The sequence below is a fragment of the Botryobacter ruber genome, assembly GCF_003347595.2.
GTDB lineage: Bacteria > Bacteroidota > Bacteroidia > Cytophagales > Hymenobacteraceae > Pontibacter > Pontibacter ruber_A.
The window spans coordinates 57,672-115,342 of the sequence record NZ_QCZK02000038.1; the positions used below are offsets into that span (position 1 = coordinate 57,672).

46 protein-coding genes and 1 tRNA gene (2 of these 47 cut by a window edge) are annotated in these 57,671 nt (G+C 49.9%); 31 read left to right on the top strand and 16 right to left on the bottom strand.

Annotated elements, in window-relative coordinates; all coding sequences use genetic code 11:
• The 3 genes from DCW36_RS11970 to DCW36_RS11980 form a co-directional block, all read right to left on the bottom strand.
• Positions 1-517, bottom strand: partial view of a sensor histidine kinase gene (locus tag DCW36_RS11970; RefSeq protein ID WP_240676153.1) — the 5' portion only. The gene continues 743 nt to the left of window position 1, outside the view; only the first 517 of its 1,260 coding nucleotides appear in the window; the start codon lies at positions 515-517; its stop codon lies off the left edge, out of view.
• A 630-nt stretch (positions 518-1,147) separates the two neighbouring features.
• On the bottom strand, positions 1,148-1,861 hold the full coding sequence (locus DCW36_RS11975; protein WP_114781536.1) for a DNA alkylation repair protein: 714 nt from the start codon (positions 1,859-1,861) through the stop codon (positions 1,148-1,150).
• Positions 1,861-3,294, bottom strand: coding sequence for an SDR family oxidoreductase (locus DCW36_RS11980; protein ID WP_114781619.1), 1,434 nt, complete (start codon positions 3,292-3,294; stop codon positions 1,861-1,863). The genes DCW36_RS11975 and DCW36_RS11980 overlap by 1 nt, the downstream gene beginning before the upstream one ends.
• A gap of 814 nt (positions 3,295-4,108) precedes the next feature.
• On the opposite strand from DCW36_RS11980, the gene DCW36_RS11985 reads away from it, so the two are divergent.
• The 3 genes from DCW36_RS11985 to DCW36_RS11995 all read left to right on the top strand — a co-directional run bounded on the left by DCW36_RS11985 (position 4,109) and on the right by DCW36_RS11995 (position 6,901).
• Positions 4,109-4,561 (top strand): LexA family protein, encoded by a 453-nt coding sequence (locus DCW36_RS11985; protein WP_114781537.1) that lies wholly within the window; start codon positions 4,109-4,111, stop codon positions 4,559-4,561.
• Positions 4,562-4,567: 6 nt separating this feature from the next.
• A complete protein-coding gene (locus tag DCW36_RS11990) occupies positions 4,568-5,839 on the top strand; it encodes a Y-family DNA polymerase (protein WP_114781538.1) in 1,272 nt (423 codons plus the stop codon).
• A 72-nt stretch (positions 5,840-5,911) separates the two neighbouring features.
• Positions 5,912-6,901 (top strand): 2-hydroxyacid dehydrogenase, encoded by a 990-nt coding sequence (locus DCW36_RS11995; protein ID WP_114781539.1) that lies wholly within the window; start codon positions 5,912-5,914, stop codon positions 6,899-6,901.
• Between the two features lie 271 nt (positions 6,902-7,172).
• Here the strand turns inward: DCW36_RS11995 and DCW36_RS12000 are convergent.
• A tRNA-Met gene (locus DCW36_RS12000) sits at positions 7,173-7,249 on the bottom strand.
• Positions 7,250-7,385: 136 nt separating this feature from the next.
• On the opposite strand from DCW36_RS12000, the gene DCW36_RS12005 reads away from it, so the two are divergent.
• From DCW36_RS12005 to DCW36_RS12045, 9 genes are all read left to right on the top strand, one after another.
• Entirely contained in the window at positions 7,386-7,790 is a 405-nt protein-coding gene (locus DCW36_RS12005; RefSeq protein WP_114781540.1) for an START-like domain-containing protein, read from the top strand.
• Between the two features lie 100 nt (positions 7,791-7,890).
• Positions 7,891-9,312: an LptF/LptG family permease gene (locus DCW36_RS12010; protein ID WP_114781541.1), complete on the top strand. Its 1,422-nt coding sequence runs from the start codon at positions 7,891-7,893 to the stop codon at positions 9,310-9,312.
• Positions 9,313-9,742: 430 nt separating this feature from the next.
• The gene (gene rpsO / locus DCW36_RS12015) at positions 9,743-10,018 is read left to right on the top strand and encodes a 30S ribosomal protein S15 (RefSeq protein WP_114781620.1); all 276 of its coding nucleotides are present in this window, start codon (positions 9,743-9,745) and stop codon (positions 10,016-10,018) included.
• A gap of 136 nt (positions 10,019-10,154) precedes the next feature.
• A complete protein-coding gene (pnp, locus tag DCW36_RS12020) occupies positions 10,155-12,293 on the top strand; it encodes a polyribonucleotide nucleotidyltransferase (RefSeq protein ID WP_114781621.1) in 2,139 nt (712 codons plus the stop codon).
• A gap of 192 nt (positions 12,294-12,485) precedes the next feature.
• A complete protein-coding gene (locus tag DCW36_RS12025) occupies positions 12,486-13,349 on the top strand; it encodes a sigma-70 family RNA polymerase sigma factor (protein ID WP_007656436.1) in 864 nt (287 codons plus the stop codon).
• Between the two features lie 151 nt (positions 13,350-13,500).
• Positions 13,501-14,439 carry a thioredoxin-disulfide reductase gene (gene trxB / locus DCW36_RS12030; protein WP_114781542.1) on the top strand — a complete coding sequence of 313 codons (939 nt, stop codon included), beginning with the start codon at positions 13,501-13,503 and terminating at the stop codon, positions 14,437-14,439.
• A gap of 424 nt (positions 14,440-14,863) precedes the next feature.
• A complete protein-coding gene (locus DCW36_RS12035) occupies positions 14,864-15,907 on the top strand; it encodes a M23 family metallopeptidase (RefSeq protein ID WP_240676154.1) in 1,044 nt (347 codons plus the stop codon).
• 8 nt (positions 15,908-15,915) lie between these two features.
• Positions 15,916-16,635: a bacillithiol biosynthesis deacetylase BshB1 gene (bshB1, locus tag DCW36_RS12040; protein ID WP_114781543.1), complete on the top strand. Its 720-nt coding sequence runs from the start codon at positions 15,916-15,918 to the stop codon at positions 16,633-16,635.
• A 629-nt stretch (positions 16,636-17,264) separates the two neighbouring features.
• Positions 17,265-18,506 carry a S8 family peptidase gene (locus tag DCW36_RS12045; protein ID WP_240676155.1) on the top strand — a complete coding sequence of 414 codons (1,242 nt, stop codon included), beginning with the start codon at positions 17,265-17,267 and terminating at the stop codon, positions 18,504-18,506.
• 76 nt (positions 18,507-18,582) lie between these two features.
• On the opposite strand, the gene accC is transcribed toward DCW36_RS12045, so the two are convergent.
• A complete protein-coding gene (gene accC, locus DCW36_RS12050) occupies positions 18,583-20,082 on the bottom strand; it encodes an acetyl-CoA carboxylase biotin carboxylase subunit (protein ID WP_114781624.1) in 1,500 nt (499 codons plus the stop codon).
• Between the two features lie 215 nt (positions 20,083-20,297).
• On the opposite strand from accC, the gene DCW36_RS12055 reads away from it, so the two are divergent.
• Both DCW36_RS12055 and DCW36_RS12060 read left to right on the top strand, forming a co-directional pair.
• On the top strand, positions 20,298-21,536 hold the full coding sequence (locus DCW36_RS12055) for an aminotransferase class I/II-fold pyridoxal phosphate-dependent enzyme (protein WP_114781544.1): 1,239 nt from the start codon (positions 20,298-20,300) through the stop codon (positions 21,534-21,536).
• 105 nt (positions 21,537-21,641) lie between these two features.
• Positions 21,642-21,827: a histone H1 gene (locus DCW36_RS12060; RefSeq protein WP_114781545.1), complete on the top strand. Its 186-nt coding sequence runs from the start codon at positions 21,642-21,644 to the stop codon at positions 21,825-21,827.
• 84 nt (positions 21,828-21,911) lie between these two features.
• Here DCW36_RS12060 and tyrS read toward each other — a convergent pair whose 3' ends face one another.
• On the bottom strand, positions 21,912-23,216 hold the full coding sequence (tyrS, locus tag DCW36_RS12065) for a tyrosine--tRNA ligase (RefSeq protein ID WP_114781546.1): 1,305 nt from the start codon (positions 23,214-23,216) through the stop codon (positions 21,912-21,914).
• Between the two features lie 565 nt (positions 23,217-23,781).
• On the opposite strand from tyrS, the gene holA reads away from it, so the two are divergent.
• From holA to trmB, 9 genes are all read left to right on the top strand, one after another.
• Positions 23,782-24,828, top strand: coding sequence for a DNA polymerase III subunit delta (holA, locus tag DCW36_RS12070; RefSeq protein WP_114781547.1), 1,047 nt, complete (start codon positions 23,782-23,784; stop codon positions 24,826-24,828).
• A gap of 385 nt (positions 24,829-25,213) precedes the next feature.
• On the top strand, positions 25,214-28,291 hold the full coding sequence (locus tag DCW36_RS12075) for a tetratricopeptide repeat protein (RefSeq protein ID WP_114781548.1): 3,078 nt from the start codon (positions 25,214-25,216) through the stop codon (positions 28,289-28,291).
• A gap of 40 nt (positions 28,292-28,331) precedes the next feature.
• Positions 28,332-30,023: a TonB-dependent receptor gene (locus tag DCW36_RS12080; protein WP_114781549.1), complete on the top strand. Its 1,692-nt coding sequence runs from the start codon at positions 28,332-28,334 to the stop codon at positions 30,021-30,023.
• A gap of 5 nt (positions 30,024-30,028) precedes the next feature.
• Positions 30,029-31,258: an HU domain-containing protein gene (locus tag DCW36_RS12085; protein WP_114781550.1), complete on the top strand. Its 1,230-nt coding sequence runs from the start codon at positions 30,029-30,031 to the stop codon at positions 31,256-31,258.
• A gap of 1 nt (position 31,259) precedes the next feature.
• Positions 31,260-31,967 (top strand): MotA/TolQ/ExbB proton channel family protein, encoded by a 708-nt coding sequence (locus tag DCW36_RS12090; protein WP_114781551.1) that lies wholly within the window; start codon positions 31,260-31,262, stop codon positions 31,965-31,967.
• A 2-nt stretch (positions 31,968-31,969) separates the two neighbouring features.
• Positions 31,970-32,365: an ExbD/TolR family protein gene (locus tag DCW36_RS12095; protein WP_114781552.1), complete on the top strand. Its 396-nt coding sequence runs from the start codon at positions 31,970-31,972 to the stop codon at positions 32,363-32,365.
• A 12-nt stretch (positions 32,366-32,377) separates the two neighbouring features.
• Positions 32,378-33,289 carry a hypothetical protein gene (locus DCW36_RS12100; RefSeq protein WP_114781553.1) on the top strand — a complete coding sequence of 304 codons (912 nt, stop codon included), beginning with the start codon at positions 32,378-32,380 and terminating at the stop codon, positions 33,287-33,289.
• A gap of 17 nt (positions 33,290-33,306) precedes the next feature.
• Positions 33,307-34,599 (top strand): bifunctional folylpolyglutamate synthase/dihydrofolate synthase, encoded by a 1,293-nt coding sequence (locus DCW36_RS12105; RefSeq protein WP_114781554.1) that lies wholly within the window; start codon positions 33,307-33,309, stop codon positions 34,597-34,599.
• Between the two features lie 2 nt (positions 34,600-34,601).
• Positions 34,602-35,261: a tRNA (guanosine(46)-N7)-methyltransferase TrmB gene (gene trmB, locus DCW36_RS12110; RefSeq protein WP_114781555.1), complete on the top strand. Its 660-nt coding sequence runs from the start codon at positions 34,602-34,604 to the stop codon at positions 35,259-35,261.
• A gap of 162 nt (positions 35,262-35,423) precedes the next feature.
• Here trmB and DCW36_RS12115 read toward each other — a convergent pair whose 3' ends face one another.
• Positions 35,424-35,948 (bottom strand): hypothetical protein, encoded by a 525-nt coding sequence (locus tag DCW36_RS12115; RefSeq protein ID WP_114781556.1) that lies wholly within the window; start codon positions 35,946-35,948, stop codon positions 35,424-35,426.
• Between the two features lie 755 nt (positions 35,949-36,703).
• On the opposite strand from DCW36_RS12115, the gene DCW36_RS12120 reads away from it, so the two are divergent.
• Complete coding sequence (locus DCW36_RS12120) at positions 36,704-38,527, top strand: DEAD/DEAH box helicase (protein ID WP_114781557.1); 1,824 nt, start codon at positions 36,704-36,706, stop codon at positions 38,525-38,527.
• A gap of 453 nt (positions 38,528-38,980) precedes the next feature.
• Here the strand turns inward: DCW36_RS12120 and DCW36_RS12125 are convergent, their stop codons facing one another.
• The 4 genes from DCW36_RS12125 to DCW36_RS12140 all read right to left on the bottom strand — a co-directional run bounded on the left by DCW36_RS12125 (position 38,981) and on the right by DCW36_RS12140 (position 42,487).
• A complete protein-coding gene (locus DCW36_RS12125) occupies positions 38,981-39,427 on the bottom strand; it encodes a ferritin-like domain-containing protein (protein ID WP_114781558.1) in 447 nt (148 codons plus the stop codon).
• A gap of 75 nt (positions 39,428-39,502) precedes the next feature.
• Positions 39,503-40,753 carry a BaiN/RdsA family NAD(P)/FAD-dependent oxidoreductase gene (locus DCW36_RS12130; RefSeq protein WP_114781559.1) on the bottom strand — a complete coding sequence of 417 codons (1,251 nt, stop codon included), beginning with the start codon at positions 40,751-40,753 and terminating at the stop codon, positions 39,503-39,505.
• A 227-nt stretch (positions 40,754-40,980) separates the two neighbouring features.
• Positions 40,981-41,799 carry an SDR family oxidoreductase gene (locus DCW36_RS12135; protein WP_114781560.1) on the bottom strand — a complete coding sequence of 273 codons (819 nt, stop codon included), beginning with the start codon at positions 41,797-41,799 and terminating at the stop codon, positions 40,981-40,983.
• 232 nt (positions 41,800-42,031) lie between these two features.
• A complete protein-coding gene (locus tag DCW36_RS12140) occupies positions 42,032-42,487 on the bottom strand; it encodes a hypothetical protein (protein WP_114781561.1) in 456 nt (151 codons plus the stop codon).
• A gap of 659 nt (positions 42,488-43,146) precedes the next feature.
• On the opposite strand from DCW36_RS12140, the gene DCW36_RS12145 reads away from it, so the two are divergent.
• The gene (locus DCW36_RS12145; RefSeq protein ID WP_114781562.1) at positions 43,147-44,043 is read left to right on the top strand and encodes an aldo/keto reductase; all 897 of its coding nucleotides are present in this window, start codon (positions 43,147-43,149) and stop codon (positions 44,041-44,043) included.
• A 62-nt stretch (positions 44,044-44,105) separates the two neighbouring features.
• Here the strand turns inward: DCW36_RS12145 and DCW36_RS12150 are convergent, their stop codons facing one another.
• The 3 genes from DCW36_RS12150 to DCW36_RS12160 form a co-directional block, all read right to left on the bottom strand.
• Positions 44,106-45,587, bottom strand: coding sequence for an ArnT family glycosyltransferase (locus DCW36_RS12150; RefSeq protein WP_114781563.1), 1,482 nt, complete (start codon positions 45,585-45,587; stop codon positions 44,106-44,108).
• Positions 45,588-45,712: 125 nt separating this feature from the next.
• Positions 45,713-46,336 (bottom strand): RNA-binding domain-containing protein, encoded by a 624-nt coding sequence (locus DCW36_RS12155; protein WP_114781564.1) that lies wholly within the window; start codon positions 46,334-46,336, stop codon positions 45,713-45,715.
• 128 nt (positions 46,337-46,464) lie between these two features.
• A complete protein-coding gene (locus DCW36_RS12160; RefSeq protein ID WP_114781565.1) occupies positions 46,465-46,836 on the bottom strand; it encodes a DUF3127 domain-containing protein in 372 nt (123 codons plus the stop codon).
• A gap of 169 nt (positions 46,837-47,005) precedes the next feature.
• Here DCW36_RS12160 and DCW36_RS12165 point away from each other — a divergent pair, with 169 nt between their 5' ends.
• Positions 47,006-47,932: an isoaspartyl peptidase/L-asparaginase family protein gene (locus DCW36_RS12165; RefSeq protein WP_114781566.1), complete on the top strand. Its 927-nt coding sequence runs from the start codon at positions 47,006-47,008 to the stop codon at positions 47,930-47,932.
• Between the two features lie 99 nt (positions 47,933-48,031).
• Here the strand turns inward: DCW36_RS12165 and DCW36_RS12170 are convergent, their stop codons facing one another.
• On the bottom strand, positions 48,032-48,892 hold the full coding sequence (locus tag DCW36_RS12170) for a cyanophycinase (RefSeq protein ID WP_114781567.1): 861 nt from the start codon (positions 48,890-48,892) through the stop codon (positions 48,032-48,034).
• A gap of 520 nt (positions 48,893-49,412) precedes the next feature.
• Between DCW36_RS12170 and DCW36_RS12175 the strand changes: the two genes are divergently transcribed.
• On the top strand, positions 49,413-49,901 hold the full coding sequence (locus DCW36_RS12175) for a YciE/YciF ferroxidase family protein (RefSeq protein ID WP_114781568.1): 489 nt from the start codon (positions 49,413-49,415) through the stop codon (positions 49,899-49,901).
• Positions 49,902-50,062: 161 nt separating this feature from the next.
• Here the strand turns inward: DCW36_RS12175 and DCW36_RS12180 are convergent, their stop codons facing one another.
• The gene (locus DCW36_RS12180; protein ID WP_114781569.1) at positions 50,063-51,865 is read right to left on the bottom strand and encodes a M1 family metallopeptidase; all 1,803 of its coding nucleotides are present in this window, start codon (positions 51,863-51,865) and stop codon (positions 50,063-50,065) included.
• 454 nt (positions 51,866-52,319) lie between these two features.
• Between DCW36_RS12180 and DCW36_RS12185 the strand changes: the two genes are divergently transcribed.
• The 4 genes from DCW36_RS12185 to DCW36_RS12200 form a co-directional block, all read left to right on the top strand.
• Positions 52,320-54,083, top strand: coding sequence for a L,D-transpeptidase family protein (locus DCW36_RS12185; protein ID WP_240676156.1), 1,764 nt, complete (start codon positions 52,320-52,322; stop codon positions 54,081-54,083).
• Positions 54,067-54,639: a plastocyanin/azurin family copper-binding protein gene (locus DCW36_RS12190; protein ID WP_240676157.1), complete on the top strand. Its 573-nt coding sequence runs from the start codon at positions 54,067-54,069 to the stop codon at positions 54,637-54,639. The genes DCW36_RS12185 and DCW36_RS12190 overlap by 17 nt, the downstream gene beginning before the upstream one ends.
• Before the next feature lie 644 nt (positions 54,640-55,283).
• Positions 55,284-55,715, top strand: a complete 432-nt coding sequence (locus tag DCW36_RS12195) for a helix-turn-helix domain-containing protein (protein WP_114781570.1) — start codon at positions 55,284-55,286, stop codon at positions 55,713-55,715.
• Positions 55,716-56,189: 474 nt separating this feature from the next.
• Positions 56,190-57,671 carry the 5' portion of a heavy metal translocating P-type ATPase gene (locus DCW36_RS12200; RefSeq protein WP_114781571.1) on the top strand. The gene runs 924 nt beyond the window's last position, so the window shows 1,482 of its 2,406 coding nt (coding positions 1-1,482); the start codon lies at positions 56,190-56,192; its stop codon lies beyond the right edge, outside the window.

Here is a 57,671-nt window from a genome sequence, read left to right on the forward strand (position 1 = left end):
ATGCAATCATAAACGGGATAAAAAACAACATCGAGAAAAACAACAGCTTAATCAGGTAGTTCAGGAGCTGCCTGTTTAGCCAGTAAGACTGGTGCTGCCTGTTGTTTTCTTCGTACTCCGGGAGGAGCCAGTGCCGGTTTAACGCATACAAAACATAGGCATAGGGCAGTTGTGTAGCCCATAGTTGAGTGGCTTCATATTTTAGTTCAGGGTCATGGGTGATCACAAGTAGCAGGAGGAACCCCAGCCAGATTGCCCCAACAACGGTCGACTCTCGCTTTATCTGTGCTGCAGCAGCGCTAAGATAAGCGTTTTCGCTCCTCCTGTACAGGCGCATGGCATTTTCTTTTAATACAACATATAGTACATAGCCCATGCCTATGAATATCACCAGCAACAGATTTTTACGGATGAAGCTGAATGTATCGGCCTTAGAAGCATTTTCCCAGAAAACAGCTATTGAAAAAGAAAACACTACAACTATAAAAGTAAGTACACTGAGCAATACAGTAGCCATGTATTTCTTTCGTAAAAACAGCTTTGGGTAGATGTGATAATGTACAAACAGGAAGGCAGTAAACAGTGTCAGATACTTCACTAGAGGAAACAGGTATCTCTTGTACAGGTGCAGATGCCAGTATCCCGGGGTGTGGCTGTTTGGGTGTTCCAACATATCGACATCACTAAAGTTACCTAATTCAGCGGACAGCTGGTACTCTTCTACGAATTGGTAAGTCTTTAGGAATGATTGCAGCATCAGGAAGGTGAAAACTGCGGTTACTGCCCAAAATTCAATCTTTCTCAGTTTCATATCGTTTTTTTTGATACAATCTTACCGGAAAGATAACAGGTCGGAAACTAAATGTGACGAATGCCGGGAAAGATGTGACGAAACAGGCTGAAGAAAGTCTTTTTAGTACAGGATAGGAGGAGTAATGTCCTCTGCATACGAAATAACAAAATTTTTCCTGCTTCAAGTTTTCAACTTGGAGCTTTTTATGGTGAAAGCTTTCAGCTTTCGTAGTGGGAGTTTGCAGTCTGCATAGCCACGCAAGTTGAAAACTTGCTCGATTATAGCTCCAAGTTGAAAACTTGAAGCAGTGTTTTCTGGGAGGTGCAGCAAATAAAAATGCCTGAAAGAAAAGCGTTACCGGCTGCGCCTGGCTTCTTTTTTATGCAGCCGTTCCTGCACCTGCGGACTAACAAGTTCGCGCAGGGCGCCGGAGGCTATCCAGCTGGCGCTTTTGCTGCCGCTTTGCTTCAGTTGGTCTGCCAGATCGATGGCTTGTCCGTTTAAAAACAGGTTTCGCTTGCCAATCTGCCGCAGCGCCCAGTTTACGGCTTTCTTCACGAAGTTCCGGTTGTCGGTGGCGCCCTGCACCAGGTAGGGGAAAAACTGCAGGAAGCTGGTATCAGGCGCTTTTTTATCGTGCACGGCCAGGGTGGCCATCATCACAAACCCGGCCCGTTTCCGGAATTCGTCGGTGCTGCCGGTCCATTCCAGGGCTTTGGCGTAGGCGAAGGGTGTTTTAATGAACAAGCCGCTACAGGCCTGGTCGCAGATGTCCCAGGAGCTGAAGTCGTTTACCCAGCACTCCAGCAGCTCCTCTGTTACCTGCTTCGGTTCGGCGATGAAGATGGCCAGCAGCCGGGCCTCGTGCACGTTGGTGTCCCAGAGCTGCAGGGCGAGCGGGTGGTTCTTTTTGATTTGCCTGGCAAGTGCCCGCAAGGCAGGCAGCCGGATTCCTAAAGCAGTGCTGCTGTCGATGCCAAACCGCTGCATACCGTCTTTAAAGTCGGGGTTGGCCAGCTGGAGCAGCTCTTCAATTACAGCGTCGGGTGTGATGGGAGTTGGAGCCATTATTTTTTGTAGTTAACATCGGCGATGCTTTCCGCCATGCGTTTAAAAATAAAAAAATGAAAAGGCAGCACCGCGTACCAGTACAGCCTTCCTTTCACACCTCTGGGACGGAAAGTGGCTTCCTGGTAGAGGATGTTGTTTTCGATGCGGAACTCGAGCCAGGCTTCGCCGGGAAGCTTCATTTCGGCATAGAGCAGCAGGCGGCGCTGTTCTTTATCGGCCAAAATAACGCGCCAGAAATCGAGGGCGTCACCGGTGTTTATTTTGTCCGGTGAGGTGCGGCCGCGGCGAAGGCCGGTGCCGCCCACCAGCTTGTCAATAAGGCCGCGCAGCTGCCAGAGCCAGTTGGCCGCATACCAGCCATTGTCGCCGCCAATGGACCAGATACGGGCCATTACGGCGTCCGGGTCACTTATTTTTACCTGCTGTTTGTCCTTGAAACACCCTTCTGCCGGTACCTGGATGTAAGCAGAAAGTTTTGTGCTGATGTTGCCGCTGATAAGCGAATCTTTCCAGCTCGAGATAATCAGGTTCTGGTCTATCCGCCGGAAAGCAGTTGCTATCGCCTCGCGAAAAGACAAGGGGTTCACCTGCAGCAGTTCGTTGATGCGGTTGTCTTTGCAGATAACTTCCACCATCATGCTGTTAACCAGGTTCACGGCCAGCGGGTACGATACCGACGTGACGAAGTAGAGCCAGTAGGAGGAGAGCCGCGGCGTAAGTACCGGCACCGTGATAATGTAACGCTTCAGCTGCCGGACCTCCGCAAACGTCAGCAGCATTTGCCTGTACGACAGAATATCAGGTCCGCCGATGTCGAAGCTTTGGTTAAAGGTTTTTTCGTTGAGCAGCGTTTTGTGCAGGAACGTGATGACGTCGCGGATGCCGATGGGCTGGCACCGGGTGTTTAGCCATTTCGGGGCCACCATCACCGGCAGTTTCTCGACCAGGTCGCGCATAATTTCGAACGAGGCGCTGCCGGAGCCCACAATAATACCGGCCCGGAGGGTGGTGAAGTTGTAGCTGCCCGCTGCCAGAATATCCTCCACATGTTTCCGGGAAGCCAGGTGCCTGGACAGGGTTTTGTCGTTTACAATGCCGCTCAGGTACACCACGTGCTTTACCTGCGTCCGGCTCATGTACTGGCTGAAGTTAGTGGCCGTCAGCGCTTCCTGCTCCTCGAAATTTCCGGAAGTGGCGCTCATGGAGTGCAGCAGGTAGTAAGCGCCGTCCAGGTCGGTGGGGATGGCGGCTAAGGTAGCCGCTTTCAGAAAATCGACCTCCACCACTTCAAGCTGTGCGGCATGCGGCGTGTTGGGCCTGAACCTGCTTTTATCGCCCACGCAGCACACCACCTGGTGCCCGTTTTCGAGCAGGACAGGCAGCAGCCGTTTGCCAATGTAGCCGGTGGCGCCGGTGAGGAGTATTTTCATGTGCATACAGGCAAAACAGCCGGTTTTCTGTTTAACAGGAAATCTGTGAGAAAGTTGAGGGTTTAATGAAAATTGTGGAGGAGAGGGTATGGTGGCTGAACCTTTGATTAACAGTGATTAATATGATTAGTGTGATTTCTTTGTCTGAACACGATTAAATGATTAATGGATTACCAGGAGCAGCGGAAATGGTGGCTGGAGCTGCAGAACTTATTTTGTCTTAACCACTGATTTTTGTGATTTTATTGATTTACTTGATTTTTTGTCTGAATCAGGATTTACGGAATTTTAGGATTTTCAGGATTCAATAGGCTGGAGTTTACAACATTCTGTCATTGGGGAAGAATCTTAGAAATGACTACTAACAGCATCTCTCAGCTATTCTATTAAGTGCCATAGATAATTGCCATAGAACAGCAGCAGCGGCTGTGGTGGCAGGTGGAAAGGAATTAAAGAACCTATTTCGGCAGCAGGAAATGTAGCAAGACAAAATCAAGCCAATCAATTTAATCACAAAAATCAAAGGTTAAGACAAAATAAGTTGTTCTGCTCCAGCCACCATTGCCGCTGCTCCTGGTAATCCATTGATCATTTACCTAGTAATCCATTAATCATTTAATCGTGTTCAGACAAAGAAATCACAGTAATCAATTAAATCAGCGAAAATCAACGGTTCAGACAACTTTTTATTTGCTAAAATATTTAGTTAAACAAGGCCTGTTTATCAACGGGATAGAAAATAAAACCATTTTAAAAGCTAAATATTTTAGTTTTATATATAGCTTTTGCTAATTTGCTTCGTAAAAGAGCAGTAATGGAAGCGAAGATAATACCTATAACACCCGAAGAGCTGGTGGTACACGGCATCAGTACCGAGGCGCATGCTGTCCTGTTGCTTTTTGCGGCAACGGTGCGGGCCGGTTTTCCGAGTCCGGCAGCAGACTATTCGGCCGAGCCGATTGACCTGAACAGCTACATCACCCAGAACCCTACCTCCACCTTCCTGGTGAAAGTGGAAGGCGACTCCATGATTGGCGCGCACATAGAGCCCGGCGACCTGGCCGTAGTAGACCGCTCCGTGAAACCGGAAAGCGGTAAAATCGTGCTGGCGTTTGTGGAAGGCGAGTTTACCATCAAGCGCCTGCTGTTTAAAAAGGACGGGACGTACCTGGTGCCCGAGAACCCCAACTACAGCGCCCTGAAAGTTGAGAACCCGGATGCTGGCCGCATCTGGGGAGTGATAGTGGGCGTGGTCAAAAAACTGTAGCTGCTTATGACGTCGCTGTTTGCCCTGGTGGATTGCAATAACTTTTATGCCTCCTGCGAGCGGGTGTTTGACCCGCGGCTGGAGGGGAAGCCGGTGGTGGTGCTGAGCAACAACGATGGCTGCATTATCGCCCGCTCCAACGAGGCCAAGGCTTTGGGCATCAAAATGGGGCAACCGGCGTTTGAGGTGCGGGAACTGGTAAAGCAACACGGGGTGCAGGTGTTCAGCTCGAACTACGAGCTGTATGGCGATATGTCGCGGCGGGTAGTGAACACGCTGGCGCAGTTCACGCCCAGCCTGGAGGTGTACTCCATCGACGAAAGTTTCCTGGACCTGGGCGATTTCCTGGCGCACCCCGATGTGGCTGCTTATGCCAAAGAGATAAAAGAAACAACGAAGCTCTGGACCGGCATTCCGGTGTCGGTGGGGGTGGCGCCTACCAAAACGCTGGCGAAACTGGCTAACCGCTTATCGAAGAAATGGACAGATGCAGCAGGCGTACTGGTGCTGACGGAGGCGCAGGCGATAGAAGAGGCACTGCAGCGTACGGCAGTGGAGGATGTGTGGGGCATTGGGCGGCAGCATGCGCAGCGGCTTCGGCAGCAGGGGGTGCACACGGCCCTGGACCTGCGCAACCTGCCCGATGCGTGGGTAAAAAAGCACATGGCGGTAACGGGGCTGCGCACGGTGCGGGAGCTGCGTGGCGAGCCCTGCGCCGACCTGGAGCTGGAGGTGCCGGCCAAGCAGAACATCTGCACCTCGCGCTCCTTCAGCCGCCCCCTGACCGAACTGACCGACATCGAAGAGGCGCTGGCGACGCACGTGGTGCGTTGCGCCACCAAACTCCGGAAGCAGCACAGCTGTGCCGGCGCCCTCACCGTTTTCCTGACCACCAGCCGCTTTGCCGCCAAAGAGCAGCAGTACTACGACAGCCGCACCGCCCGTTTGCCCGGCCCTACCGGCAGCGAACTGGAGTTGCTGCACCAGGCCCGCCGCCTGCTCCGGGGCATGTTCCGGCACGGCTACCGCTACAACAAAACAGGGGTTATCCTCTCGGAGCTGGTGCCCGAAACGCAGGTGCAGCTCACACTTTTTGGCGGAGAGCAGTCTGAAAAGCAGGCCAAACTCATGCAGGCGCTCGACAGCCTCCGCGACCGGTTCGGGCATGGGGTGGTGAAGAACGGGGTACAGGGCACCGCCCAAAGGTGGATTATGAGCCAGGAACACTGCTCGCCCTGCTACACCACGCGCCTCGATGAAATAATCCGGGCAAGGTAAACAGGTAGCGGCCTTTGGTGCAGCAGCTGGTTAAATTAAGCTATCTTTGTTTTGAATCGCACAGCAAGTAACATGAAAAAAGTACTCGTCACCAGAGATCTGCCGGACGTTGGCGTTGACCTGCTTCGCCAGGAAGGATTTGAAGTAACCGTCTGGACAAAAAACAGGCCCATGACACAGGCCGAACTGCTGGAGGAGGCCCGGCAACACGATGCGCTGCTCTGTACCAGTGCCGACCGGATAGACGCTGCCTTCCTCGACAGCTGCCGCCACCTGGAGATCATTTCGCAGTTTGCTGCCGGTTACGATAACATGGATGTGGCAACCGCCACACGGTTGGGCGTCCCACTGGGCAACGCCCCGCATGCCATGAGCGAAGCCACTGCCGATGTTGCTTTCGGGTTGATGATTGCTGTGTCCCGGAAGATGTTTCATTTGCACAAGAAGATAATTAATGGCGAGTGGCGCAGCTTCAGTCCGAAGGCCAATTTGGGGATGGAGCTGAAAAACAAAACGCTGGGCATTTTCGGGTTGGGGCGTATCGGGCTGGAAATGGCCAGGCGCTGCAAAGGGGCGTATAACATGGAAGTGATCTACTGCAACCGCAATCCGAATCCCGAAGCTGAAAAGGAGGTAGGGGCGAGGCGCGTCAGCTTTAACGATTTGCTTATGCAGAGCGATGTGCTGTCGGTGCACTGCCTGCTGAGCGGGGAAACAACAGGTATTTTTAACAGCACGGCATTCAGCAGGATGAAACGATCTGCTATTTTTATCAATACCGCCAGAGGAGGGGTGCACCAGGAGAAGGATCTAATCCGGGCGCTGAAAAAAGGTGACATTTGGGGGGCTGGCCTGGATGTGACCAACCCGGAGCCCATGCAACCAAACAACCCCTTGCTGGCGATGGAAAATGTAGCAGTGCTGCCCCACATTGGTTCCGCCACCGTGGAAGCCCGGAGCCAGATGTCGTGGTTAGCAGCAGCGAACATCGTTGCCTTTTATAAAGGAGAGCCGGTGCCGCATCTGGTAAATCCGGAGGTAAAGGCAGGTAAACCGGAGTAAAAACAGCTGCTGCAGCAAAAAAATGAGCTACGGTTCCTAAAAGTTATTGGCTAACAGTTGATAAAGAAATTTTATCAGTCGTAAAAAGAAGCTGAGAGCCTGTTTTCTGTGCCGGCTGGTATTGCGTGTAACATGTTGTGTCAGTCTGATGGTAGCAGCAGAGCAGCAGCGGCTGTGGTGGCAGGTGCTGCAGAATAAAAAGGCCGTTTGGAATGCAAAGCCGGAGGCAATGCAAACAAAAAGCCCCGGAACCTGTTAGGAACCGGGGCTCTGGTAGCGGGGAGCAGAATCGAACTGCCGACCTCAGGGTTATGAATCCTGCGCTCTAACCATCTGAGCTACCCCGCCGAATTGTGCTGCAAATGTAGGTAATATTTTTTTATATGCGCAATAGTTCGCCCAGAAAAAAAATATTTTATTTTCAACATGTTTACAGAACCGGAAATTAATACTATACTTACTCAAACACTTACGACAGGTTCCTATGACGAAAACGAAAAAGACAAAGTTTGTGCGCGAATACCCGATAAACGCATCTGCCAAGCTGCTTTATCCTTACCTGAGCACGCCGGGCGGACTGGCACAGTGGTTTTGCGATGATGTCAAAATCGACGAGAACAAAAACTTTAATTTCATCTGGGACGGGCGCAGCCACTTTGCCGAAATGACCGGCCACCGGGTAAACCGGTCGGTGCGCTTTATTTTCCTGGACGATGATAAAAACCACGTTCCGGACGCACCTTATGTAGATTTTTCAATCGAGTCGAGCGAACTGACACAGGAGCAGTACCTTAAAGTAATCGATTATTCGGAGGAAGACGACCAGGAAGAGATGGAAGAACTCTGGGAATACCTCATCCAGAACCTGCGCGAGATAATTGGTGGGTAAAGTCCGCATGATAATGCCTATCTTTGCACGATTTTTGGAGGCACCTGTTAGTATACCGGCACTGTAGCAGCCGGCACGCTACCTTGCTTTGTTGGCTAACATGAAAAAACTAGATAAGCTTATACTTCGGTCGTTTATCGGCCCCTTCTTTCTCACATTTGCGGTAGTGGAGTTTATTCTGCTCACGCAGTACATGCTCAAGTACCTCGACGAACTGGTTGGAAAAGACCTTGGAGGGGAGATATTTGCCGAACTGCTCTTTTACTTCAGCCTGAACATGGCCCCGGTGGCACTGCCGCTGGCCGTGTTGCTGTCGTCGCTCATGACCTTTGGTACCCTGGGCGAGCACCACGAACTGACGGCTATCAAAACCTCGGGCATAGCGCTGCCGCGTATCCTGATGCCGGTGTTTGTGCTGGTGGTGGGTGTTATGGTGGGCGCTTTCTTTTTCAACAACAGAATTGTGCCCAAGGCCAACCTGAACGCCTACAGCCTGCTCTGGGATATCCGCCAGAAAAAGCCTGCCATGAACTTTAAGGAAGGCGCCTTTTACAACGGCCTGCCGGGGTACAGCATCAAAATAAACGAAAAATTCAACGACGGGCGTTCGCTGCGGGATGTCATGATTTACGACCATTCCAAAGGAGGCGCCAATACCACCGTTATCCTCGCCGATTCGGGAACCATGTACACTGAGTACAACGACAATTACCTGGTGCTGGAACTGTTCGACGGCAATACCTATGTGGAGCAGAGCGATGGCGGTATCCGGAGTTCGACCGAGCAGTACGTGCGGCAGAATTTTGAGCAAAGCAAGATTATCTTTAACCTGTCGTCTTTCAGCCTGGAGCGTACCCGGAAAGAGTATTTTGCCGACAACAAAATGATGAAAAACATCGGGCAGCTAAACGTGGTAACCGACTCGCTGCGGCAGCACCGGGAAAAAGAGGTGCAAATGTTTCCGCCCAACATAGAGCCCTTTTATGCTTATTTTAAAGCGGATACCGGCCAGGTAAAAAATGGCTTCAGGCTGCTCGACAAGCAGCTGGAGCGGGAACTGCCGCCTATAAGTACGGATGTGGCGAATGGCGCGATCAACAGGGCACGGAATATCAAGAGTTTTATCGAAAGCTATATGGAGCGCCTGAACCATGCCCGGCGCGAAGCAAATAATTACGAGATCGAAATATGGCGAAAATATACGCAGTCGGCTGCCATCCTGATCATGTTCCTGATCGGTGCCCCACTTGGCGCCATTATCAAGAAAGGCGGGCTGGGGGTACCGGTTATCATTTCGATCATCTTCTTTATTATTATGTATGTGCTGGCCATTCTGGGCGAGAAGTGGGCCCGGGAGGGGTTGGTTTCCGTGGGGCTAGGCATGTGGGGCGCCAATATTATTCTGCTGCCCATCGGGTTGTTCTTCCTCTACCAGGCCAGAAACGATTCCAGCCTGCTGGAAGTCGACTTCTGGCGCAAACTGATGGAACGCCTGCGCCGCAAAAAGCTGGACAGCATTTAGGAAGTTAGAGAGTTTGGGAGGTAGAGAGTTTGGGAGTTTAAGAGTTAGAAAGGTAGAAAGGTAGAAAGGTAGTGAACATGTAGGGGTTGAAAATCTTCAACCCTGTAACAGAAAGGTAGAGAGATTGGTTCGTGCAGGAGACGCGGTGCCCGCGTCTCCTGCACGAACCACAAACAATCTTAATCCTGTTAATCCATAAATCTGGCGAATCCAAATTCAGACAAAAAATCAACGGTTCAGACAAGCAGCAGAGACAATGGTGGCAGGAGCAGAAAACATTTTATGACAACTAACCTGATTTCCCTGGTAATAAATAACCTGTAACGAATAAGTAAATTTGTTTTTTGTTGAAGATAAAATTTTATATCTTTGCGGCTTATATGGCTACCTGGGTTTAAGAAAAAAACAGTTTGATATTTTAAAATACGCAATGAAATTAACTACTGAAGCGAAACAAGAAATTTTTGAAAAGTACAGCCAAAGCAAATCAAAGGCTGATACAGGTTCTGCTGAAGCTCAAATCGCGCTTTTCTCTACGCGCATCGCTGACCTGACAGAGCACCTTAAAATACACAAGAAAGACTACGGCACCCGTCTTGGTCTTCTTAAACTGGTAGGTAAAAGAAGAAGATTACTTAACTACCTGGCCAAAAATGATATTGAGCGTTACAGAGCGATCATCGGTGAGCTAGGTATCAGAAAATAAGCTTATATTTACTAGGGAATTCATACAGGAATTCCCTATTCTTTTTCTAGTTATTCCAAGCCTTTCCTTTTTGCCAGTACCGACAGCGGCCACAATGGGTAGCCCTGTCTTTTTTGATGCTAAAAAAATAATGAAGATGCCTTATACTGCGATAAACAAAACAATCCTTCTTCCGGATGGCCGGGAGATAACAATAGAAACTGGTAAATTAGCCAAACAGGCAGATGGCTCCGTAGTTGTGAAAATGGGTAACACCATGCTATTGGCAGCTGTAGTTTCACAAAAAGAAGCCCGCGAGGGAGTAGACTTCCTGCCGCTCTCCGTGGATTACCAGGAAAAATTTGCTTCGTCCGGTAAAATACCCGGTGGTTTCCTGAAAAGGGAAGCGAGACTTTCGGATTACGAAATCCTGGTGTCGCGCCTGGTAGACCGCGTGCTGCGTCCTCTGTTCCCGGACGACTACCATGCAGAAACACAGATGTCTATCAACCTGATTTCGGCTGATACGGATATCATGCCGGATGCACTTGCTGCACTGGCCGCTTCTGCTGCACTGGCTGTTTCGGATATTCCGTTCAACGGTCCTATCTCGGAAGTACGTGTTGCCCGTATTGATGGACAGCTTGTGATTAACCCTGGTGTTAACGACCTGCAGCGTGCCGACATCGATATGATTGTGGGTGCCTCTATGGACAGCGTGACGATGGTGGAAGGGGAGATGAACGAGGTTTCGGAAGAAGAAATGCTCGAGGCAATCGCTTTTGCCCACGAAGCCATTAAAGTACAGTGCCAGGCGCAACTGGAACTGGCGGAGATGGTTGGCAAGCTGGAGAAACGCGAATACCTGCACGAAAGCTCTGACGAAGAACTTCGCGAGGCAATCTACAAAGCTACTTACGACAAAGCCTATGAAGTTGCCAAGAGAGGCAGCGCTGTAAAAGCAGAGCGTAAAAAAGGCTTTAAAAGTGTGCTGGAAGAGTACATGGCTACCCTTCCGGAAGACCATCCCTATGATCCGGTTCTCATAAACAGGTATTTCCACGAGGCTGAGAAAGATGCCGTTCGCAACATGATCCTGAACGATCGTGTACGCCTGGATGGCCGCCAGCTGGACGAGATTCGCCCGATCTGGACAGAAATCAATTACCTGCCGGCTACACACGGTTCGGCCATCTTTACCCGTGGCGAAACGCAATCGCTTACTACGGTTACCCTTGGTACCAAACTGGACGAGCAGCTGATCGACAGCGCCATGGTATCAGGCACAAACAAGTTCCTGTTGCACTATAACTTCCCTGCCTACTCCACCGGCGAGGTGAAGCCAAACAGAGGCCCGGGCCGAAGAGAAGTAGGACACGGTAACCTGGCGCTGCGAGCACTTAAAAAGGTGCTTCCACCGGATTCCGAAAATCCATATACCATCCGTATTGTTTCTGATATCCTGGAGTCGAACGGTTCGTCTTCTATGGCAACGGTTTGTGCAGGCAGCTTAGCGCTGATGGATGCCGGTGTGCCCGTAAGAGATGCCGTTGCCGGTATTGCCATGGGACTTATCACGGATGAGAAAACCCATAAATTTGCTGTTCTTTCCGATATCCTGGGCGATGAAGACCACCTGGGCGATATGGACTTTAAGGTAGCCGGTACGCAGAAAGGTATCACGGCCTGCCAGATGGACATCAAAGTAAAAGGCTTATCGCATGATGTACTGAGCCAGGCGCTGGCGCAGGCAAGAGCAGGTCGTTTGCATATCCTGGGCGAGATGGCCAAAACTATCTCTTCGCCGAACGTAGATTACAAGCCGCATACACCACGCTCTTACAACATGATCATCGACAAAGAGTTTATCGGAGCGGTAATCGGACCAGGCGGTAAAGTTATCCAGCAGATCCAGAAAGACACTGGCGCTACCATCATCATCGAAGAGAAGAATGAGAAAGGCCACGTGAACATTTTCGCCAACAACCAGGACTCCATGGACGATGCGGTGCGCAAGATCAAAGCCATCGTAGCCCAGCCTGAAATCGGTGAGATTTACATTGGTAAAGTGAAGTCTATCCAGCCATACGGTGCCTTTGTGGAGTTCATGCCTGGTAAAGACGGCTTGCTGCACATTTCCGAAATCAAGCACGAGCGCCTCGAAACAATGGATGGCGTGCTCGAGATTGGCGAAGAAGTGAAGGTGAAGCTGATCGATGTAGATAAGAAAACAGGCAAGTTCAAGCTTTCCCGCAAAGCGGCTCTGCCTAAAACAGATGCCCCTAACCAAGGCTAATTGTTTAGCTTAAACACTCCTGGTACAGGCGCTTAACTACAGAAGCGCAGTACCAGGAGTGCTTTTTTCTACTCCTGCTGCTATAGTTCTTGATTTTATTTCGGATAAGTAAGAACTTTGCCCGATTTTCTGGTGTTAACAATTCAAAGCCGAAAAAATAGTTTACATATAAATTGATTAATAACAAATCTGATGAGACAGCTCAAGATAAGCAAACAGATCACGAACCGAGAAAGCCAGTCACTTGATAAGTATTTGCAGGAGATTGGTAAAGTTGATTTGCTTACTCCGGATGAAGAGGTGTCGTTAGCACAAAGGATTAAAGAGGGAGATCAGTTTGCACTTGAGAAATTAACAAAAGCCAACCTGCGTTTCGTGGTGTCGGTAGCCAAGCAGTACCAGAACCAGGGCCTCTCGTTAGGAGACCTGATTAACGAAGGTAACCTGGGCTTGATTAAAGCAGCTAAGCGTTTCGACGAAACAAGGGGCTTCAAATTTATCTCATATGCCGTATGGTGGATTCGCCAGTCTATTCTGCAGGCACTGGCCGAGCAGTCGCGTATTGTGCGTCTGCCCCTGAACCGTGTCGGATCCCTGAATAAGATTTCCAAATCATTCTCCGAACTGGAGCAGAAGTTTGAGCGGGAGCCATCTCCGGAAGAAATTGCCGAAGTGCTGGAACTGACTACTGCCGAGGTGGTAGATACACTGAAAATCTCCGGACGCCACGTATCGGTGGATGCACCTTTTGTGCAGGGCGAAGAAAACAGGTTGCTGGACGTGCTGGAGAACGAGGATGAAGAATCGCCGGATACCGGGCTGATGAACGACTCGCTTCGCAAAGAAGTACAGCGTGCCCTTTCTACTCTTACCAAGCGTGAGGCAGATGTGATTACCTTGTACTTCGGGTTGAACGGGGAACACTCGTTAACACTGGAAGAAATAGGAGAGAAATTTAACCTGACACGCGAACGTGTACGCCAAATAAAAGAAAAGGCAATCAGACGTCTTCGTCATACTTCCCGAAGCAAAGCATTGAAACCCTATCTGGGTTAATTACTGCAAGTTACCTCCAAAGCCCTGGCCAAAAGTCAGGGCTTTGTTTTTTTAGGGGCAGGTGTACCAGCCTTTTTGAAAAGCCAAATGCAGGCAAAGGGCGATAATTTTTGTATACTTGCATCCAAATTTAGTATCGCATCCCCAAATCATGGAAATAGAAAAAGTAAAATGCCTTATTATTGGTTCTGGACCAGCAGGTTACACGGCTGCCATCTACGCGTCCAGGGCTGGTCTTAGTCCTGTACTGTACCAGGGCCTGCAACCCGGCGGGCAACTTACCATCACCAACGATGTAGAAAATTATCCCGGTTACCCCGAGGGAATAAACGGGCCGCAGATGATGGAGGACTTTAAGAAGCAGGCGGAGCGTTTCGGAACCGACGTGCGCTACGGCATAGCTACTGCCGTTGATTTCTCTTCGCAGCCCCATAAAGTGACGATTGACGAGCAGCAGGTTATCCTGGCTGACTCTGTGATCATCTCGACAGGTGCTTCGGCCAAGTGGCTGGGGCTGGAGTCGGAGGCGCGCCTGAACGGCAATGGCGTATCGGCCTGTGCGGTGTGCGACGGGTTCTTTTACCGGGGCCAGGATGTAGCAATCGTAGGAGCAGGCGATACGGCGGCAGAAGAGGCCACGTACCTGGCGAACCTGTGCCGGAAAGTATACATGATCATCCGCCGCGACGAGATGCGTGCTTCCCTGATTATGCAGGAGCGGGTGAAGAAGACGCCAAACATCGAGATTGTCTGGAATTCGGTAACAGAAGAAGTGCTGGGCGAGCAGGCGGTAGAAGGCGTGCGGCTCAAGAACGTGCTTACGAACGAAACGCGCGAAATTCCGGTAACCGGCTTTTTCGTAGCCATCGGGCATCAGCCAAATTCCGAGATTTTTAAAGAATACCTGAACCTGGACGAGAACGGCTACATCCGGACGATACCTGGTACCTCCAAAACCAATATCGACGGCGTTTTTGCCTGCGGCGATGTGCAGGACTTTACCTACCGCCAGGCCGTAACAGCAGCTGGAACCGGTTGTATGGCCGCGTTGGACGCCGAGCGTTACCTGGCTTCGCGCGATTTGCATTAAGGTTGGCAGTAGCTGCTGCTGTTGTTTTCCTGCCGCTACAGAAGTTGCTGCAACAGCTTCTGTAGCGGGTTCTTTTTTGCGGTAATAAAGCTTACCGATAGCCAGCTTATGCAGGAGCAGAGGCTGTGGTGGCTGGTGCAGCAGAACTGAAATTGCCTGATAAGGAGCTAAGGGAATGGTGGGTGGTACAGCCGATGGAGGATAGCTTCCGTTTCCGGCACATGCTTTGCCTGGCATTCTGCTGTAATTCTGTTGCCAATAGGAACTTACTTTGCCCTGAAATTGGTTTTTACGAAGCTGACAGTTAAGAAGCTACAGTTGACAGACCAGCCTGAACGGCTCTTTTTTACAATAAAACGGCAGTTTTTGAGTTTATTTTGCAAGCATGTTTCAAAAAACTCCAACACCGCCCAATTTAATGCGAATGTTAAATTTTAAAGCACCCTTCTTTATTGTACTCTTTTTGCTTTGCAGCCTGTGTGGTGCCGGAAGTGTGGCAGCCCAGGGCAAAGTGAAAGACCTGTTTAAGGTCAAATCGCCCAAGATACAATATGTCAGGCCCGATACCACCATCCTGATCAAGTATGAGGAATTTCCGGAGGGGTCTGATGCTGGGAAATCGATCAACTTCAATCCGAAAAAAGAACTTTCTATTGTAAGCGAAGATACAACGGAACTCGACCTGGGAGAACAGCATATTGTGGAAGTGTCGGAAGAGATGCTGGTAGACTCCTCCTGGATCAGGATTGCCGGTTACTATGCCATCTGGGACACACGCAACATCAATCCCTACCGCATGGATGCCCGCCAGCTAAAAGATACGGTAGATATTACGCTTTACGATAAACTTGCCAACCGCGACTACAACATGCCCCTGGAGAAGACGCCGGTTACGAGCCATTTCGGGCACCGGGGCTCCCGCTGGCACTACGGCACAGATATAGACCTGGATACCGGCGATTCTATTTATGCAGCCTTCGATGGCGTAGTCCGGATAAACAAGTGGGACGGCGGCGGCTATGGGAATTATATTGTCGTGCGCCACTACAATGGCCTGGAAACCCTGTACGGGCACATGAGCAAAGCCATTGCCCAGCCCGGGCAATTTGTAAAGGCAGGCGAACTACTGGGCCTGGGCGGCAGCACTGGCCGCAGCACAGGCCCGCACCTGCACTACGAGGTGCGGTTTATGGGCAACCCCCTGGACCCCGAGCTTATCTACGATTTCCCGGACTACCTGCTGAAAGGGGAGAATTTCCAGATTACGGCGGCGGTGTTTAATTACTACAACCGGGCAAAGGGCAGCTCCTCCGGCGGACGCAGGACGATGTACCACAGCATCAGGAGCGGCGATACCTTATCGGGTATTGCCAAAAGATATGGTGTTTCCGTTAGCCAGATTACAAAATTAAACGGTATAAGTGCACGCACCACCCTGCGGGTGGGCCGAAAACTAAGAATTAAATAAACGATTTCATGAAACTGGATATACTTGCATTTGCCTCGCACCCCGACGACATAGAACTAGGCTGTGCCGGCACCATCATTGCCCATGTAGAAGCAGGAAAGCAGGTGGGCATTGTTGACCTGACAAGAGGAGAACTGGGCACCAGAGGTACACCGGAACTACGACTGGCCGAGGCCGAAGATGCAGCCCGCGTGCTGGGGATCGCAGTACGGGATAACCTGGGGTTTGCCGACGGCTTTTTTGCCAACGACAAAGAACACCAGCTGCAGGTTGTCCGGAAGATACGGCAGTACAGACCGGAAATAGTCATAGCAAATGCTGTGCATGACCGCCACCCGGACCATGGGAGAGGTTCCCTGGTTGTATCGGAAGCTTGTTTCTTTGCCGGACTTAAAAAAATAGAAACAGTAGGAGAGGACTGGAAAGCGCAACAGCCCTGGCGTCCGAAAGTCGTGTATCATTACATACAGGACCGCCTGATTACCCCGGATATTGTAGTGGACGTAACCCCGTATTGGGAGCGCAAGATGGAAAGCATACGTGCTTTTCGCTCGCAGTTCTATAACCCCGATGATTCGTCGCCGAATACCTATATCTCGTCGCCTGAGTTCTTAAAGTTTGTGGAGGCACGGGCGCTGGAACTTGGCCATTCGATAGGCGTGACCTACGGCGAAGGCTTTACCAAAGAGCGCCATATTGGCGTACGTAGCTTTTTCGACCTGCTTTAGGCGGCTATATAATAACAAAAAAAGCCAAAGAGGCTGTTCCGACTCATCGGGGCAGCCTCTTTGGCTTTTTGAACAGCGAAGTTTATGCTACTAACCCACAAAAAGGCAGCTGTTTGCGGGGAGCAGTGGCTGTGGTGGCTGGTGCAGCAAACCTAAAACCCCTCCAAAAGCATTACTGCTGCTGCCACCATTGCCTTAGCTGCTTCTTCAGGGCCCGATTACAGCTTTTACCTGTCCCCGTTTCAAAAATTAAAAATGCGTTTTCAGGCGATATTTGGTAATAATTTAAAATAAGGAGAAAAATTTTAAAAATATTTTATCTAAAGAGGTGGTTTGTTGTTAAAAAGTAAAATACAATTTCTTTATTTGAATGTATCATGATACGTAAAGGGGTGGCCTTTTTTCCGGATATACCCTCAAAATAGTGAATATTTTCAGAGCATTTCCCACGATAATTTTGAAGTAGCTTGCTGGCTGATGGCTTGCTCATCGGAACTAATAGACGTTCCGGATTGGTTATATACCTGACTGACAGCTAAAATGAAAGTCAGCCAAAAAAGAAATTACTTTAAGAATTATATAAAGGAATAGCTTTTAAGATTAAGAAGTTTTCAACTTAAACAAATACTATGAAAAAGTTCACATTCGGAAAAGCACTCTCTCTTACTGCTCTCGCTTCAGCCATGGTACTTTCCAGCTGCCAGAAAGAAGAGTTGATGGAGCAACAGTTTGCTGCCCCAACCGATGTTCAGCAGACTTCCGGCACAAGCGGACAGGCTATTGAAGGACAGTACATCGTGGTATTCCAGGATGGTTCTACCAACAGCATCTCGGCCATGGGCGAAGCTACTACCCGCCAGTCGGTGCTGGCACAGTCAGGCATTGAATCTGGTGCTGTGAAAGAGACTTTCCAGGGAGCTGTAAAGGGTTTTGCTGCCCGCCTGACGGCCGACCAGCTCCAGGAGCTGCGTAATAACCCGGAAGTGGCTTACGTAGAGCAGGACAAGATCATCAACATTGACAGAGGCATCACTTCCTCTAACACCACTGCTTCGGCAGAAGGATCGATCACCGCGCAAGGTACAGTAGGTACCATTACGCCAATGTCTGGAGAGATAGTTCCCTGGAACATCCAGCGCGTAGGCTACGGCGACGGACGCGGAAAGACAGTATGGATCATCGACTCTGGTGTGGATACAGACCACCCGGACCTGACAGTAGACAGATCCAGAAGTAAGTCTTTTGTGAGCGGTACAACCTCTATAGAAGATGGCTATGGCCACGGAACAACGGTAGCCGGTATCATTGCTGCTAAAAACAACGGCAGAGGCATGATCGGTGTGGCTTCAGGTGCTACAGTAGTTGCCCTGCGCGTGTTCAACGATTCAGGAGCCGGTACGCTGTCAAGCGCTATCTCTGCAGTGAGCCACGTGAACATGAATGCCAAAGCTGGTGATGTGGTGAACATGAGCATCGGTAGCGGTATCTCTTCTACCCTGGATTACCTGGTAAAGAGTGCAGCCTCTAAAGGCATAAAGTTTGCCATTGCAGCCGGTAACAGTGCTGTGGATTGTGCTTCTACTTCTCCTGCCCGACTGAACGCTCCTGGTGTGTACACCGTGTCAGCTATGGACAGCTACGGCAGGCTGTGGAGCAGATCGAACTATGGTTTATCTGTAGACTTCTCTGCCCCGGGTGTGAACGTAACGACTACTACCAAAGGTGGTTCAATCGGAAGCGGCGCCTACGGTACTTCCTTTGCCGCCCCGCACGTAGCTGGTATCCTGTTGCTGAAAGGCACTGTAGTAGCGAAAGGAACGATCACCGGCGATAAAGATTCTAAAGCTGATCCCATCGCTTCTCTTAACTAAGAATTCATAGCTTGAATTATAACGCAACAAAGGCCGCCCGTTTGGGTGGCCTTTGTTGCGTTATGGAAAGTACGGATCAGGAGAGCCTGTTCTTGCGCCAGTTGGAAGCAGCGGGGCCGTCGGGAGCTTGTTCCGGTTTGGAAGAAGCGGTGTGCTGAAAAAGCAGCGTAGCAGCCAAAACGGCGGCAATTGACTCTGTGTCTTCATCTGCTGCCTCTTCTAACAATTCCGGCCTGAAATACCGGTCAATAAAGTGAGTGTCAAAGTTACCGGAAACAAAAGCCTCATGCTGCAGAACAAACTTTCCGAAGGGCAGCGTGGTTTCTATGCCGGTAATCTGGTATTCTTCAATAGCCCGCAACATTTTAGAGATGGCTTCGGTACGGTCTTTCCCAAAGGTAACCAGTTTGGCAATCATCGGGTCGTAATAAACCGGGATTTCCATGCCCTGCTCAAAGCCATCGTCTACGCGCACGCCCAGGCCCTGCGGGCGTTTGTAGGTTGCCAGTCGGCCGATGTCAGGTAAAAAATTGTTGGCAGGATCTTCGGCATACACGCGCAGTTCCAGGGCATGGCCGTTTAGCTGCAGCTCTTCCTGCGTAAAAGGGAGCGCGTTGCCTTCCGCAATGTGAATCTGCTCCTTCACCAGATCCAGCCCTGTTATCTGCTCCGTTACCGGATGCTCCACCTGCAGGCGCGTGTTCATTTCCAGGAAGTAAAAATTCATGTGCTCGTCCAGCAGAAACTCTACCGTACCGGCCCCCACATAATTGCAGGCCTTGGCCACGTTAACGGCACAAAGGCCCATTTCGTCGCGGAGGGCAGGGGTGAGCACAGCGGAGGGGGCTTCTTCGATAACTTTCTGGTGCCTGCGCTGGATCGAACATTCGCGCTCGAACAGGTGCACAATGTTGCCGTGGGTATCGCCCAGCACCTGGATTTCGATGTGGCGCGGTGAACCGATGTATTTTTCGATAAACACAGCGCCATCGCCAAAGGCAGAGGTCGCCTCACTGACAGCCATGCGCATCTGCTCTTCAAAATGATCGGTACCTTCTACAATGCGCATGCCTTTGCCGCCGCCGCCTGCACTGGCTTTTATCAGGATCGGAAAGCCCACCTGTTTTGCCACCTGCTTGGCAGCTTCCACATCGGTAATGGCCTCTTCGGTGCCGGGTACCATAGGAATGTTATATCTGGCTACAGCAGCCTTTGCTGCGAGTTTACTGCCCATCAGCTCAATGGCTTCGGGCGAAGGACCAATAAAGATCAGGCCTGCTTCCTGTACTTTCCGGGCAAACGCAGCGTTCTCCGAAAGGAAACCGTAGCCCGGATGAATGGCGTCGACCTGCAACTGCTTGCACGCAGCGATAATGACATCACCCCGCAGGTAAGAGTCGGCCGATTTGGGGCCACCTACACACACTGCCTCGTCGGCATAGCGAACATGCAGGGCGTTACGGTCTGCTTCGCTGTAAACCGCTACCGTGCGGATTCCCATTTCTTTTGCCGATCGCATAACCCGCAGGGCAATTTCCCCCCGGTTTGCGACCAGAATTTTATTTATTTTTCTCATGCAGGAGCGGCGGTTTATTTCTTTCAAATAAAGTGTTTTGCGCTTAAACTTAAAAGCAGTAGTTAAAAAAGCTGCTTATCAAACTTTTATAAAATTGCTTATCATACATTAAAAATATAAATTTGCAGCGCATTAAAGTAAAATTTTATTAGAGCGCTAAAAAAAGCGAGCCCTATAAACAGAAATCATCTCGAGAACTTAATTTATTACACACGGTGGATTTATTTGAAAAGTTGTTGACCAACAGAGGTCCTTTGGGAAGCCACTCACATTATGCGCATGGCTATTTTACATTTCCGAAACTTGAAGGGGAAATTGCCCCGCGCATGAAGTTCAGAGGAAAGGAAGTGCTGACATGGAGCCTTAACAACTACCTGGGGCTGGCCAACCACCCGGAGGTACGCAGAGTTGATGCGGAGGCTGCTGCTGAGTGGGGCATGGCCACACCAATGGGCGCGCGTATCATGTCGGGCAACTCTAACTTGCACGAGAAACTCGAGTCGGAACTGGCCGATTTCGTGCAGAAACCGGATGCGATGCTGCTTAACTTTGGCTACCAGGGAGTAGTTTCGATCATCGATGCGCTGGTTGACCGCCACGATGTGATTGTATACGATGCCGAGTCGCATGCCTGCATTATCGACGGCGTTCGCCTGCACCAGGGCAAGCGTTTTGTGTATGCCCACAACGACATGGACAACCTGAAAAAGCAGCTCGACCGTGCCAAGCGCTGGACAGAAAATACAGGCGGTGCCATCTTAGTGATAACCGAAGGTGTGTTCGGTATGTCCGGTAACCTGGGCAAACTGGATGAAGTGGTGGCCCTGAAAGAGCAGTATGATTTCAGATTGTTTGTTGACGATGCACACGGCTTCGGAACCATGGGTACAACCGGTGCCGGAACCGGAGAGCACCTGGGCGTGCAGGACGGCATTGATATTTACTTTTCTACCTTCGCCAAGTCGATGGCCAGTATCGGGGCCTTTGTCGCTTCTAACGAGCAGGTGGTAGAATACCTGCGCTACAACATGCGTTCCCAGATTTTTGCTAAATCGCTTCCTATGCCGCTGGTGGTAGGAGCCTTAAAGCGCCTGGAACTGCTGCGTACACAGCCTGAACTGAAAGACAAGCTTTGGGAAGTGGTAGGCGCCCTGCAAAGCGGCCTGCGTGAAAAAGGCTTTAACATTGGTACTACAACCTCGCCGGTTACACCTGTATTCCTGAACGGACAGATTCCGGATGCCACCCAGCTTACCCTGGACCTGCGCGAAAACTATAGCATCTTCTGTTCCATTGTAGTGTACCCGGTAGTGCCGAAGGACGTGATCATGCTTCGCCTTATCCCGACAGCGGCACATACGCTGGCAGATGTGGAGGAGACCATTGCAGCCTTCGAAAAAATTGCATCCAAACTGGACAAAGGTTTATACTCGAAGTCGCAAGTTCCTGCTTAACGCGTCGTAAAGGGCTATATTAAAAAATAGTAATTTTTGGTTGTTATAATATAATTTGTATATTGGAGCGGCAAAACCAATTGTTTAACTATAATAATAGCTCTGATGAACAACAACTTTAGTAAACTGAAGGACTTAGTGATGTCGCTGGAATCTGACTTCGAAAAGTTCTACGACAAGAAAAATGCAGCTGCTGGTACACGTGTACGTAAAGGCATGCAGGATCTGAAAAACATGGCACAGGATATCCGTAAGGAAGTTCAGGACATGAAAAACAGCGAAGCAAAGTAATTTACACGCTTCGGCAACGCATTAAAACAAAAGAGGGTAGCTTTTTCAAGCTACCCTCTTTTGTTTTAATGCGTTGATTATTAATTAGATAACAGAAACGAGGTAGTAGTTTTTCTTGCCTTTCTGCACGACCAGGTACTTTTGCTGCAGCAGCTCATACTCCACTTTATCGTCCGGCCCCTGTACCTTCTGGCGGTTGATGCTAACACCACCATTCTTGATCATGCGCTTGGCTTCGCCTTTCGATTCGAAGATGTTTCCGCCGGTAACTTCGGCCAGTAAATCGCTTACGGTAGGGGTTTCTTCAAAACTCGCTTTAGAAACCTCTATGAAAGGCACACCTTCGAAAACAGAAAGCAAAACATCTTCTCTCAGGCCCCGGAGCGTTTCCAGGTCACCTTTTCCAAATAAAACTTCAGAGGCATCTACGGCAGCATGATATTCTTCTTCGGAATGCACGCGAATAGTCACATCCTTAGCCAGGGCCTTCTGCAGGATGCGCAGGTGTGGTGCCTGCTGGTGCTCTTCTGTCAGCCGGTCTATCTCTTCTTTCGGCAGCAGCGTGTATACTTTAATCAGTTTCGCCGCTTCCTCATCCGTCAGGTTGAGCCAGAACTGGTAGAACTTGTAGGGAGTAGTCATGGCCGGGTCCAGCCAAACGTTGCCACCTTCCGACTTGCCGAACTTGGTGCCGTCTGATTTGGTAACCAGTTTACCTACCAGTGCATAGGCTTTGCCTCCGTCCATCCGGCGGATAAGTTCGGTGCCGGTGGTAATGTTGCCCCACTGGTCAGATGCGCCCATCTGCAGCCGCACGTTGTTGTGCTTGTAGAGGTGGTAAAAATCGTAGCCCTGCAGCAACTGGTAGGAAAATTCGGTAAAGGAGATACCTTCGGCACGGTCACCCTCCTCATCGGCATTGATGCGCTTCTGCACCGACTCCTTTTTCATCATGTAGTTTACCGTAAGGTGCTTGCCTACATCGCGCAGGAATTCCAGAAAGCTGAATTCTTTAAACCAGTCGTAGTTGTTCACCATCTCGGCTGAATTGGCGCCAGCATTAAAATCCAGAAATTTCTCCAGTTGTTTCCGGATGCCCTCCTGGTTGGCACGTAAGGTTTCCTCGTCCAGCAGGTTACGTTCCGACGATTTGCCCGAAGGGTCGCCCACCATGCCGGTTGCACCACCCACCAACGCCACTGGTTTATGTCCGGCCCGCTGCAGTTGCACCAACAACATAATTGTCGCCAGGTTGCCGATATGCAGGGAAGAAGCCGTCGGATCAAATCCAATATACCCGGTGGTCATCCCGGAAGCCAGTTGTTCTTCCGTACCAGGCATGAAATCATGGAGCATGCCTCTCCATCTCAGTTCTTCAATAAGATTCATGTAATCAAATGCGTCTGTTCAGGGCAAAGATAAAAATAGTTTAGGAGTTTTGGAGTTAGAGAGTTGAGGAGTTAGAAAGTTAGAAAGTTTGGAAGTTTGGGAGTTTGGGAGTTTAGGAGGTAAAGAGGTAGAGAGGTAGAGATTTTGTAGGGGTTGAACATTTTCAACCCTGTAACAGAAAGGTAAGAGGTCAGGTGTGTTAGCTGTAGAGACGCGGTGCCCGCGTCTCCTGCACGAACTACGTCTCCTGCACGAACCACAGACAAACCCAATCCTGTTATTCCTTAAATCTTCTTAATCGTGTTCAGACAAAAAATCCTGTAAATCCTTTAATCCGCTTAATCCTGATTCAGACAAAATAATCCTGAGTCAGACAAATAAAAAATCACACCCATCATTCCATCACTACCATCAACGGTCAAAATCACAAAAATCATCCAAGTCTACCATCAGCGGTCAATAATATAGTATTTTTAAAATAAACCTGGCCCGATTTTTATTAGAGGATATTGGGCACAATGGCTTAAATTTGTGTTTACGACAACCACAACCCTTACACGAACGAATGGCGCATACACCCGAAGGCATTTTAGAGCAGCTCAAGAAACGGCAGTTCGCTCCTGTATACTTTCTGCAGGGCGAGGAAACGTATTACATCGATGTTATTGCCGATTACATAGAAGCCAATGCCCTGCAGGAGCATGAGAAGGGGTTTAACCAGGTGGTGCTGTATGGCAAGGATGTGGACGTGGCTACTGTCCTGCTGCAGGCTAAGCGCTTCCCGATGATGTCGGAGCGGCAGGTGGTGATTGTGAAGGAGGCGCAGTCGGTGCAGGACCTGGAGCGGGAAGACGGGGTAAAGCAACTGGAGGCCTACTTGCAGAACCCGTTGCCCTCTACCATCCTGGTGTTTTGCTACAAGCACAAAACGCTCGACGGCCGCAAAAAACTGGCGACCCTGATGAGCAAACATGCCGTGCTGCTGACTACCAAAAAGCTGTACGAAAACCAGGTGCCTGCCTGGATAACCGGTTACGTGAAGGCAAAAGGCCTGCAGGCCAACCCAAAGGCGGTGATGCTGCTGAGCGAGTTCATTGGCTCTGATTTGTCGCGCCTCTCCAACGAGATTGACAAACTGCTCATTAACCTGAAGCCGGGGCAGAGCATCGACGAGCGGGTGGTGCTGGAAAATGTGGGCATCAGCAAAGAATACAACATCTTTGAGCTGCAGACCGCCTTGATTGCACAGGATGCGCTGAAGGCAAACCGCATTATCCGTTATTTTGAGGCTAATCCCAAAGACAACCCGCTCATCCCGAACCTGAGCCTGCTGTTTTCCTTCTTCACCAAGCTTTTGTGCCTGCACATGAATGCAGATAAATCGGAGGCGGCAGTGAAAAAAAGTTTAGGCAACCGGGCTTTCCTGGCCAAGGAATACATGCATGCATTGCGGGTGTTTCATGTGCAGCGGGTAATCGACATCATTCACTACATCCGGGTAGCAGACCTGCAGGTAAAGGGCATCAGCGGGGGCAACATGGCCGAAGCCGAAATACTGCGGGAACTAGTGTTTAAGGTGCTGCACCCGGTGCCGAGGGCACTGGCCTCTTAAAGTAATTTTTGCCGGGCAGTACAATATTTTGCAGCCGCCGCCTTTTTAGTAGTGCGTTAACTTGTCGGGGTGCTGTAGCGGGAGTGGAGGCTGCTGCAGAAAAGTTTCGCTGCCTCTTCCAGAGCATAAAGGAGGAGCAGTGGGAGTGGTGAGTGCAGCTGCAGATTAATTTTTGCATTCCGGGCCAAAAAAACTTGTTGCAGCCGTTGCCACCACAGCCACTGCTGTTTTAGTTTTGCAGAATACCCGGAAGAGGGGCGGGAGGTCGGCAATTTTTCTTAACTTTGATGATGGTGTCGGACCTGTTGGGGCTGAGACCGGAACAGTTCCGGCTATTATTGTAAACGATATATTTTTGAGCCTAAACACGGCAAAACATTAACATATGAAGCTAGGTTATAAAGTAGCGCTTGCATCGGCCCTGGTTGGCGGAGCTAATCTGGCCCAGGCGCAGCATACGCAGGTCTTTACATCGGAGGAGCGGTATTTCCACGAAGGAATCGAGCTGTTCGACCGGGAAAAATACGGTCCGGCACAGGAAGCTTTCCGCAAGTATATTGAGCTGAAAGACGATGAAGCCAAAACGGCAGATGCGCAATATTACTATGCGCTGAGCGGTTTATACCTGCTGCACCCGGATGCAGAGCAGCTTATTTTAGCTTTTGCGCGTAACTATCCGGCGCACCCCAAAACGGCACTCGCCAATTACGAACTGGGCCTCTACTATTTCGAGAACAAAGACTACGAGCGGGCGGTAGAACTCCTGACGCAGGCCCCGACGCACCTGCTGGGCATCACGCAAAACAAGGAACTCGATTTTAAAATCGGCTACTCCTACTTTGCCACCAAACAGTTCGACAAAGCCAAGCCCTATTTCGATAAAACAAAAACCACCGGCTTCCGCAACGACGACCACCGCTTCGCCTATGCCGCGAATTACTACGCCGGTTACATCGCCTACCGTAACGGCGACTATGCCGCCGCCAAAAACGATTTTAAGATTGCCGAAAAAAGCGAGGCGTATAAAACCATTGTGCCGTACATGATCACGGAGATCCTGTACAAGGAGAATGATATTTACGAGGTAATCCGCTACGGCGAAGCTTCTTTAGCAGCCACGCCAAAGCCCCAGCAGGCCGACGAAATTGCGCTGCTGATAGGTGATGCCTACTACCAGCGGGCCGAATATAAAACGGCTGCTACTTATTTCGAACAATACGCAAAAGGCAAACGCAACCTGGATGAAGTCGTGCAGTATAAAATTGGCTTCACCGCCTATAAAAACGACGACTTCAAAAGTGCCATCGCCAACTTTAAGGACATTGCCTTAAAGAAAAATGCACTTGGCCAGAATGCCGCCTATTACCTGGGTCTGAGCTACCTAAAGGAAAATAACAAACCTTTTGCGCTTACCGCTTTCGACCAGGCCCGAAAAAACAGCATCGATAAAGATGTGACAGAAGCTGCTACGCTTAAATACGCCCAGGTAAATTATGAGCTTGGAAACTTCAGGGAGGTGATCAATGCGCTGGCAAACTTCAACAACGATTTTCCGGACTCCGAACTGGGAACCGATGCCGATAACCTCCTGAGCGAAGCTTATTTTACCTCGAACAACTACCCGGAGGCTATCCGCCACATCGAGAATTTGCCCAAGAAAAGCTGGCGAATCCTGCAGACTTACCAGCGGGTAACCTATTACCATGCCGTCAACCTGTTTAACGAAGCAAAATTTCCGCAGGCGGTGGCCATGCTCGATAAGTCGCTGCAGTACCCTTACGACAAAGAGGTGACAGCTGCCAGCCATTTCCTGAAAGGCGAGGCGTATTCCATCGGGCACCGGTACGACGATGCCATTAACAGCTACGCCGCCGTTTTCCGAAACAGTCCTTCTTCCAGTGCAGAATACTATGTGAAGTCGCGCTACGGAATCGGCTATGCCTATTACAATACCAAGCAGTACGACAAAGCGCTCGGGCACTTTAAAGCGTATCTCGATGCGATTCAGCCCAGCAACCCGAATTACCACGACGCAACGGTGCGTTTAGCCGATACTTATTATGTAAATAAGAATTACAGCGAGGCCCTGGGACTTTACGAGCGGGTGCTGGCTTCCAGTTCTCCTGACCGGGACTATGCCTATTTCCAGAAAGGGGTGATCCTGGGCATAACAGGCCAGCGGCAGCAGGCGGCACAGAACCTGCAGACGGTGGCTGAACAGTTTCCGAACTCCCGCTATGCCGATGCCGCCATCTACCAGCGGGCGCTGCTCGATTTCGAATCAGGGAATTATCAACAGGCCATTACCGGTTTCACCACGCTTATCCAGTCCAAGCCGGACAGCAGGCTGGTTCCGAATGCCTTGCAGAAACGCGGTATCGCGTACTCCAACGTGCAGCGCCACAACGAAGCCATCGAGGACTACAAACGGGTGCTGGACCAGTATCCATCTTCACCGGTGGCGAGTGGTGTGCTTTACAGCTTACAGGATGTTCTGAATACACAGGACCGCAGCAGCGAATTTGATGCCTACCTGGCCCGCTTTAAGGCGGCAAATCCTGAAAGTACAGCAACAGAAAGCGTTGAGTTTGAGGCGGCTAAAGGTCTTTACTTCAGTGAGAAGTTTAACCTGGCTATTCCGAAGCTGGAGGCCTTTATTAAAACGTACCCGAACAGCACCTATGTGAGCAACGCCCGTTACTTCCTGGCAGATGCCTATATGCGCAGCAACAACAAAGAAGTCGGGCTGCAACGCATGAAGGAGGTCGTAACCGAAAACCGTTCCGAATACGTGAACCGCGCTATCCTGAAAGTAGCCGATGCCGAGTTCCAGGCCAAGAACTACCCGGAAGCCATTAAATATTATTCACGTCTGCGGGATGTGGCAAGCAACCGGAATGAGCAGGCAAATGCCCTGATCGGGTTGATGATGAGCTATTACCTCACCAACGACTACGCCGGTTCCAAGCGCATTGCCAACGACCTGATCAGCCAGGGAAATTCTGCCCTCAATGCCATGAACACCGCATTGCTGTACAGGGGCAAGGCTACTTACGCACAGGGTAACCTGGACCAGGCGCTGACGGAACTCAAAGAAGCAGCTAAGATCGCATCCGATATAAATGGCGCCGAGGCCCAGTACCTGGTAGCAGAAATCCTGTACAAGCAGAAGAAGTACAAAGAAGCCTTCGATTTAGCGTTTATTGAATTCCCGAAAAAATTCTCGAACTACGATTTCTGGCTGGGCAAAGATTACCTGCTCATAGCCGATATTTTTGTGGCAGAGAACGATATGTTCCAGGCGAAATCTACTTTAGAATCCATTATAGCAGGCTCACCTGTTCCTGAAATTGTGGCCGAAGCAAAAGAGAAACTGGCCAAACTGAATGCTGCCGGTACAGGTGCCGGAGCAAGTCAGCAAAGAACCCAACCGCAGCAGTCGCAACCAAAGCCGGCCAGGTAAATTGAAATCAGATTAAGAGCAGAAAAGTCAAGACATCGACATGAAAAATAAGTTAAAAATAGCCTCGCTTGCCATCGTTCTAAGTGTGGGTTATAGTTTCATGAACAACCTGCAGGCCCAGGGCACAACCGGCTGGGGCGAAGGCGCTAAGCTGCAGGATGCTGAAGTAGTGGTGGAGAAGAACCGGGTGATTGAGCTGCCGGTTGCAGCCCGTAACTACGAGAAATTCCGAATTCCGCCACCGGCAGTAGCCGACCGGAATGTGATCTACCGTTTCACCGATTATAAACTGCCTTCTCAGGATATCAACCTGCAGGTAAAAGTGCTGACGATCAAGCAGGATGAGCTGACCAAGTTATACGGCAATTATGTAAAGGCTGGTCTTGGCAACTACGGAACGCTGTACCTGAAAGGCTACTTCCATAACAAGCGCAGCACCGAAGGCGCGTATGGTGCCGAGGTGAGCCATGTGTCCTCTTCCGTAGGACCCGTTGACCGGGGCAATTCTGCCGTGGCCAACTCTGCTATCAGCGCCCACGGCGAAAAGTATATGAGTGGCCTTACCGTTGGCGGCAGAGCAAATTATGGCCGGGATGTGTACCATTTCTATGGGTATAAACAAACACCTGAGGTAGAAGTTGACAAAGAAAATATCCGCCAGGTGTTCAACCGCTTTGGAGCTGAAGGTTTTATTAATAACAAAACCACCGATGCGCCTTTCCTCTACAATGCCGGCCTGGATTTCAAGTACCTGAAAGACAGCTACGACATGAGCGAAACCAACGTAGCGCTGAACTTCCGGAGTGAGTATGGCATTGACGACGTATCGGGTGTGAAAATTGATGCCGACGTTTCGTTCCTGTCGCACAAAGACTCCCTGAGCGTAGGCCGGTCCTTCTTTAAACTCAGCCCGACCTATGAGCGGAAGCTGGGTATCCTGAAAGTAACCTTGGGTGCCACCATTGCCCATACAGGCGACACCGTGAACAATGCCCGCCAGTTTAACTTTTACCCAAGGGTTCGGCTGGGGCTGGAGCCAATCGAGGATAACCTGCTGATTTACGCAGGCTTCGGGGGTGATCTGCAAAGGGTTACCTTATACCAGCTGACGCAGGAGAACCCGTTCCTGGCGCCTAATGTACGGGTGGCCGACATCAACAAAGGGCTGGAGCTGTATGGTGGATTTTCGGCCAACATCGCCAATTACGTGCACCTGACCGGGCGCGCTGCTATCCAGAACTACCGCAACCTGTACTTCTACAACAACTCCCGCCGCGATTCCACCAAGTTCGACCTGGTATATGACGACGGCGTGACAAGAGTGATAAATTTATACGCCGAGGCCGTATTTAATTATTCCGATGAAGTGCGTATCGGTTTAAAGACTGATTATAACAACTATAACACCGATAACCTGGAGCAACCGTTTCACCGCCCGGCACTCCTGTCGAGCGTGTACGCGACTTATAACTTCTACGATAAGATTCTCTTTAACACAGAACTTTATTATATTGGGAGCTCGTTTGGCCGCGTAGTGCGTCCGGACGGTACTGCCGTGTTAAAGGAAACCGATAACATCGTCGACCTTAACGTGAAGGCAGACTACAAGTTCACCAACCGGTTTACCGCCTTTGTCATGGCCAATAACCTGCTTGGTGTGAAATATGAAAGGTTTGTACATTATCCGAATAAAAGCATTAATTTGATCGGAGGTATTTCTTATTCATTCTAATTGCCATGATTGATAAGCAAATAAAACAGCTGCTACACCATCACGACTGTGTCGTGATACCCGAGTTTGGAGGACTGATTGCCCGGTATGTTTCTGCCCGGATACACCCGGTGAAGCACACCCTGGTGCCGCCTTCCCGACGCATCGCTTTTAACGAGAAGCTGGTGTTGAATGATGGGTTGCTTATCAGTGCCATCGCGCATAGCAACGGCATCAGTCAGCCGGAAGCACAGCAGCTGGTGATGGCTTTTGTGCACCAGGCAAAAGAACAGCTAAAGACAGAGAACCGGTTTCAGTTACAGGACATCGGCATTTTCCGGTACAATGCAGCCCGGAAACTGGAATTCGAATTTACAGAGAGCGAAAACATGCTCGATGCCAGCTTTGGCCTGCCTGAAATAATAGCGCGACCAATAAAAGCAGAGGAGCCGGCCGTGCTTCGCTCGCTGCGTAAGGAGCGGCACCCGCAGGTTCCTGCTCCCAAACAACCGCTGCGCAAACGCCTTCAGCGAGCTTATAACGTTACAGCCGGACTGTTTATCGGGGGGCTGGCTGTTTCGGCTGTTTACCTGCTGTCGTTGCAAACCGATTACAACCTGAGCAGCCTGAACCCGATTTCGCTTTTTGGTGCCGGTAATTTCAGCTCCGCCCACCATAGCTACACCCGCTACACGGCAGATTATGTACCCCTGACGGCTGACGAACGCGCCGCGAAATACCAGGAAGCACTTCCGTTTTTTGCGCCAGAGCAGGAGGGAGAGCAAGCGTGGCATACATTTGCTGAAGCGCATCCTGCTGCTGAAACCGACTTTGAGGAGACCGCAGAATTTGATGTTGTAGCTGAAAGTAATGCTCTTGCTGGGGTGTCAGAAGATGTTGTAAAAGAAGAAGTTAAGGATGCGGAGGTGAAGCCTGCTGTAACATCCGCAAAACCAGCTGTTGCTGCCGGCAAGCCAGCAGCGGCTGCAGAAACAAAAACGGCAGAAAACACAATCACCAGCGCTACCGGTCGTTCCTACGTTATCACCGGCGGGTATTCTACCATGGAGAATGCGGAGTACAGCTGTGCTCAGATCAGGAAAAAAGGCTATGAGCCGGTTATCCTGTTGCCCGGCTATGGAAGCAGGTTATACCGGGTAGCTGTTGCCGATTATAAAACAGAGGCAGAAGCACATGCCTTTAAACGAGAAAACAGAAAAATCTTTGGAGAAACAATTTGGGTACTTAAACACTAACATGACACCGTTCTTATTACAAATTACGCAAACTGCGCCTGCAGATACTGCTTCTACGCTTGCTACTGCCACTGAGCCGGCAGATACCTCTGTCGAACTGATTGACCTTGCCCTGGCCGGTGGCTGGGCCATGATCCCGCTGGCGTTGTTGTCGCTGGTGGCTGTCTATATTTTTGTGGAGCGCTACCTGACGCTGAAAAAAGCCGCTAAAAACCCTGAAGGCTTCCGGGACCGCATCAAGAGCATGGTGCTGGCCGGCGATATAAACGGTGCCAAAATGCTGTGTTCGCACACCGGAACCCCGGTTTCCAAAATGCTGGAGAAAGGTATAACCAAAATCGGAACGCCGTTAAAGAACATTGAGACGTCTATCGAGAATACCGGTAAAATCGAGATCAGCCGCCTGGAGAAAAACCTTTCTGCACTAGCCACCATAGCCGGTGCTGCTCCTATGCTGGGCTTCCTGGGTACGGTAACCGGTATGATCCAGGCTTTTATCGCCATTGCACAGGCCGAAGGTTCTGTTAGCCCGCAGCTGCTGTCGGCTGGTATCTACCAGGCCATGGTAACTACGGCTACCGGTCTGATCATTGGTCTGCCTGCCTATGTAGGGTACAACTACCTGGTGTCTAAAATCGACAGCATTGTGCACGAAATGGAATACACTTCCATCGAATTTATTGATCTGTTACAAGAACCACAGCTTTAAGAATGAACTTACGCTCTAAAAACAGGATCAATGCCGAGTTCAGCATGTCGTCCATGACCGACATTATTTTCCTGTTGCTTATATTTTTCATGCTTACCTCCAACTTCGTTACACCCACCGGACTCCCCGTGAGCCTGCCCAAAAGCTCGGTGTCCAATATTGTAATGGAGAAAATCAGCGTGACCATCACGGAGGATTTAACCTACGCCCTAAACGGCGATCCGATCGCTTTTGAGGAGCTGCAGCCACAATTGGCAGCACTTTTGCAGGGAACAGAAGAAGGGGTTGTGGTGTTACATGTAGACAAGACGGTGCCGGTGGAGAACCTGGTAAAGGTGGCAAGTATCGCCGCCAACCTGAATGCAAAAGTAACGCTGGCCACCGAGCCTGAAAAGTAAAGCCTTAAAACTATGGATGTAGCCTTATCACATAACGAAGAAGAGAAGAATAAGCGGATAGCAGCCATCGTGAGTGTGGTGCTGCATGCGCTTATTGTGCTGCTTCTGTTTTACCTGCTGGCTTACCGCCCGCAAGGAGAGCCGGCTGAAGATATTGGTATTGAGCTTAACCTGGGGATGTCGGAAGTAGGGAGTGGAAATGTACAGACCACGGCCATGCCGAACGAGTCGAAGAATGTGCAGGACAGCAAACCGGCTCCCACACAGCCCGATCCGGCACCGGAACCCAAACCTGCCGCCGCTGCTGCTACGCCTGTAACGCCGGTAGAAACGCCTAAAGTCGTGACCACGACCGCCGAGTCGCCGGTAACGATGAAGGAGGAAGTAAAGCCGCAGCCAAAACCACAGCCGCAGCCAAAAGAAGTTGTTAAAAAGGAACCGGAGAAGCCGGTAGAAGAGCCTAAAAAAGAACCGGAGAAGCCACGTTCCCTGTACCCGGGCAAGCCTACCGAAAGCACCGGCACGGGTAAAAGCGGCACCTCCGATCTGGCAACCGGCAACAACAACGGTGACGACGTAAACAAAGTCGGCGACAAAGGTTCACCGGATGGGAAGATTGATGCCAAAGCCCTGTACGGCAAGGCAGGCGGTGGCGCCGGTGGTCTGGATATGGCCGGCTGGCGTTACGAAATCGAACCGAAACGTGACCCGTACAGCAACGAGACTGGTATCGTAAAATTCCGCATCACCATTAACGGCGACGGAGAACTGGTAAACATCTCGACTATCGAAAGTAACGTTTCGCCGCATGTGAAGAAGTGGTACGAAGACCAGCTACGGAAAACCAACTTTGTGCGCACCGGTGGCAGCAGCTCCGGCGCAGGTGCAACAGGTACCGTAACCTTCGTTATCCGTTCCAACTAAAGAAGTAAATTTTATTCATGACCTACCAGGAGTGTCTTGATTACCTGTACCAGCAATTGCCGATGTTTCAACGCATCGGCAATGCTGCTTTTAAGAAGAACCTCGACAATACCATTGCCCTCTGCCAGGCCATGGGGCAGCCCCAGCACCAGTTTAAAAGCATCCACGTGGCCGGTACCAACGGCAAGGGGAGCAGTTCGCACATGCTGGCAGCCATCCTTCAAAGCGCAGGCTACAAAACCGGCCTCTACACCTCGCCGCACCTGAAAAATTTTACGGAACGGGTGCGCGTAAACGGTACAGAACTGCCGCAGGACTACCTGGTGCGGTTTGTGGAGCAGTACAGGGCTTTGTTTGAGCAGGTGCAGCCATCCTTTTTTGAAATGACCGTGGCGCTGGCCTTCCGCTATTTTGCCGATGAGCAGGTAGACGTGGCGGTGATTGAAGTTGGCTTAGGGGGCAGGCTCGATTCCACCAACATCATCCAGCCGGAAGTGTCGCTCATCACGAACATCGGCTACGATCACCAGTCGCTGCTCGGCGACACGCTGCAGGCCATTGCGGGCGAAAAAGCAGGCATCATCAAGCCAGCCACACCTGCCGTTATCAGTACGAAACAACCTGAGTTGGTCTCTGTCTTTACCCGGAAAGCCTCGCAGGAAGAAGCGCCCTTGTATTTTGCCACCGATCACGTGCAGGTAGCGCTGCTGGAAAGTAGCCTGGAAAAGCAGGTGTTCGAGGTGAAGAAAGAAAACAAGCCCTGGCTGCCGCAGCTCGAACTGGACCTGGCCGGGATTTACCAGCAATTTAACTTACCCGGCGTTTTGCAGACAATTACTGTACTGCAGGAGCAGGGCTTTGCGATTCCGGAAGCTGCTATACGCAAAGGCCTTTCCCATACCAAACAATTAACCGGTTTAAAGGGTAGGTGGCAGGTGCTTGGGCAGGAACCGCTAATCGTGTGCGATACGGGTCATAACGAAGATGGCATCCGGCAAATAGTGGCACAGCTGCAGTCACTACACCCACAGCAGGTGCACATGGTGTTCGGTGCCGTGAACGACAAAGACATCAGCAGCATTTTGCAGCTGCTGCCCAAAAGCTACACCTATTACTTCTGCCAGGCCAGTTTACCGCGGGCACTTCCTGTTTCTGACCTTAAAGAAAAGGCCGAAGCGGCAGGTTTGCACGGAGAAGCTTACCCGACAGTAGGAGAGGCCATCCGGGCTGCCAAAGCAAATGCAGCTCCGGATGAGGTAATTTTTATCGGAGGTAGTACCTTTGTGGTCGCAGAAATTGAAGAATTATAACCATGTCGAGATCGAAGCTCAAAAAATTCAGTGAAATAGCAGAACGCGAGAACGTGCTGGAGGCAGGCAATGAGCTGTACGGCCAGCTGCCCGGCAAGTGGCGCGACGTACAGTTTGAAAACAATAACCCGCTCATCTTAGAAATCGGTTGCGGTCGCGGCGAATATACCGTGGGCATGGCACGCCTGTTCCCCGACAAAAACTTTATCGGGGTCGACATCAAAGGTGCCCGGTTATGGAAGGGCAGCACCATGGCAATGGCTGAAGAACTGGACAACGTAGCCTTCCTGCGCGTATTCGTGGAGCAGATAACCGAACATTTCGTGCCCGGCGAGGTGGATGAGATCTGGATTACCTTCCCCGACCCCCGGCCCCGCGACCGCGACATCAAGCGCAGGCTTACCTCTCCGCGTTTCCTGCAACTCTACAAAGAGCTGCTGAAACCGGAAGGCAAAGTGCACCTGAAAACAGATAACCAGGACCTGTTCGACTACACGCTGGAAGTATTGCAGCAGGAAGTTCCGGTAAAAGACTTGCTGCACACAACTGATCTGTACCAGTCTGATCTGCAGGAGCACACCATGGGCATTTACACCACCTACGAGCAGCGGTACCTGCAGGAAGGCATAAAAATCAAATACCTCCAGTTCAGGTTCAGCTAACAAAAATCCCCGGTTCGTTATTTACACCCTGTTTTTGAGCAGCTAAGGGAGTGGTGACTGTGGCAGCAGATTTTTTTCAGGTGTAGAAAAGAAAATTGTTCTGCACCCTTTGCCACCACTCCCTTAGCACATGCTTTGCTGCAGATGGTGTTATTATTTCTCCTATCCGGCCAAAGCTAAGTTTTCTTTTTCTGTTTTTCGGGTGCTGGCAGTCGTATTTGTAAGGCACAGGTTGTAAATCAGCCGGACCATAGACAAGGAGTAGTCGGTGATGACACAGTTCTGTTGCTCCGCATTGATCAGGGCCTTGCTGCTGCCGAGGTTAAATTTACCCAGTTCCAGCACCTCGTTAAAGGTCTGTTGCAGTAGTGTAAGCGCTTTAAAAGACACCTCGTTGTAGAGCATCGGAATGACCTCACAAACGGCATAGCCCCCTTTTTGGCGCTCTTTGGCTATCATGTGGCACAGCGATTCCGTATTTATTTTATCCAGATCGGAGATAATCACGAAAAATATATTGTTTCCTGCAGGTGAAGTGCTGGCGTAATGCATATTACGCGCAATGGTAGCATATTGGCGAAACTCCTCATCTTTCAGAATTTTGTTATGGATTTTATAAGCAAGGGCACCCGAGGCAATCAGGTTAAAATCTTTACCTGGTGTAGTAATTTTAGAAAAATGTAACATATGTATAGCTGATTTTTGACAAAAAATAGACATTTGGCCTGGTAACTTGTTTAGGCACAGTAATATGAAAACAACATGTTCCGGTTCAACTCTCAATAAAAATTATCAACGGTGTAGGGCTGCCAACTTAATCTGAAGAAGCAGCAGGTTCGTTTGAATGTTTTAATTCAAAATATATCATAAAATAATATAAATTTTTATCCGTCTGACTTTCACTATTTTACGATTTTCTCAGCAAAAGTTGACTTAATCCCTGAACCGCTTGTCCAGCGTCTTTTAAAAAAGGGTAAAGCATTGATTTTAAGGAGTAAACAATACTTTTTTTTGACTGTATTATTTTACTGGTGGTGCTAAGCGGAGGAGGGGTTCTATAATATTTAATTTTTAATATGAAATTAATTTTATAATAAATTTAAATATTAGGTTTTAGGTAAAGCCTTGTCGTGGGTGTTACTGCTCAAGTTACCGCTGGTGATTCCTGTGCCGGTCAGGATCATTTCAGGTGTAGGGAACGCTGCTTAAACAGGTTGCCGCCGTGCTAAATCAGAAAATAACAGGAACTTAGCTTTAGTCATTTATTATCCGTACCTTTGCACCCGATTTGGGAACAGTCTGATTTAATTACTGTATAACTGGATACTCCATCTGATAATTTGGCTAACTGGTTGTTTTATTTCTTCGTTTCGCTCTTAATTACGTAAGAGAAAGATTAAAAAGCAGGCTGCCTCCAGATAGATGTATATTAAGTATAACAGATGAACAAAATCAGATTTGATGAGCTTCCGCTTTCGCAGGAAGTACAGCGCGCTATCGCTGACATGGGCTTCGAAGAAGCCTCTCCCATTCAAACAGAAGCCATTCCAGTAGTTTTAGCCGGTCGCGACATCATTGGGCAGGCACAAACAGGAACGGGTAAAACAGCTGCCTTTGGCATTCCAACCATCGAAAGTATCGACGAGCGTGACCGCAGTGTGCAGGCGCTTATCCTTTGCCCCACCCGCGAACTGGCTATCCAGGTGTCCGGCGAAATTCAGAAACTAGCGAAATATAAACCAGGTATCAGTGTTGTTCCTATTTATGGCGGACAACCTTACGAGCGCCAGCTGCGTGCCCTGAAACAGGGGGTGCAGATTGTTATCGGAACGCCGGGCCGCGTAATGGACCATATCGAACGTGGTACCCTGATGCTGGATAATGTCAGGAAGATCATCCTGGACGAAGCCGATGAGATGCTCGACATGGGCTTCCGCGAAGATATTGAGTTTGTGCTGTCCCGCATTCCGGAAGAGCGGCAGACCATCTTTTTCTCGGCCACCATGTCCAAGCCTATCATGGAGCTGACCAAGGCCTACCAGACCGATCCGGTGCTGGTAAAAGTGGTGCACCAGGAGCTTACTGTTGAGAACATAGACCAGGTGTATTTCGAGGTTCGCAGCAACATGAAGACGGAAGTGCTTTCGCGCCTGCTCGACATGTACAACCTGAAATCGGTTATCATTTTCTGTAATACCAAACGGATGGTAGACGAGCTGGTGGCGAACCTGCAGGCACGCGGCTACTTTGCCGACGGGTTGCATGGCGACATGAACCAGAACCAGCGTTCCAACGTGATGCAGAAGTTCCGCAACAGCACCCTCGAGATTTTAGTGGCTACCGACGTAGCTGCCCGTGGACTGGATGTAGAGAACGTGGAAGCCGTATTTAACTACGACCTGCCGCAGGACGAAGAAGCTTACGTGCACCGCATTGGCCGTACAGGTCGTGCCGGTAAGTCCGGTAAAGCCTTCTCTTTTGTGGGCGGACGTACCGATGTTTATAAACTGAAAGACATCTTACGCTTTACAAAAGCCAAAATTGTGATGCAGCAGGTGCCTACTTACGAAGACGTAAACGAGATACGCACCAATGTATTCTTTGGCAAAGTAAAAGAAGCATTGGGCAAGGGCTCGCTGACAAAGCAGATTTCGCGCATCGAGCGTTTCATTACCGAAAACGATGAGTATACCTCGCTTGAGGTAGCGGCAGCGCTCCTGAAAATGAGCATGAAAGAGGCCAAAGCCAAAGAGCAGGGGATGGAAGTGGAAAAAGGTCTGGGCAAAACCAAAGAAGGCTACGACCGCCTCTTCATTACCATCGGTAAAAAAGACCGCGTACACCCACGCGACATCATAGACCTGCTTTCTGAGAACACCAACATTCCTGCCAGCAAAGTAGGCGATATCGACCTGTACGATAAGTTCAGCTTTGTGGAAGTGCCAAGCGAGTACACCGCCGACATCGTGGACAAACTGGGTCGTGTGGAAGTAAATGGCCGCATGGTTAGCATTGAGAAAGCACAGAAAAAAGGCGCAGGCAGTGCCGAAGGCGGAAGAAGCGACAGAGGCGGCTTTGGTAGCGACAGGGGAGACCGTGGCGACAGAGGTGGTTTCGGTGGTGATCGTGACCGTGGTGGCTTCGGCGGCGACCGGCGCGGCTTTGGTGGTGGCGGCAGCCGCTTTGGTGGCAGAGGCGACCGCGACCGTGATGGCGGAAGAGGTGACCGTGGCGACAGCCGTGGGTTCCGCAGAAAAAGATTCTAATTAGAAAGTGCTTCTAATCAACTGAAAAGCTATGACAGGCCGGTACACAGGTACCGGTCTGTTTTTTTTTTTTGCAAAGGCCAAACCTTCCTCAGCACCTGCCCGTATAATGATATAAAAGGTTGGAAGATTTTTCTGACTATTTAAGCAGTTACTATAAATATGTTTTATAGACTGTAAAATAACTAAGTAGCAACTATTTTCAGGATATCAGGAGGTAAAACTCAGGAACCTGAAGAGAAAGTAACAACAGTAAAATGTTTGTTACATGTTGCAAACTGGTTTTTAGAGTTTGTGAAGATATAACTGATTTAATAGTCAGAAGTTACAAGCCTGGTATCAGACGGATACCAGGCTTGTTGTTTTTATAGCCTTCTGAATTTGGTAAAGCACAAAAAAAAGGAGCCTCAGCTCCTTTTAGTTTAAAATACAGGTAGCAGGTGATCCTGCTTTTTACTCTGCAATGTCGCGAAGGGCGCGAATGTGGTCATGTGCCTGCTTCACGTCCCGGTACTGTTGCTCCACAACGGCATGCAGTTCGCTGGGGAGGTTTTTATCCAGTGCTTCCTTGTATGCCTTTACAGCATAATCTTCGCCGCGCTCGCATTCTTCCAGCACCCGCTTTCTGTCGTTAGCCATGATAGCAGACTTTACGTCGATCCAGACACGGTGGAGGGTGCCTTCCAGCGAGCTGGCTTCACTGTCTGTCTTTCCGAGCTTGTGTAACTGGTCCTGCAGTTCGGTAATCATGCTGTCGCGCTGCACTGCGTATTTTTTGAAGAGGTCTTTCAGGTCCTGGTCCTTAACATCTTCAGAAGCAGTTTTGTAGCCTTTGGCACCATCTTTACAACGTTCTATCAGGTGGTGCACGGTTGAATAGATTTCTTTGTTAACTTCCATAGTTTCTTTGGATGATTAGTGTTATCAAAGAGTTACTGCAATTGTTCTGTTTTTGTTGCCGTACGAATCGTTATTTTATCCGGTTAACGAAGCAGCGATGGCTTTCCCGGCGAGGTAGCCCGTTGTCCAGGCGGCCTGGAAATTAAAGCCTCCCGTAATACCATCAATATCAAGTACTTCTCCTGCAAAATGCAGGCCTGGCACCAGCCGGCTTTCCATAGATCGCATATTTACCTGGCTTAAATCAATGCCGCCGCAGGTCACAAATTCTTCCTTGAACGTTGTTTTACCTTTTACTTCGACAGCATTTCGCAGGAGGGCTTCAACCAGTTTGTTGGTGTTTCGGGCTGGCAACTCGGTCCAGCGTATTTCTGCCGGAATTTCTGCCTCCTCTGTCAGCGCCTTCCAGAGCCGCTGGGGCAGCCCGAACAGCGGGTTGGTCGCTACCACTTTTTTAGGATGCAGCATTCTGAAGTCCTGGAGGTGCTGCCGCAGTGAAGCTTCGGTAAATTCAGGAATCCAGTTGATGAGTGCCGTGAACGCATAATGCTGCTCATGGAAAAGCCGCGCTCCCCAGGCCGATAGCTTTAGCACAGCAGGCCCGCTAAAGCCCCAGTGGGTAATGAGCACCGGCCCTTCGTACTCCAGCTTCTGACCCGCCACCCGTACGTTGGCCCTGGCAACCGAAATACCCTGCAATTCGCGAAGAGGGGAGCCTGGTGCATTAAACGTGAAGAGCGACGGCACTGGCTCCTGTACAGGGTGGCCCAGCTCCCGCAGCCAGTCATAGCTTTTCGATTTCGGATGGCCGCCGGTACAAACCAACACTTTATCGGCCGATAGGCTTTTGCCATTGCTAAGCTGCAGCAAAAAGCCAGGAGCATCAGCAGAAGGAGTGGTGGCAGGTGCAATATGCTCCACGGCCACGCCGGTTCTGACCTCGACGCCTGCTTTCCCGGCTTCGCGCAGGAGGCAGTCTACAATCGTTTCGGAGTTATCGGTAACCGGGAACATACGCCCGTCTGCTTCCGCTTTTAAAGCCACACCACGTTTTTCGAACCAGCTGATCGTTTCCCGGGCACCAAATGTTTTAAAGGCTTCTTTCAGTTGTTTCGCCCCACGCGGGTAGTGTTTCGAGAAAACCGAAGGCACAAAGCAATGGTGCGTCACATTACAGCGGCCACCCCCCGATATCCGTACCTTCGAAAGCAGCCTGGACGATTTTTCCAGCAGGAGCACGTCGGCATCAGGGTTTGCCTCAGCACAGGCGATGGCCCCAAAAAATCCCGCCGCCCCTCCACCAATCACCACTACTTTTCCAGGCATAAATTTTTTGAGTTTTTGAGTTTAGGAGTTAGAGAGTTTGGGAGTTAGAGAGTTTGGGAGTTAGAGAGTTTAGGAGTTAGAGAGTTTAGGAGTTAGAAAGTACAAAATTAATAGTTACATGCAGATAAAACTACTGAGGCTGTAACTATGATAAGCAAGAACAATGAAATCACTATTGATTTCACTCTCTACCTCTCTACCTCTCTAACTCCTAAACTCCCAAACTCCTAAACTTCCAAAGGGTTTGGGTGAAGGAAATGGTAAGAGAGCTCCTCTTTTAGCTTCTGGCTGCTGATGCGCTTAAAGCTTTCTGCTGCTGTTGTTTCGGCAAAGGTGGGAGGTAGGGCGCCAATAGACAGCGCAGCCTGGGTGTAAAAGTGCTTGCGGGTGGGGTGCTCATCGGCACAGGCATTGTAAACACGGCCCCACATTTCCTGCTCTATAATCCGGGACAGGATCGTCACGCAATCATCCAGGTGAATGAGGTTAACGGGAGCGTTGCCATTGGGCAGGTTCTCTTTCCCAGCCATAAAGCGGCCCGGATGCCGGTTTCCGCCGATCAGTCCTCCGAAGCGTACGATGGTGGTCAGCCATTCTTCACGGTCCTGGAAAAGCTTTTCAGCCTGCAGTAATACATTGTCGGGGGCAGTGTAGGAGATGTCGTCTTCGGTAACCTCGCGGTTTAGGTCGGGGTAAATGGCCGTAGAACTGACAAATAAAATTCTGCTGATAGGTGATGTTAGCAGGCTTTTAAGCAGCACGTGCAGCCTGTACAGGTACTGCTCACCTTCGCCGGCACGCAGGCGGGGCGGTATGTTCAGCACCAGCGTTTTGGTGTTCAGAAAAGAAGTGAGCGACTCCGGGTCAGTTTCTTCAGGCTGCAGGTTTACCAGGTACGGTTCAATCTGTTTCTGCTGGAGCAGTTCCAGTCTGGCAGGAGAGGTAGTGGAGCCTTTTACCCGGTAGCCACTGTGAACCAGCTTTTCTGCCAGCGGTAAACCAAGCCAGCCACAACCTAAAATACTTACATCCGCTTTTTCATTCATAGTTCCTGTTGTTGCTTATAAGGACCTGCAAAGTTCAAAGCGGTAAAGGTAGTGTTATTTTTGGCTACACCTACTTACGCTGCTACCGGCAAAAGCAATTGAGTGGGTTCAGAACTTCTCTGCAGCAGCCACCACTCCCTCTGCTCCTTCAGAAACTCGTTTTACAATGCATATCTTTTGGGGCAGCAGTTCGGAACTGCTGCCGGCACAACCAAAAGGGGTACACGAAGAACTACTGGAACCGCTGGTAATGCCTGCTCTGGTTCATGATTCTCCTCTTTTTTAAAAATCGTTTCTGATGCTTATGAGACTTTTTAACCTGGAAAAAGGAGTGCCTCTTCAGCGAAAACTGTTTTCTTGTCCTGTTGAAGCTGCGTCGCAGAACAGGCATCATTTTAGCCCCTCTGATAGACACACTGCGGCTATTCACTTTTCTTTTTTCCTGGAACAGCACCGGCTCCAACATAGCCGCATCTGGCAAAGCAGTTTCGGCTACAGCAGCTACATCAAGTAAATCCGCAGGGGCTTCCGCATAAGAAAGGTGCGTACCGGCAACCTCGTTTAACCCGGTTACGCTTTCATGAAAGGAGTTTGTTTGTTCAACTGGTCTTGCTGCCGGAATCGCTTCGTCAGTGTTGCCTGCATTAAAATAGTTGGTAAGGGTGATTATTAAGAGTAGTGTTTTCATAATCAAATGATTTAAAATTATGAATAAGTTGGATTGCGATAAAAAATGTACTGTGAAAAGACTAAGAGTGAAGTGGTTACAGGTTTTTATTGAAGAATTTATAGCGTAAAAGCAGAAACACATGCCTGAAAAGCATGAAATGGATGCCTAAATAAATAATATTAAGGATTTAACCTTTATTATTTTATGTATAAATAAGATATGTTAAACAGGTGCAGGTTAAATAAGAAAATAAAAATATAGCTTTGTTTGATTGTACGGATGTAAATTTAGATAGTTTAAGTAAAATATTAAAAAAAATATTGAAATTATTTAAAATAATAACAGACGTTAGCATGAAGGCAGCTTCATGTGGGTAGTGGCTTCGGGAATGAAACTTTATTTTGCACTTTTTTAAATAAGTGAAACTGTGGGTTTTAAGAAAAATTAAAGGACAAAGGTTTTCCCTTTTCATTTTTCATAATAGTAATGACATAAATATTTGAAATTGGCAGTAGATAAACCTGTAGCGGAACAAGCTAGAAATCGTGCTTATTTCAGGCATCACGAAAAATAAGAACTCAGTACCCAATGGCTTGTTTTCCGGTGGGGTGGGTTGTTTTCCGGAACAGAAATAATAACTTTAGCTTTAGATTTTTTAGCCATAACTGTTGCTGCACATGAAGTATAACAACCTCGGAAATTCTGACTTAAGCATAAGCGAAATTAGTTTCGGATGCATGTCGTTGGGCGGGGATGATGCCGCAAATGCAAAACTGCTGCACCAGGCACTCGACCAGGGTATCAATTTTTTTGATACAGCCGATCTTTACCAAAAAGGAGCAAACGAACGCACGGTGGGCAAAGCCTTCCGGGGCATGCGCGACAAAGTTGTAATTGCCACCAAAGTCGGCAATGCCTGGCGCAGCGACGGAAGAGGCTGGGACTGGAATCCTACTAAAGCCTATATCCTGCAGGCGGTGGAGCAGAGCCTGCAGCGGCTGCAAACCGACTACATCGACCTGTACCAGCTGCATGGCGGCACTATAGAAGACCCGATAGATGAAACGATCGCTGCCTTTGAGCTCCTGAAGCAGCAGGGCAAGATCCGGCAGTATGGCATCTCTTCCATCAGGCCCAACGTGATCCGGGAGTACGTAAAGCGCTCCGGCATCGTAAGTGTGATGATGCAGTTCAGTTTGCTGGACCGCCGGCCCGAGGAAACCGTGCTGGAGCTGTTACAGGAGCAGGGGATAAGCGTGCTGGCAAGAGGTGCCTATGCGCAGGGGCTGCTGCTGGGAAAAGAACCCGCGCCTTACCTGGGCCTTTCCAGCGAAGAGGTGCAGGCTGTGGCAGCTACCGTACAGGCTGTTGCCGCCAAAAGAAACAGTGCTGCCGAAGTAGCATTACGGTATGTGTTGCACCACCCGGCTGTTGCGACTGCCGTTACCGGAATCCGGACGCCCGAGCAGTTGCAGGAAGCACTACAGGCTGCTGGTACTCCAGCCCTAAGCGAGGCTGAACGTGAGGTACTCAAAAAGGCAGTCCGTGCTAACGTGTATGAACAGCACCGGTAGCTACCGGTTGTTGTGCTCTTAACTAACCTTTGATAACGGAAGGTTGCATGACAGGGAGCAGGTTATCTTCTTTTCAGAACCATTAAATTCTGGCTGGAAGTGAGCAGTTCAAAATCCTGGTTCCGGATTTCTTTTTCGGTCAGTTCCTGCATTTCCAGCTTATCAATATATTCTTTCGAGAGGATGATGTAGTCGATCCCATACTTGCCGGTGAGGTTCAGGAACTTTTCTTTTTTTAAGGCTTCGTTCGTTTTCTGCTTTTCGCCATATACCATTTCGCTTTGGATGGCCTCAAAATCATCGATCTGGTTAAAGATAAAGCTCATAGGGGCCACAATGCGGTACTGTTGTGCATCTCCCCGGATATACTGCCTTGCAATCCGGTTGTTCCTGGCAATAACGGATTCCTCGCGCACGGTATACAGGTTATAGAAGGTGTTCACCAGCAGGTACACTACCAGCAGGAAACTGAGGGCGGGTAAGAGTTTTTTATAGGTAAACTTTCCGGCAATTACCTGCTCGGCCCGGGCGCAGTGGTAGAGGTGGCGCAGCGCCAGTACGAGCAGCAGCAAAAAGTAAGGAAGCGTGAGCAGCAGGTACTTGGGAGTTTTGTGCATCGACACCAATGCCAGGAACAACACCAGCAGCCCCAGGTAGCGCATCAGGTTCCGGTGCGCCTTCAGGTGGCTGTAGGCAACCGAGAACGCCACCAGAAATAAAACGGAAAAGGATATCTCCTTCAGGCTATGAAAGAAGCGTTTCTGTTCCGTTACAATATTCAGCAGGTAGGAGAGGCCGTACGGCAGCTTCCGCTTCGCATCGAAATACGGATTTTCGAACAACTGGTAATGCCAGAATTTAAAGTTGAACTCGGGCGTGAAGTCGTAAAAATAAATGGCTATGGTGGGCAGGGTAGCCAAGCCAAACAGCAAACTGCCGGTCACTTTCCTGTTCCAGATAAGCAGCAGAAAGCCGGCTACCGGGAAAATAATGCCGTTCAGGTGTGCCGCTACACAAAGTCCTGCAAAAAGCCCGCTTAGCAGCAGAGCGCTGTAATTCCGCCTGTCTTCCTGCAGCGCCTTCGACAGAAAAGTGTAGGAGATAAAGCCGAGCGTCATGACCATGATCTCCGGGCGGAACACAAACGCATACTGGAACACCAGCGCATTGCTCAGCAGCAACAGCAGGGCCAGGTAAAAAGCCTCAGGGGAAAGCACCTTATTATAGGTGTGGTAAGTAAAAACGCCAATAAACAGCAGCAGGTAAAGCAGGCTAACCGCCTTCAGCGTTGCCAGCGAAAAGCCGAACAGGTGAATGAACAAGGCGCCATGCAGTGTGAGCAGCTTGTGGTGGCAGATCAGGCGTACTTCCTGCATCGTTATGCCCCGCATCAGTTCCGATTTCACATAGCCCAGCTTCGACATCCAGTAGGCCTGTTCTCCAATCCAGGCATCGTCGGTGTCGGGTGCCCGGTCAAAAAGGCTGTATATAAAAAGGAGTATGGTAACTAGTATGCCCGCTTTTACTACGCTACTGATGTTCATTCAGAAGGGTGATAATATTTGAAAGGAAACGCGAATATACTGAATATTAATGATTAAGCCCGCTTGTTCCTGATCTGCGTATCTTCTGCTGCGCCCGCCACCACAGCCACTGCACCTGCTTACTCCTAACTCAGCGTGTAGTAATCTTCTTTTTCCTTGTCGTGCAGGCGCAGGTAGCCGTGGATGACCAGCTTTACCAGGATGCGGTAAGCCCTGCGCTCCGACAGGTTCGCCAGTTTCATGTACTGGCGCTGCGTGATGCGTGGGTTTAGCTGCAGGTAATCGAGCACGGCCAGCTCGTGGCGGTCGAGGGGCAGGGGCTCAAACAGGGGCGGCTCCGGCTGCTGCAGGCTTTTTTCGACTAACCTGCTCGTCTGCACGCTGGTGTCTTTCACACGCACATAGCCGCGCCAGTCATCTTCCTTTACTTTGGCCAGGTGCGGTTTCTCCGGGCTTTCCGGAATGGTAACAATCAAAATGGTGTCTCCTTCAATCTCGGCTTCTTCGTAGTGCAGGGTAACCGGCGGGTCACAGTAAAAGGCAGCCGCCAGGTCTAAGGTATGTTTTTCCTCTTCCGGATCGATGCCGCAGATCGTTCCATTGTCTTTTACACCTACCAGTACTTTACCGCCCCGGGTATTGGCAAATGAAACAAGCGTACGGGCAATTTTTTCAGGCTGTGTAACGCGTTGCTTAAAATCTACTTTGTCGTTCTCTCCTAGCCAGATGAGGCGTTGCAGTTCGTCCATGGGTTGGGGTGGGGAAGTTTACCTTTGCTATATAACACAAAAAACGCAGCTTTTGTTGCCGCTGCTGCCCGTGCTGCATAAAAAAAGCGAACCGTTGGGCTCGCTTTTCTATCAGTGAATAATATGCTTTAGAAAGGAAGGTCATTGTCAGCATCGCTGCTGTAGAACGATGGGGCAGGCTCAGAAAAGGCAGGGGCGCCGGCAGGAGCGCCTGCATTATTAGAGGCACCTTCAATTCGCCAGGCCTGCAGGTTCGTGAAATACATGGTAGAACCGTTCTTCACAAAGGGCTTACCTGTCAGGTTAAACGTCACTTTCACCTCGTCACCTTGCTTATATTGGTTCAACAGGGAGCATTTGTCCTGTGTTAACTGAAACTTTACGTACTGCGTGTACGAACCATCAGGAATTTCCAGCACAAATTCACGCTTTTTAAACTTCTCACTCACCTGCTGTTCCTCAAACACCTCGTACAGCTTACCTTGAATATCAAACGACATAATTTACTTTTTTTTGATTTTGAATAACACAAATATACAAAATGCAGGCCTATTGTAGAACACCCGGCACCTTTTGAATTGATATTTTTTCGGTTATGCAGGAAGATAAAACAGGCAGCTGCAAACAGGCGTAAAGAGTAGCTACTTATAAAATGAAACAGCAAATCACATGACCAAACTAGCCATTGCCATCCATGGTGGGGCCGGCACCATAACGCCGGCATCGATGACGCCCGAACTTGAAGCAGCCTATAAAGCAGCCCTACAGGCAGCAGTGGATGCCGGGTACCAGGTGCTGGAAAACGGTGGTTCGGCCTTGGATGCGGTCGAAAAGGCAGTAGTAAAGCTCGAAGACACGCCCATGTTCAATGCAGGCAAAGGCTCTGTGTTTACCAAAGAAGGAAAGCATGAGATGGATGCCTCCATTATGTGGGGTAAAACGCTGGAAGCGGGTGCCGTGGCCGGTGTCCGGAGTATCCGGAACCCGGTGGTGCTGGCGAGGGCTATTATGGAACGCTCCGAACATGTGTTTATGAGCGCGTATGGAGCCGAAGAATTTGCCCGCATGCACAAGCTTGCTTTTGAGCCGGAAGCATACTTTTACGACCCCTACCGCTACAAACAATGGTGCGAAGTGCGGGACACCGGCCATTTTATGCTGGACCATTCCCAGGAAAAGAAATTTGGTACGGTAGGGGCCGTGGCCCTGGACGCACGGGGCAATGTGGCTGCCGCTACCTCTACCGGTGGCATGACCAACAAGAACTTTAACCGGATAGGCGATTCACCGGTGATTGGCGCCGGGACGTATGCCAACAACCGTACCTGCGCCGTTTCCTGCACCGGGCATGGCGAATATTTCCTGCGGGCCGTGGTGGCCTACGACGTATCCTGCCTGATGGAGTACAAAGGCTATACCCTGCAGCAGGCCTGCGACTATGTAGTGATGGACAAGCTGGTGAAGTTCGGGGGCGAAGGCGGACTGGTAGCACTGGACACTTCCGGAGAGGTAGCGCTTCCTTTTAACTCCGAAGGCATGTACCGGGCCTGCAGAAAACAGGGCGAAGCAGCGTGGGTGGCTATTTACAAGCGCTAAGCAGGTACTGGCGCTCCCGCATCGCTGTAAAAAATTCTGCTGCACCTGCCACCACAGCCACTGCTGTTCCTTTCCGGAAAGAACTTTAAGTTGATGAGATCAGGTAACCAGGTGTGTCGAGAATTCCCTGGTTTCAATGTCGTACACGTTACCTTTGGAGAGCACGTGCATCAGCATATTTTCAATGGCTACCGGTCTTCCTTTTTCTATCTCCGGGTAATTGGTGTACCCCAGCGCATGGCCGTCTGCGATCACTACCAGGTTCGAGCCGATGGTTTCGATCATGTGTCCTTCCGTTATCAGCACGCCCGTGTCTTCTCCTAAGCCAATGCCTATGGTATTGGGGTGGGCAACAACAGCTTCCATTAAGCGGCCAAAGCGCCCGCGTATCACAAAGTGGGAGTCGATGATAACGCCACTGATCAGGCCAAGCCCACGTCCGATTTTTACAGCTCCTTTCAGCAACGATTCTTTGGCGCTGCCTCCTTTTATCATCACCTCCGACATGGCCATGGCGCCTGCGCTTGTGCCGGCAATTACAAAATCTTCGTTCCAGTAGCGGTGCTTGAGTATGTCCAGGAACTCCGTATCGCAAAACATGCGGGTAAGCCGCGACTGGTCGCCTCCGCTGAACATAATTCCGTCTGCTTTTTTGATGCGCTCGAGGTAGTCGGGCTGCAGGGCGTCTTTTTCTTCGCGGATGTGCATGATGCCAACACCTTCGCAACCCAAAATGCCAAAGGCGCTCGTATAGCGCTCCCCGACTTCTTCCGGGATAAGCGACGCGGTGGTGATGACCTCTATCGTTGGTTCTTCGGCTGGAATTTCATTTAAGAAGCGTTTTAAGATGCCGAGTTCAAAAAAATCCAGGTAATATTTTTTTCGGGACCTCGGGTTTGGATAGGTTCCTTTGTCTTCGTTTCCGCCAACGGCAATCAGCTTTCCTTTGGGTTTGTCCACTTCGGTTGTGTTTTAAGTACAGTAAAAGTTCGTTACTTCTTTCAGTTCTACGTTCCTGGCAGCTCGCCAGGACGGGTGCTAGGATAAAGTACCCATTTTAGCTGAAATCGTTACAGGCAGGCTGCTCCAACCTGAAAAAAGTGTCCGGAAACTGTTAAAGGCCAATTTTATGAACATGAAATACAGCTACTGCAGCAGCAGTGGCTGTGGTGGCAGGTGCAGCAGTATTTTTTTCAAGTATCAAAACGCCCAAGCAAGCCGGAAACATGCTGGCCGCTCCAGGTACTGTTAAGAAGGACTCGCTTACGTAATTTCACCAATATAACTAAACAGGTACGTGCAGGAAGGTGAACAAAAGCCGGCGGGCAGGATGAGGGCTTGCAGGTGTTTTTATTTATTTGCCTGATAATCAATTTTATGCGGGTAATGATGTGTTTTTTTTCAACCCGTGCATATACTCCCCGTATAGAATAGGAACGATTTTAAATTTTTTAATTAAACGAATAAACCTTTCCAAGCTATGAAACTTAATAATTTGAACGACCTTTTTATTCACGAATTACAGGATATATTTAATGCAGAAAAACAAATTACGAAAGCGCTTCCAAAAATGATGAAGGCAAGCTCTTCCGATAAACTAAAAGCTGCATTTGAGGATCACCTTCAGGTAACGCAAAAGCAGATTGAGCGCTTAGAAAAGGTGTTTAATATGCTGGGAATGAAGGCAAAAGGCACAAAATGTCTGGCCATGGAAGGTATCATCAACGAGTGTGAATCGGTGTTGAGCGAGAAGGCAGAAGCAGCCGTAATGGATGCCGCGCTTATTGCCTGCGCCCAGCGTGTAGAACACTATGAAATTGCTGCTTATGGCACTGTGTGTACTTTCGCCAAGCAATTAGGGCTGACCGATGTGCTGAACGAGCTGCATACCACGCTGGAAGAAGAAAAGAAAACAGACAAGCTGCTCACTACGATTGCCAAGAAAAATATCAATGTAAAAGCTGAATAAGCAAGGTACATTTTTCTGACCATACAAAAGAAGCTCTGTCCTTCCCCGTGCTACTCGCCGGTCAGAAGTTGGCAGAGCTTTCTTTTTGGCGATGGTTTACATGCGAACACAAAAAGCAGCCCCGGTTGATTCCGGGGCTGCTTTTTTTATAAGTGCCGCTGCTATTTTTTCAGCAGCTCATCCAGCGTGCTCGTGGAAACGGCATGGTAGTTCGGACGGGCTTTCGCGTAAATGGCCAGGGCTTTCTTTTTGCCTTCCGGTGTGGCTGTAAGCGCTTTGTAAATAGGCACGAGGAATTTCCGGCGGCCTACGTTGGTCAGGAACGTTTCCAGGGCCTGGTCGGCGGTGGTGTAGTTGTTCCGGATGGCATGCAGGAACCAGGCGGCCAGTACCTCGGAGTTGCCGGAGTTGGTAAAGTGAAAGGCCTTGTCCAGTTCTGCCATCTGCTGTGTTGTCATTGGCTCGGGCAGCATCCGGATAAAGTGCAGCCACTCGTGGCTCGACCAGTCTTTGGTGTTGAGTTGTGCGGCAGGGGTTCCGTTTTTCCAGCTGTTATACGCCTGTTCTACCTGCTCAAAGCGTTTGGAGGCAGGTACCAAATGGTCTTTCGGTAAGCCAGGCGAAAACACCCAGCCCTCGATATTTATTTTGCGGGCCAGTTTTTCGTCGCCTTTGATCAGTTCGGTGCGCAGGAACTCCAGGAAACGGTCGGTATTGGTGCTTTTAAAGGCGAAGGTGTTAAAGTACTTGTTCAGAAACAGGTCGAAGCGCTCTCTTCCTACAGCCTGCTCTATGTGCCGTAAAAAGAAATTTCCTTTCTCGTAGGCTATGTCCGTCAGTCCTTCGTCCGGGTCGCGGCCTTCCAGGTCCAGTTGCAGGCGGGTATCTTCGCTTTTCGGGCCAAGTTCCTCCAGCGTGTGCTGCAGGTCCTGGTAACCGAGCACCTCCAGCATATCGGCATATTCTTTCCCGTACAGCTGCTCCATGATGCGGCGCTCGAAGTAAACGGTAAAACCTTCGTTCAGCCAGAAGTCGTTCCAGGTGCCGTTGGTAACCAGGTTTCCGCTCCAGCTATGCGCCAGCTCATGGGCAATCAGGCTGGTGAGCGAGCGGTCTTTGGCCAGGATGGTAGGAGTAACAAAGGTCAGGCGCGGATTTTCCATGCCCCCGAACGGGAAAGAAGGAGGGAGCACCAGCAGGTCGTAGCGGGTCCAGCGGTAGCGGCCGTACAGCGATTCGGCAGCCACCAGCATTTTGTCCAGTTCGGCAAATTCATGTGCTGCAGCGGCTATGGTGGCAGGTTCAGCATAAATCCCGGTGCTCGTTCCGATGGGGCTGAACACCAGGTCGCCCACTGCCAAAGCCATGAGGTACGACGGGATAGGCTGGTTCATGAAAAACCGGTACTCGCCGGTGCTGTTCTTTTGCTGCGGATTTTCAGCGCTCATCAGCGCCAGTAAGGCCGGCGGCACTTTCACATTGGCGCTGTAGGTAATCCGGATGCCCGGGCTGTCCTGAATCGGAATCCAGGTGCGGGCCAGTATGGCCTGCGACTGCGTGAAGAGGAAAGGGTGCTGTTTGCCGGCTGTCTGCTGCGGGTTAAGCCACTGCAGGGCCGCCGCATCCGGTTTGGTTTTGTATTGAATGGTAACGGATTTTGTTTCGGGTTTAATGGCCACGATCAAAGGCTGGCCCAGGTGCTTCTGTTCTTTACCGATTTCAAAGGTGGTTTCGGTCAGGCTGTCGCTGATGTAGGCTTTCTCGATCACCAGGTCGCGGGTGTCGAAAATGATATGATCTGTTTTAGCGAGATTTTCTATCTGGTACGTTGCCCGCCCGCTGATCACCTTTTCATCAAAATTCACGTTGATATCCAGGTCCAGGTGCCTGGCTACTGCTTCGGTGGGTTTGGCAAAGCTGTGCACATCTTCAGGTGCGTTGGCTACTTCCTTTTTTTCTGTCATAGTTTGTTCTTGGTTTGAGGTAGAGGAATTGCAGGCTGCAAACGGCAGGAAAGCTGCCAAACAAAAGAGCCTGAACAGGTACATGGGGGAATGCGTCATAAGGGGTAGTCGGGATTTTTGTGCTAAGTTAAGCTATTTACGAAAAATTCGGGACATGGCGGAAGAAGGAATCCTGTTCCTGAAACCGCCACACCGGTACGGGTATAACACATGCTGTTAAAAGTGCGTAAATTATGTTAAGTAGTTTATAGAATTAAAAAGCCGTGCATTAACATGTGTTTTCCGGGCATTCATAACATTTTGTGCTGTTTTGAAGTACACAGATATAGAATGCCATAATTTTCAAAATAACGTAATTTAAATAGTATTATTTTTAGAGCGGCTGGAGGCGGAACTACCGGAGCCGTATCAATCTGAAAGCCCTGTGGGGCAATGCATTAAACGAAACGAACATATGAACCCTTTCAAATATTCTAAAAACATATGGTACCTCGTGGCCTTTCTGTGGCTTAACATGGCGTTTGGCTGCAACAAAACAGCCAACGATACGCAGTCAGAAGGTGTAACTACCGACGAGTCGGGCGGTTTATTTAGCAGTGCTGACGAGCGAAGTGCTGCGCCTGTAGTGGTAGACAGCCTGTACATTCTGAATTACATCAGCAAAATTCCGCAGTTTAAGGAACATGCGGACCTGATGTTCCTTTTCTACGGGGAGCGCGACTATCGATCGGCCTGGTTTAAGGATGGAAAACTGGTGCCGCAAACGGAAAATTTTATGGAGGCCGTCAATCACTCTGCAAAAGAAGGACTGGACCCCAACCGGTATAAGGTGGTGGATATCAGTAGCAAAATTAAGCAGTACAACGACATGAGCAGGCGGGATACTGCCCGAACGCAGCTGCAGAAAGAAATAGATGTAGCCCTGACAGCTTCTTATTTCAATTTTGCTTCCGATTTTTACAAAGGCCGCCTGAACCCGGGCGAATCAAACCTGATCAACTGGAATGTAAAAAAGAACAAGGTAAAACTGCACAAAGCGCTGCAGACTATCCTGAAGGAGCGTGAAAGCACTTACCCTTACTACGAGTTTGAAGCCCTGCACGATGGGTATGTAAAACTGCGCGAGTCGCTCAAAAAATACCGGGAGCTGCAGCAAAAAGGTGGCTGGTCCACCGTAGACCTGGGAAAGCGGAAGTTTATTAAACCAGGCGATACAGCCAGGGCCGTGCTGTCTATCCGGAAACGTTTGAACCCCGAAAAGAAGATCAGCATGAACGACACCAGTTTGTACCGGTTCGATAAAGCGCTGGAGCAGCAGGTAAAACATTTCCAGATGCTGCATGGCCTGGATACGGATGGGGTAGTAGGGGGCAATACCCTGAAGGCCATGAACGTTTCTGTAGATGACCGGATTGATCAGCTCATCATTAACATGGAGCGCTGGCGCTGGATTCCGAAACGCCTGGTACCCAAAAGCCTGGATCAGAAGTTCATCTGGGTAAACATTCCGGAGTACAAGCTCTACATCTACGAAGACCCGGACAACGATCCGGAAGCGGAACGGAAGTATAAGAAGGTAAAGGAAATGCGCGTGATTGTAGGAAAAACCATGAACTCAACCCCGATCTTTAGCGAAAAGCTGGAGTTTGTGGTGATGGCGCCTTACTGGAACGTGCCAAACAGTATTGTAGAAAACGAGATAAAACCAGCTATGCTGCGTAACCCGGACTGGCTTGCCAAAGAGGATATGGAAATCGTAACCAAAGAGAAGAACCCGAAGCGGATACCGATCAGCTCGATCGACTGGGCCAGTGTTACCGAAAAAAACTTTCCGTATATGGTACGGCAGCGTCCGGGGCGAAAAAATGCACTGGGCTCTATTAAGTTCCTGTTTCCGAACGAATTCTCGGTTTACCTGCACGACACGCCAACGGAGTCGCTCTTCAACCAGACGCAGCGCGGGTTCAGCCATGGCTGTGTGCGGGTAGAACGCCCCATGGACCTGGCTACCTACCTGCTGCAGGATATGCCGGAATGGACCGAAGACCGGATACAGGCAACAATTAACGGCGGCGACGAAACCTGGGTAACCTTGCCTAAAAAAGTGCAGGTGTACCTCGTTTATTTTACCAGCTGGGTAGATGAAAATGGAGAGGTCCATTTCAGAGAGGATATTTATGGTCATGATAAAAAACTGAGCAATGAGTATTTTGGGTAATCAGTTAAGCCTGTTTGTCCGTTCTGTGGCAGCAGTGGTGCTGCTCGGAGTAGGGCTGAGCGCCTGCGACTCCAGGGAACAGCCCCGGGAGTTGCTGGAGAAGGATTACCGTGCAAATGCTGCCGCTGCCGATACCGCTGATCCGCTGCATGTCCCCACCGATTCGATCCTGCACAAGGTGCAGGAGGTGAAAATACGGGCGCTTGGCAACAACCTGCAGGAAATCCGTTTCAGTAAGGATACCCTGGAGGTAATGGCCGGCGCACTGGTGAAACTGAAGCTGGAAAACGAGGGTATTGACAAGCCGATGATCCATAACATCGTTATTACGAAGGAGGGGCAGTACAAACAAGCGGCACTGGAAGGAGCTAAAGTAGGCGCTCCCGGAAATTATATTCCTGAAAATGTTGCCGTGATAGCAGCCTCTTCGCTGGCCCTTCCCGGGCAGACCGTTGAGGTAAAATTCCAGGCGCCGCTCAAGCCGGTTACATACGATTTCGTTTGTACGTATCCGGAGCATTACCAGCAGATGCACGGTAAAATTATCGTGAAGTAGAAGTTAAATTTTTTGGAATGAATGCAGCAGCAGGGCTCCCTGGATAGGGGAGCCCTGCTGCTTTTTAGGGGGCTGCCGTTCTTGCTGGCGCTGTACCTGCAGTACAAAGCAGTACTATCTTTATAATCCTATTTGCCTGGTTTTTCTTGGGCAGAAAGCAGCGCGGGTTCCTTCCTGCTTAACCGGTTCCTGGTACCCGTTCGCTCTGCCATTCCCGCATAATAAATCAACCATACAGGTGCAGCCGCATAAGTAGTTATCCATGATATAGTTAGCGATTGTGGATAACTCGAGTTATCCACAATCGCTGCTCCGGAGGCTGCCACTCTGTCAGAAGCGCCCGTTCAGACGGACTACAGTAGCATGGTTTTACGCAAATAATTGAGCCATCTAAGCTTAAAACCAGCGGGTTTAAAATAAAATATAGTTTTGTTATTAAGTGTTTACAAAAGTATATACATTTGTAAACAGGAGTAGGGTTAAAATACGATATTCAAATTTATGATGTTGGTGGTGTGGATATTATGTGTATTAAATTAAAGTTGTAGTAGAGCATAGTTTGCTGCTTTTTTTGCTTTGACAGCTCCATGTAAACAGCCTGCGGGTGTGTTTTTCTGCAGGATAATAGTATCCCTTTTGGTGTCATGATAGAGAGAATTAAACAACTAATGGAGGCGAAAAGCCTTTCTTCCACACAGTTCGCCGACGGGATAGAAGTGCCCCGGGCCATTGTCAGTCACATACTTAGCGGCAGAAATAAACCGAGCCTGGATGTGGTGATGAAGATTCTGGATGCCCACCGCGATGTAAATATGGACTGGCTTTTACTGGGAGAAGGGGAGATGCTAAAGAAATTAGCAGCTGATTCTGTAGCTGCAAACGCTCCGGAAGCGCTCCGGGCCAAAACTGCAGCCCCTGCAACGGAAGTTACGGTCGAAGAAGAGCCCGTGGAAAAAGTACAAAAACCTGAGAAGGTAGAAACCAAAAGACCTGTGGCCAAACAGGCTGGCAAAACCATTGAGCGCATCATCATCTTTTACGACGACAAGACTTTTGACACCTACAGCCCCGTCTGAACCTGAAGCACATTCGGTCCCGGGTGGTGCTGTGGCAATGGTGGCAGCTGCAGATAACATTTCCCTTCATTTTTTGTATATAAACTTCCCAAAAGAGGTGCAGTGGGTGTAGAGGCTGGTGCAGCAGCGTTTTACTTAGCTGTAAATTCTAAAAACGATAGCCCTGCCTGCTGCACTTGCCTGCACGCATGTTTCTGCTGCAGCCACCACAGCCTCTCCTCCCGCTGCTTCTGCAACATCCTTCCCCAGAAATCCCTCCTTCACTATTTAAGCGGCGAGTGTTTGTTTCTTGCTGGTTCCTGTCTTCTCTTTTCAGGGTGATTGTCAATGTTTAAACGGTTAATAGCTAATCACATAGTGTCAAATTGAATGCTTCATGTATTGATGAGGATCAGCATCTGAACTGACCTACGTCATCTTTCAGGGGCAGGGATTAAGTTAATTTTGTAATTCCTGGAATTGAAAAAATCAGACATGAAAGCTGTCTTAAAAACAAATATTCAAAACTGTTACCACTGCGGCGACACCTGTGCCGAGGCACCCATCGTGGTAAATGAGAAGGTGTTCTGCTGCGATGGCTGTAAAGCGGTGTATGAGCTGCTGGAAGAGAATAACCTCTGTACCTACTATAACCTGGAGCAGAACCCGGGCATTACGGGCAAAGAACCGGTGGCCGAAGCACGCTTTGCCTACCTCGACTATGCGGGTGTAGAAACGCAGCTGCTGAACTTTAAGAACGATACGATTGGCAAGCTAACCTTTTACATTCCGCAGATGCACTGCAGTTCCTGTATCTGGCTGCTCGAAAACCTGTTCAAGCTGAACCGGGGAATTGCGGAGACAACGGTGAATTTTATGCGGAAAGAGGTCGCTATTACCTACTTCCACCAGAAAACAAGCCTGCGGGAAGTGGTACAGCTGCTGGCGCGCATCGGGTATGAGCCTGCTATCACGCTGGCTGATACCGATGGAAAGAAGGAAAACAAGCAAAACCGGACGCTTATCTATAAGCTGGGAATCGCAGGCTTCTGCTTTGGCAATGTCATGTTGCTGGCCTTCCCGGATTACCTGGCGGTAACAGAGGGCTTGCAACGCACCTTTGGCTCGTTCTTTGGCTATTTAAGCCTTCTCCTGTCGGTGCCTGTGCTCCTGTACAGCGCCCGCGGGTTCTTTACCTCCGCGCTGGAAGGGATAAAGCAGCGGCTGGTAAACATCGACCTGCCTATTGCCACCGGTTTGCTGGCCCTCTTCTTCGTGAGCCTCTACGACATCGTAACGGGCAGCGGTCCCGGTTACCTCGACTCCTTTACGGGGCTGGTGTTTTTCATGCTGATCGGGAAATACTTTCAGCAGCGGACCTACGACACCCTATCCTTCGATCGGGATTACACTTCCTATTTCCCGGTTTCGGTAACGGTGCTGAAAGAAGACGGAACAGAAGATTCGATGCCTGTCCGGAACCTGAAAATAGGCGACCGCATCCGTATCCGGAACCAGGAGCTCATTCCCGCCGATGCCATCCTGCTGCGGGGCACCGCCATGATCGACTACAGCTTTGTTTCCGGCGAATCGGAGCCGGTGGAGAAAGTGGTGGGCGAGGTAATTTACGCCGGCGGGCGCCAGGTAGGAGAGAGCGTGGAGCTGGAAGTGGTCAAAGAAGTGTCGCAGGGCTACCTGACGCAGCTCTGGAACGACAGTGCCTTCTCCAAAAGCAAGGAGCAGTCGGTGGCGACCTACGCCAACGTGGCTGGCAAGTGGTTTATCATCGTTACCCTGCTGGTGGCGGCGGGTTCGCTCTTCTACTGGGTGCCGCGCGATGCGGATATGGCCATTAAAGCCTTTACTTCGGTGCTGATTATTGCCTGTCCCTGTGCCTTGTCGCTGGCTACGCCGTTTGTACACGGCCACACCATGCGGGTGTTCGGAAAAAATAAATTCTACCTGAAAAACACGGCG

Bases quoted from the DNA above. Each gene is read 5' to 3' on its own strand.
- DCW36_RS12190 (WP_240676157.1), top strand. From the start codon at position 54,067: ATGAGTATTTTGGGTAATCAGTTAAGCCTGTTTGTCCGTTCTGTGGCA.
- DCW36_RS12165 (WP_114781566.1), top strand. From the start codon at position 47,006: ATGACCAAACTAGCCATTGCCATCCATGGTGGGGCCGGCACCATAACG.
- DCW36_RS12120 (WP_114781557.1), top strand. From the start codon at position 36,704: ATGAACAAAATCAGATTTGATGAGCTTCCGCTTTCGCAGGAAGTACAG.
- pnp (WP_114781621.1), top strand. From the start codon at position 10,155: ATGCCTTATACTGCGATAAACAAAACAATCCTTCTTCCGGATGGCCGG.
- rpsO (WP_114781620.1), top strand. From the start codon at position 9,743: ATGAAATTAACTACTGAAGCGAAACAAGAAATTTTTGAAAAGTACAGC.
- DCW36_RS12075 (WP_114781548.1), top strand. From the start codon at position 25,214: ATGAAGCTAGGTTATAAAGTAGCGCTTGCATCGGCCCTGGTTGGCGGA.
- bshB1 (WP_114781543.1), top strand. From the start codon at position 15,916: ATGAAACTGGATATACTTGCATTTGCCTCGCACCCCGACGACATAGAA.
- DCW36_RS12150 (WP_114781563.1), bottom strand. From the start codon at position 45,587: ATGAACATCAGTAGCGTAGTAAAAGCGGGCATACTAGTTACCATACTC.
- DCW36_RS12175 (WP_114781568.1), top strand. From the start codon at position 49,413: ATGAAACTTAATAATTTGAACGACCTTTTTATTCACGAATTACAGGAT.
- DCW36_RS11995 (WP_114781539.1), top strand. From the start codon at position 5,912: ATGAAAAAAGTACTCGTCACCAGAGATCTGCCGGACGTTGGCGTTGAC.
- DCW36_RS11985 (WP_114781537.1), top strand. From the start codon at position 4,109: ATGGAAGCGAAGATAATACCTATAACACCCGAAGAGCTGGTGGTACAC.
- DCW36_RS12145 (WP_114781562.1), top strand. From the start codon at position 43,147: ATGAAGTATAACAACCTCGGAAATTCTGACTTAAGCATAAGCGAAATT.
- DCW36_RS12095 (WP_114781552.1), top strand. From the start codon at position 31,970: ATGAACTTACGCTCTAAAAACAGGATCAATGCCGAGTTCAGCATGTCG.
- DCW36_RS12155 (WP_114781564.1), bottom strand. From the start codon at position 46,336: ATGGACGAACTGCAACGCCTCATCTGGCTAGGAGAGAACGACAAAGTA.
- DCW36_RS11975 (WP_114781536.1), bottom strand. From the start codon at position 1,861: ATGGCTCCAACTCCCATCACACCCGACGCTGTAATTGAAGAGCTGCTC.
- DCW36_RS12160 (WP_114781565.1), bottom strand. From the start codon at position 46,836: ATGTCGTTTGATATTCAAGGTAAGCTGTACGAGGTGTTTGAGGAACAG.
- DCW36_RS12080 (WP_114781549.1), top strand. From the start codon at position 28,332: ATGAAAAATAAGTTAAAAATAGCCTCGCTTGCCATCGTTCTAAGTGTG.
- tyrS (WP_114781546.1), bottom strand. From the start codon at position 23,216: ATGAATCTTATTGAAGAACTGAGATGGAGAGGCATGCTCCATGATTTC.
- trxB (WP_114781542.1), top strand. From the start codon at position 13,501: ATGGAAATAGAAAAAGTAAAATGCCTTATTATTGGTTCTGGACCAGCA.
- DCW36_RS12140 (WP_114781561.1), bottom strand. From the start codon at position 42,487: ATGAAAACACTACTCTTAATAATCACCCTTACCAACTATTTTAATGCA.
- DCW36_RS12180 (WP_114781569.1), bottom strand. From the start codon at position 51,865: ATGACAGAAAAAAAGGAAGTAGCCAACGCACCTGAAGATGTGCACAGC.
- DCW36_RS11990 (WP_114781538.1), top strand. From the start codon at position 4,568: ATGACGTCGCTGTTTGCCCTGGTGGATTGCAATAACTTTTATGCCTCC.
- DCW36_RS12130 (WP_114781559.1), bottom strand. From the start codon at position 40,753: ATGCCTGGAAAAGTAGTGGTGATTGGTGGAGGGGCGGCGGGATTTTTT.
- DCW36_RS12010 (WP_114781541.1), top strand. From the start codon at position 7,891: ATGAAAAAACTAGATAAGCTTATACTTCGGTCGTTTATCGGCCCCTTC.
- DCW36_RS12185 (WP_240676156.1), top strand. From the start codon at position 52,320: ATGAACCCTTTCAAATATTCTAAAAACATATGGTACCTCGTGGCCTTT.
- trmB (WP_114781555.1), top strand. From the start codon at position 34,602: ATGTCGAGATCGAAGCTCAAAAAATTCAGTGAAATAGCAGAACGCGAG.
- DCW36_RS12100 (WP_114781553.1), top strand. From the start codon at position 32,378: ATGGATGTAGCCTTATCACATAACGAAGAAGAGAAGAATAAGCGGATA.
- DCW36_RS12105 (WP_114781554.1), top strand. From the start codon at position 33,307: ATGACCTACCAGGAGTGTCTTGATTACCTGTACCAGCAATTGCCGATG.
- DCW36_RS12135 (WP_114781560.1), bottom strand. From the start codon at position 41,799: ATGAATGAAAAAGCGGATGTAAGTATTTTAGGTTGTGGCTGGCTTGGT.
- DCW36_RS12005 (WP_114781540.1), top strand. From the start codon at position 7,386: ATGACGAAAACGAAAAAGACAAAGTTTGTGCGCGAATACCCGATAAAC.
- DCW36_RS12090 (WP_114781551.1), top strand. From the start codon at position 31,260: ATGACACCGTTCTTATTACAAATTACGCAAACTGCGCCTGCAGATACT.
- DCW36_RS12115 (WP_114781556.1), bottom strand. From the start codon at position 35,948: ATGTTACATTTTTCTAAAATTACTACACCAGGTAAAGATTTTAACCTG.
- DCW36_RS12085 (WP_114781550.1), top strand. From the start codon at position 30,029: ATGATTGATAAGCAAATAAAACAGCTGCTACACCATCACGACTGTGTC.
- DCW36_RS12025 (WP_007656436.1), top strand. From the start codon at position 12,486: ATGAGACAGCTCAAGATAAGCAAACAGATCACGAACCGAGAAAGCCAG.
- DCW36_RS12035 (WP_240676154.1), top strand. From the start codon at position 14,864: ATGTTAAATTTTAAAGCACCCTTCTTTATTGTACTCTTTTTGCTTTGC.
- holA (WP_114781547.1), top strand. From the start codon at position 23,782: ATGGCGCATACACCCGAAGGCATTTTAGAGCAGCTCAAGAAACGGCAG.
- DCW36_RS11980 (WP_114781619.1), bottom strand. From the start codon at position 3,294: ATGAAAATACTCCTCACCGGCGCCACCGGCTACATTGGCAAACGGCTG.
- DCW36_RS12060 (WP_114781545.1), top strand. From the start codon at position 21,642: ATGAACAACAACTTTAGTAAACTGAAGGACTTAGTGATGTCGCTGGAA.
- DCW36_RS12125 (WP_114781558.1), bottom strand. From the start codon at position 39,427: ATGGAAGTTAACAAAGAAATCTATTCAACCGTGCACCACCTGATAGAA.
- DCW36_RS12045 (WP_240676155.1), top strand. From the start codon at position 17,265: ATGAAAAAGTTCACATTCGGAAAAGCACTCTCTCTTACTGCTCTCGCT.
- accC (WP_114781624.1), bottom strand. From the start codon at position 20,082: ATGAGAAAAATAAATAAAATTCTGGTCGCAAACCGGGGGGAAATTGCC.
- DCW36_RS12195 (WP_114781570.1), top strand. From the start codon at position 55,284: ATGATAGAGAGAATTAAACAACTAATGGAGGCGAAAAGCCTTTCTTCC.